Below are 57,671 nucleotides of genomic sequence, written 5' to 3'. Positions count from 1 at the left end.
GATGCATCTGATAAGAATCCAGACTTAAAAATGGTCATTTTCTGGGCACCTATTTTAAATCCTGATGCAGGCGGTTTGAAGTTAATACCTGGTTCACATAAATTAGGGGCTGTTGAGCACTCTGATGCGCCCCCTTTTTACCATATAAAAAATGCTATTTTAGATAAACAGTTAAATAAAGAGGTATCGCTACATTTGGAACTTGGAGATTGTGTGATGTTCCATCATCACATGTTTCATACTGCTAGAGATAATCTTTCAAATAAAATTCGTTGGTCAATCGACTTTCGTTTTCAAACCAACACGCAATACCAAGAAAAACGTGTTGGTTTATTACTATAAAACTTAAAAGGAAAATAAAATGTCAAACTTTGAGAAAGGTTTTTTAAGCTTCGTATATAACTTCGCAACTAAATCAGATTTAAGAGAAGATTTCCGAGGTAACCCAGACGGTACTATGGCTCTTTTTGAGCTTTCTGCAGATGAAATGAACGCATTTAAAAATGCTGACGAATCTGAAATTGCAAAGTTCATTAAGGAAGACTTCAAATCTAAGGTGGATATTGTAACTCCATACTAAAATTTTTAGCTACTTCGCACTTGCGAAGTAGCTCTCGTTGTTAATTTTACGTTAATTCATTTTTTATCCATAATTGCTCCGTAGAATAATTTATTGGAAAACTTCATACTAGGGAATCAATTATGCGTCGTTTTACGACTTCTTTAATTGCTGGCGCCATGCTTACTGTACTTTCAGGTTGTGAGCTGGGTAGCAATGACACACCAAGCAATATTGCTGTTACAAATATCTCAACTGGCCCACTAGATACATTAGAGCCGAATCAAACTGTAAAAACTTACTATGATGTTGAAATTGCAGGTTTCAATAACGTAGACGTTGATGTGCATTTTTACTTAATTCATGCCGCAGAGCTCGATGAAGAAACTGGCGATGAAGTAGAAATCGACGAAGTTCATAAAGTTGGTGCTTTAGAACTTTCTCAAGTGTCTGAAGGTAGCCACAGTTTTGAGACTGAAATTACCATTCCTAATGACCTAATTGGTGGTCATTATCATATTATCGCGCAAATTGACCCGCACGATGATCATGCTGAAGACATTGAAGATGATAACCACCCTTCTGTCGACCATGAACCATTTGCTGATGGTGAATTTCCTTTTGCTGACGTACATGTACGCGTATTAGAAACGCATGACTACAAACTACTGAGTGCCGAGTTTGGCCAAGAAGCGTTAATTTTAGATGCACCAACGACTGATAATGGCACAAGCCATCATCACTCTGACCTAGTAGGTTTTATTGTCGCTGATTATGAAGGTGCTGATCTTGGTTCTACTAGCATCAAAGCCGAAGTTATGGTTAACGGTAACTGGGAAGAAACCCATTTCTGGAATGCTCAAAACCAAGGGTATGAAGATGTGATCTTACACAACTTCACTGCTGGTTTACATGACGAGCACATTGGCTTTGACATCGCGTTTGAAGATGACTTGCTACAACGCATTCATGACGAGCACGATGCAACGCAAGAACAAAACTTGCAGGTTCGTTTCATCTTAACTGATCTTGCTGAAAATGCAGAAACGATCACTGATAACAATGTGATTGAGACGCAAATCCCGCTTTATTTCTACACAGGTGAAGAAGCAGATTCATCTGAAGGATTTGCTAAGCGCGGTCCACAATATGCCGTTGGTTTAGCGAACATTAAGCTAGAAAAATCGTTCGATAAGTCTTACGGCAATAAGTCAAAATTCAGCGTCGGTGTTGATTTAAATGGTCAATTATTCATTGTACCTACCGGAGATATTGGTGGTCGTGTAACTGGTGAAGGTATCGTTGAAGCCTACTTCTTCAATGCTCAGAACACGCTATTTAGTATTTCTTATGATGGCAGTGCTTATGTAAGCGGCAATAATACAGGCTATGCATCAGAAATGATCATTTTCAATAATGTTGTTTTTGAAGATGAAAAATACGTTGCTAAATATGAAAAAGCATGGGAAAAGAAATGGGAAGAAGAGAAAGTACTTGCGCAAGCACGCTTTACTATCGGTCCTGTTCCTATGAGTGTTGAAGCTGGCGTAAACGGCAGCTTAGGTTTTGAACTGACTGTTGGTTACAACGCTGAATTATACGCCGAAGGTGACTTATTCCACGTTGACTTCGGTGCATTTGGCCGTGGTGGTGTAAATTTAGGTCTAGTATCTGCTGGTGTACAAGCTGTTTTGACCTTAATCGACAATACCTTCTCATTAGAGTCTAATGCAGGCTTTGCTCTGGTCAGCACAGGTAATAACAAGCCACATATTTATTATGGTATTGAGCTGAAAAATGACCTTGATGTAATCTCAGGTAAGTTTGGCCTATATGCTGAAACGGTTGGTGTTAAGTGGTGTAAAAAATGGGGTATCCCATACCCGTGTGGTAAAAAGACCACTAAATATGACCTATGGTTATATCAAACAAACAGTGTTTACAATAAGTCTTGGACACTATACTCGAAAGAGGACGAAATCGAACTATGATCCTATCATGTCGATTAAATTTGCTTGCTGCGCCCTTGGTGGCGCTAGCAAGCTTTCAAAGCCAGGCAAGCGCTTTTTGCCAACCTCAGTTTGACTTCAACATAAAGTCTTTCACCAGTTTTAATTACACCAAGCTTAACAGCCCAGCTCAGCAAACTGACATTGAGATCCAAGGTAAGTTGTCTGTTATTTCAGTCAAGAAAGAAGACGAAAAAAATTGGTGGGCGATTAAGGCTGATAAAGTCAAAACGGTGCAAGGGCAGCTATCGATGCCTTTACCAAATTACGAGCGGCCTTTTGCATTTAAACTCAATGAACAGGGCCTGATCACTGAATTTTATTTCGCTGATACTTTAGATACCCAGTCTCAAGATCAACTTAAAGGTCTTGCTTATTACTTACAGTATCAAAAGAACTTATCTAAAATTACCAATGAAACCGACACGCTCGGTGAGTATCGTGTTAATTATAAGCAAAAAGAAAATGCCTTAAGCTTTGCCAAAGTGAATTATGAGCACAAAAATAAGCAGGCATTAAATGCTTTTTCTCATATTGAGGTAGAAAAGTCAGAGCAACAAATCACGCCCTCAGAGTGTTTTTTAGATTCCCGTGACGGCATAGAAAAGCTGAACTTAGTGGGTGCAGATCTCATTTTTACATCTGAGCAAAGCTTCAGCGTTAAAAAGCTCAAGCAACCTTTTGAGACCGCCCTTTTCTCAATGTCTGATGATTTATCACTTTGGCAAAATACTCATGTTGAGTTAACTCAAGCCGAAAAAGACAAGTTAAAGAAAGAATTACTCGCTTTTGTTACTGAGCAAGATATTACTCAGATTGATGCACATACACTGGCCTTGTTACTGAAAAAATATGATGCCGTTATTGGTGAATTAAGAGACGTTATCTTAACTAATCAGATTTCAGATAATGCCCAAATGCGCTTATTTAATGCCCTTGGGCAACTCGATACCCCGTCAAGCCAAGTGTTATTAAGTGGTTTATTGGTAGGCACAGAGAAGCAGCCGCAAACTCAATTTAGGGCTCTGCGCGCGCTTACACAAGGGCACCAACCTCTTTCTCAACAAGCAACCGACACGCTTTTAAGTCTCTTGAACGATGGCTTTTTAAGTGTTGATCAAGAAGTGAGCTCAAGCTTCTACATGACGCTGGGCATTCTACTAAATAACCGAATTGGCTCAACGACAGCCCAGCAACTTAGCCAAGCGATTGTTGAACACATCACGCTCAGTGAAAGTGAAAGCAAAACGGCCGACTTAATCACGGCGCTTGGCAATAGTCGCGACGTTCAACACGTTGAATTGATTGAAGACTACTTGACTGATAGCAGTCCACGAGTTGAAAAAGCATCGATCAGAGCGCTTGGTATGATGCAAAGTGATTCTGCTTATCAAAACCTTGAAAAGCATTTTAATACTCACTCAGGCAGAAACACCAAAGCCTTACTTTCAGCACTTGGCAATTATGATATGAAGCCAAAAACCAGTGACTCAGTGCTTAATCTTGCGATAAACGACAATGACGATGCGGTTCGTTATGCCGCGATTAATGCATTAGCCAAACAACCTAATAACGAAGGTATTAAACAAACACTAAGACAGGCGCTTCGCTCAGAAAAGTCTAAGCGTAACTTTAAGGCCATTGTTAAGTTACTGCATAAGAAAGATTAAAAAAGGCGCTAAGGCGCCTTTTTTATCTAAGTCTTAAACTTTACTAAATAGTCTCATGATGTAGTGTTTGTTGGCGACTACTTGTCTTATGGGCGTCACTTTCAATCAGCAAGGAACATGATATAATCAAAAAAATAAGAGGTGTCCCTCCTATTTAAAATCATTAAAACTACATCACAAATTCAGTTTTTAACTAGTTTTTAGACTGGAAATCAGGGTGCCCAGATCGATTAAGCATAAAGCTGTAAAGATCAACATAACGTCGAATGTTTTGCTGAGTGCTTGATCCTGCGCCGTGACCTATCTTATCGTCAGCCCTAATCAATAGCATTCCTGAATGCTCTGATGATAAATACTTTGCAGCAAATTTTGCTGTATGCCAATAATCAACCCTTTTGTCATTAAGACCTACATCAAGGTAGATATCTGGCAAAGCACTCACATCATCAAGCATTTCATAAGCGTCCATTGCGAGTATCGCTTTAAAATCCTCTTCATTTCTAGGGTCACCTAATTCACCAATTTGGTTCGCCCCATTCTTAGACTGTAAAATTCTTGTCGGGTTAAGAATTGCAACTGATAGCGCTGCATGGCCAAAAAGATCTGGTCGTTTTAAAACTGCGGGACCAACTAAAACGCCCCCCATACTCACACCATATGCACCTAATAAATTTGGCTCAGTTCTGCCTGTTTTCACTAAGTGCTCAGCACAAGCGATAAAATCAGCATGGCCATTTGGTTTATTCTTGCCTCTTCCCATCTCATGCCAAGTTCGGCCTTTTTCACCACCTCCTCTGACATGACAATTTACCCAGATACCCCCCTCTTCATTGAATGGGAACATCATTGGGCGATAATTAGGCCTAATTGAGGTACCGTAGCCACCATAGGCATATAAAATCGTTGGTGATGGGTCTTTTAAATCTGAAGATTTGCCATATATTGTTACCGGAACCAAAGTGCCATCTGCACTCTTAGCGAACTCTCTCAATACTTTATAGCCAGTTGGAAGCTCATGTGTAGCGCTATTCAAGCCTAAAGAAGTTATCTCACCAGAGTTATATTTAAAGTATTCTCGAGAATGCATTGGACTTTCTACAGAAAATATTATCGCGTTTGAAGCGTTGTCACTTGAAAGAGATCTAACTACGCCATCAAATGGAAGAGAAATATTAGTGATCTTTTTATTAAGATCTACGAAGCGTACGTTATCAAAACCATCTTTCATGCTGACAACAAACAAACCACTATTTACTGCAGTAATTGATGTAAGGACTTCATCACCTTCCCCTAAAACTGGCGTAGCATCATTGAGATTTTGTGACCTGTTTAAGTCAAGTTTCAATACCTCTCCATCAGGGGCTGTTTTTTTAGATAGAACATACAATTCATTACCAATTAGTGCACTGCTCGATATTCTATCTTTATAGTCCGCTACAACCTGCCATTCTGATTTACCTTGCTCTTTAATCAAGAGTCTGTGATCAGGTCTAGCTCCGGTGCCTTTGCCTAATACCCAACGACTATCTTTTGGATAAATTACAACAGGGAATTCAGCAGAATTAAAATTAGCCCCGTTGTCTATTTCAACCCCTAGCTCTAGATTACGCTCAGCGCTTTCTAGTTTAACATTCTCAACAACCATTCCTTGAATGGGATCGTTGTCTATTGCATATGTCATTTTAGTGATAGAAAATTCTGTATCGTTTTTCCAACTGGCAACAAACTCACCCCATACAGGAGATACCTCTGTGTCTAAAATTCGCAAAGAATCTGTATCAATAATTCTAACAGTTCCAACTTCAGAACCGTCTGGAGAAATGTGAAAAGCAATATATTTACCGCTAGGAGAAACTGAGTAACTATGTATTGCTGCCGAACTGCCATCATTATTGTTGTACTTAGCAGGGTCGACAATTAAGCGCTCTTCTCCTTCTATACGAATATATAATTTTGCTACGGAGTCAGTAGAGCTCTTATGCAAATAAAAAAGTTTATCGCCTGACAACTTGGCTTGAGAAAAGCTCGACTGTGCGCCAAATAACTTTGTAGTCGCTTCTTCTAAACGAAACCTACCTGCTTGAGACCCAAGCAGCTCATCTGTTTGTTTGGCTGAACTTAACATCCAAGCTTTCAGTTCATTTTCTTCTTTTTCCATCCAACGATATGGATCATTTATTTCATAACCAAAAACTGTTTCCTTTTTTGGTATTTTTTTAGGTGACTTATTAATTGAGGCATCGTTTAATGCGTCATGATTGGAGCAAGCAGCCAAAACGGCTATGGAGATCGTAATAAGTAGGTATTTCAAAACATATCCTTTGAGAGTGTGCATAATTAAAAAATTTAATCGCAAGCGAGAATACTTAATAACATTTTGACCGTCAAACATTAATGCTTATAAATCAGCAAGTTGAACTTTAACCTTTCTTGTAAAATTCATTCCCTGCTTTACATTGCATATGGAGTACAGCCTAATACCTACACAGTGTCTAGAGACCATAAATTAAGTGGGAGATGATAAATAAAAACGCTGTTCCTATGAACTTGCCTCACTGCGACCAATACCCACATTTATTTTTTGCATGTAATCCGCGAGTATTTTTGATTCTGGGTCTTTTGTACATAAACCATCAAAAACACCTTGTTGGTCGTTTACACTTCGCTGCTGCCCTAGTTTTAGCTTACCCTCAATGCTTAATATCTCGACTTCTATACCTAAAATCGCTCGAGACAAACGTGTGTTAAATTCATGATTGTAAATCTCGGTTTGGTTAAATAAGCCGGCTTCGTATTTTTCAACTGTTTTATTCACAACATTCAATGTCTCATATTCGTCTAAAAGTTTTACTCTGCCTTTTACGTGCACCGCTGCGTAATTCCAAGTCGGCACAGCTGGGCCTTGCTCATACCAGGTCGGTGAGATATAAGCATGAGGACCTGAGAATATAATCAGTACTTCTTGCTCATCAAGGGTTTTCCAATGCTTATTGGCTCTGGCTAAATGCGTAAATAGTTTAAACTCCCCTTTTGAGTTTTGATCCACAATAAAAGGTAAGTGTGAGGCATTCAGACAGGGAGAAATTACACAAGCAAAACCAAATGCTTCTATAAACTCCATAGCAAGATGACTGGGCATTTGTTGATTTTTAGGTATGTACATAGCTCGACTCCAAATTGACGTGTTAACAAGCTTATCCAAGTCTGGCCCTATGGTATTCAACCAAAAAACAAATTATAACTAGACCAGATATATTTAATAATCTGGATTAATAAACTGAATAAGTACCATGCGCTTTGCTTGAGTAAGGGGATAACGCTAACGTTAAGTCTGAAATAAAAAAGGCCCAGTATGTTCATGACATACTGGGCCTTGCTTCTGGGGGGTTAGTTCACAAAGTTAAAGTTTTTTTTATCGACAACCTGGTGTGTTGTAATCAACCACAATTGAAGCTCCTTTGGCGTTACCCGATACTTTAAGGTAGCCCCAATATTGGCTTTGGTTGTTGATATAAATACACTCACCATTGCCGCTATTGGTAGAAGAAGCATCTACATTCGTGCTGGTAGGCCAGCCTTGGTTGCTATATTCAAGACTTAAATCGCCCGAGCCATTGGCGGTTGTGATTGCGATGCTGTTTTGGCCGCTTACATTTTCTAAGCTTAACCAGATTGTGTCTTGCTCAGCCAAACATCTCACTTGACCGTCATATAAACGACCACCTGTTACAGGACCACTTGTCGCACACGCATCAGGTACATTGAAGCCTGAACCCGTGTTGAAGCTCGCCATAATCGACGTATCAAAGCTGTTGTAACCATAAACCATCACATGGTAAGTCCCAGCTTGTATATTACTGATCTCACATGTTTCGTTATTACCACCGATATAAGGACGGCAATCATAGTCAGACATGGTCGGCTCTGAACCAAACTTCACGTACAGATCGGCATCTCCAGTACCACCGTTTAAAGCAAAGTTCAGATTACTTGCACCTGCAGGTACCACAAACGTGAATTTCAATACGCTGTCTTGCGCGCCAGAAATAGCCTTTGATTCACCATTTTTCAATTGGTTGGTCGGCGTCGTATCACCTAAAATAGTTGCTGTTGTTGACTCAGTTCTGCTCGCACCTTCTGTATCAGTAGCAGTGAGTGTCACCGTATATTCACCTGCCTGCGCATAGCTATGTGCAGGGTTCGCTTCAGAGCTTGATGTGCCATCACCAAAGTTCCATGTATAACTTGCGATGCTGCTTTCTTTATCAAATGAGCCTTGGCTAGAGAAGTTAATTAGCTCAGCTTTGTTCGCCGTATAAGGGCCGTTAATCGCCACGACTGGCGCCTCATTTACTGTGCCACCGCCGTTTGCTAGCTGCTGTGTCCATTGGGTAAATTCAGCATCGTAATCAACTGCCCAATTGTTCAAACGTGCTTTATACGCCGCCCAATCACCTGTGCGTGTTGAGTTAAGCATCAACTTTACTTCATCTAAATGACGCTCAAACATAAAGCGAACAGCCAAATAGCCCCAACGATAAATACGGTCTTGATCAAAGCCATCATAGGTGGTGTTAAAGATTGTACCTAACGTGTAAGTTGAGCCATCTTTAATGGTATCAATTGCTGCTTGGTTGTTATCTTCATTGGCAATATATTCAGCAACGCCTTCACTCCACCATACAATGGCCTCTGTTGGTGCATTAAAGTCACCATACAAATCGAATCGTCCATCAAGGTAATGTACATATTCATGCTCTAAGTTCCACACATAGTGATCAGGGTTCGCATAACTGGCTTCGTACGCAATAAAGTTTGGCACATTACCTGGTTTCGAAGGATCGCCCTCTAAATACATACCACCATTGTTGGTATTAATACCAAATATTGGGCCGCCATATTTACCGTAGTCTGTGCTTGAATCAAAAATATTAACTTGTAATTGAACGTTGTTATCGTCAGCAACAGGTACATTATTTGTATCTAGCTTGGTATGAAAATAACCTTCTTCGTAACCCATTTTGCTACACGCGGCTTGATGTTGGGCCGTTGTCATATTCTGTGAACGAATTTTAATTGTGCTACTACAGATATATGTTTGCGAAAGAACTTGGTTTTCTAACTGTTCGCCGTAATTACAAATGCCATAGTCATTACAATTACCGTAATAACTGGCCGTATCAGCTGCACCTAACCAAGCTACATCACCAAAGCCGACCATTTCATAACGACTGAAAATGTCTTTAAGCCCTGCATCAACTGAACTCTGAATGGCTGTATCTGAATATTTTTTAAGGCGGCCTAATTCTCGTGCTGCATTAGCCAACATAAACTCAGCGCTTGAATCAATCATATAATTGCTGGTTGAAAATTTTCTTAGCGCTGCAACAAGGTCGGTTTGAGTACCAATTTTTGCTTTAAATTCGTTGTTCCATTGGCCACGGAAAAGTAGAGTAAATACATTATTTACTGCATTTCGCATATTCCACTTTGTTGCATAACTCTCGTTCCAACGATTAAGCCACTGTGTAATGATTGGTAAATATACGTCTTGCTGTTCTGAGCTGTCCATTGTAATGATGACTTCAGATAATGTCTGACCATGCGCATCATTGTCGTCGTAGAAGTGGCTATTATTTACAAAGGCATCAATCGCGCCTTTTACTGCTGGCGTGACCCAAGTCGCGAATGTGACTTGATCGTTATAAAACTCTGCAAAATAGCCCGCTCGTAAGAACAAGAACATGGCTTCAATATTTGCATCACCGCCACCTTGATAGTTTTGGCTCAGTGTTTTTACATGATTTGCCACTGCATACATATTGTTCGAGTCAAATGCTGCTGCTTGGATATTGCTCGATGCTGAGAATAGTTCGTTTACACATTGCACACCTTGAGACTTAATTTCATTGATTAAAGTCGAACTATTAGTGGTTGCCAATGCATTAACATTACACACTGCCGCTGCCTGTACATTCGCCATTGAGAATGCACTCATTTGCATCATGACAGGTTGCTCAGCATAGTGAGATTCAGCAGTCGGCGCATTTTCAACATGAGTCTCATTTTCTACGCCATGATGATGGTGGTGGTGGTGATGATGATGTTCAGTGTTGATGGTATTTGTTTGCTGCATTTGCGGTGCTGTCATTGCAAATGCAGTTATGCCATAAAATGAGCCTGCTACCAGTACTGCCAGTTTTTTTATTTTCATTTCTCTTCCTTACTTGTTGTTTTTTATTTGAACAAATCGCTCAAACGTCAAACATTAAAGCAGCACATTAACAAGAATGCAATATATTGTATGCAATTCATTTTTATAAGAACAATATATTTACAAAATGTAGTTTTTTAATTTATCTCGATAGGCTTTTAATTAGTTGGAAAACATAGATAAAAAGAGGCTGTGCCTCTTTTATAACGCTTGTTGAAAAATTAAATCTCGTTTAGCAAAGTTGTGAATCAGTGCAAAGACCTGTTGTTACACACAATCCACGGGAGGTAGTGACGCCACCAGCTACTTGAGGAGTGGCTGCTTGACCAAGCTGTTTATCTGCTAAAGGTTGTTGAAGTGTTTTAAGGTTTTTCTTTTTAAGTGAAAGTTTCATCGTTCTTCTCCTTAGATAGTTGATGCAACATTAAGTTAACATTCAGATGCAAAAAGCGACAGAAGACAATTAGATTGAATAAATATCAAACACCTTAAAAACTATCCAGAATTGAATGTGCAGTTGCGCTCTATCAGGCTTTTGGTAATTTAATCTCTATTTTTAAACCACCTAATTCACTATGAGAGGCGTTAATTTCACCACCGTGAGCTTCTACTACCTTTTCACAAATAGATAATCCGAGTCCCGACCCGCCTAAATCGCGACTTCGAGACTTATCACAGCGGAATAAGCGCTCGAATAAATGGGGCAAGTCTTGATCAGATACACCCGGGCTTGAATCCGAGAAAGAGAAAATTACAACCTGTTCAGTATGTGAAACTTCAAAACACACTTCCCCTGGTTTATCTGTGTAGTGGATAGAATTTCGACTCAGATTGGCAGCCACTTGATGTAACCTTGCCGAGTCAACTTCAAGTAATACCTTATCGAGTGGTGACTTTTTCACTTCAAGGTGTAAATCATGCTCGCACAGTACATCTTCGATTTGCCCAGCTAAGTCATCGAACAGCTCACTCGCATCATGTGTTTCTAAATTTAAGTTAAACGTACCTGTATCAGCCTGAGCAAGCTCATAAATATCTGAAATGAGTAAGTTTAAATTATCAAGTCTTTGATTTAGTACTTTGTAAGTGGCTTGAGGGTCTGACACAAGATTATGCTCAAGCGCCTCTAGATGAAGCTTTAAAACTGCAAGCGGTGTTCGTAATTCATGAGACACATCAGCAAGTAGTTGCTTTTTAAGCTCTAAAGCTTGATTTAAATGCTTAGCTTCTTGCTCTAGCCTAGCCCGGCGCTGACGGGTAAAAACCAAAACAAACAAAATGATAAACAACAACACAGCAACAATAGAGAAGCCAATATACCGCGTAAGTGTTTGCTCCGCTTTCAATAAGGCCTGCTCTGCTCTTGCTTGCTTTAACTCGAGCTGGCCAGTTACATATTCTGATTCAGATGCTAAAACGAGGGTTTTCAGACTTCCCTGCTCTTTCATCTTATTTTTGTAGGCCAAGTGCATTTGGTTTTGTGCTTCAAATGCGCCTTCTAAATCACCTTTCCCTTGTAATGCTTGCGCTAGAAAACCGTAATGTTTCGCTATGTCTTTATTTTTGAGTGGCTCAGTTATTAAAAGCTGTCGGTGTGCCTGCTCATACAATGCATTCTGCAAATAGGTATCAATCAATAGATAACTTGCTCTTGCGTAAGCATTTATATTTTTAGTTATATCCAACTGCGTAATAATTGTTTCAAGTGTGTCTTGGGCTATTTGAAGTTTACCTTCGCGTAGATACATTTCACTGATATAAGTTTGCGTATCTAAAACAGCAAGAGGGATATCTAGCTCAGCCAAAATAGCTAAAGACAGCTTAAAATGTTCAGCAGCTCGTTCAAATTGTTTTAGCGCGACTTTCTGCTCGCCCATCTTTCTTAGCGTGACAGCTTGATCTTGTTTGCCATTAAGTCGTTTGTCTATGTCGTGGACTTTATTGAAATAATCGTAACTTTTTGCATGTTCCCCAAGCGCAGCATAACTTTCAGCTAGCCCCCAAAACGTGTCGTTCATCCAAAACTCTTGAGACTTTTGCGGCAAATATGGAATTTTCTGCAGTTGCTGTAACTGGATCTCTAGTGACTTTTCAATTAAGTCTAAACTGGTGTAAATCGCACTTTTCTGCCGTGCAACCGCCATTTCAAGTTGCACATTTTCCGCTTTAACAGCCGCCTCAAGTGAGGCATCTAACGCGATCACAGCATCGGAGTATTTATTTAACTGTTGATAAGCATGAGCCAAAAACCGATTAGCATGAGATGATAAAGTATGTAATTCAGCTTGTTCAAAGAAGTTCGAAGCAGCAATTAAGTAAGGTATTGCCTCGAAGTGATTACCCCGGGTCATCGCCATATTACCGCGAGAGAGGTTCAACTTACCTGAGTACTCTAAACTTTCAAATGACTCAAGTAAGGTTTCTAATCTCGCTAAGTAAGTGACTGTTTGTTCAAAACACCCTTCTCGGATGCACACCAGACCAGCTCTATGAAGCACATATGCGGTTTGCATTTGTGTCAACTGTCTAGTTTTAAGCAAATCATCCGCTTTTTTGAGCAAAACCTGTCGCTCTTTAGATGACTTCAAGCTTTCTGCTTGCACTTTAAATTCATCAAATTCAACGTTAACTGAGCCGATAGCTGCCACACTAAAAAGTGCATAAAACACAAAAAAAGCAATTCTCATACTCTATTACAAACACTTTATTAACAACCAAAATGAAAGTCTAGCGCGTAATCCAAAACGATTCCAACTAAAGTCTAATTCAACCATACACGAATGAGTCAAACAGACTCACACCCAGCAAAGTCAAAATGACTCCACCCTTATAAAAATAAAATTTAAAACCTTTAATATCAACAAGATAAAAATTGGCATCAATTTTGATTTATATAACTCGTCGCGTTTAATTAAGAGTAAGCTTTATGCAATCTAAAGTCCTATCAGAGCAACCCCTTTATCAATACTGCTTAAAATTCGGCAGTCGCGCCATGGTGATTTTGTTATTGCTGACGGTCAGCTCGCTCATTGTCAGCTTTTCACTAGCAGAACAGTTCTCTTTGCCTGTTCAGATTGCTAGCCATATCGCAACAATCGTTTTTAGCGCGTTATTCAAAATAGCTTATGTGATCCGCTGTATCGGCGCTTATCACTTAGGTCACACTAGTTTTTAATCTTGAGGAAAGTCATGTTAACCAAACAGCACATAGATATTGTTAAAAGCACATCTGTGATTATTGAACAAGGTGGTAGTGCCATCACAGAGCATTTCTATAATCGTATGTTTAGAGAGAACCCTGAACTTAAACACATTTTCAACATGAGTAACCAGCATACAGGTCGTCAAAAGGTCGCGTTATTTGAAGCTATACTGGCCTATGCAAAAAACATAGATAACTTGAGTGCATTAAAAAGTGCGGTAGAGCGCATTGCAAACAAACACACTAGCTTTCACATTCAAGCGCATCACTATGACATTGTTGGTCTGCATTTAATTGAGACGTTTAGGGAATTATTAGGCGCAGACTTTACAACAGAAATAGAAGACGCTTGGACCACTGCTTATGGCGTACTCGCTGATATCTTTATCAACAAAGAAAACTCAATTTATAAAGAAAACGCCAGTAAACTTGGGGGTTGGCAAGGTAAACGTGCTTTTAGACTCGCAAGTAAAACGCCTGAGTCAAAATTGGTGACCAGTTTTGTATTTATTCCTGTCGATGAACAAGCGGTTGCAGACTTTAAACCCGGCCAATACTTAGGTATTGAGATCAGCAGTAAACAGTTTGAACATACAGAAATACGTCAATACTCGTTATCAGATAAACCTAATGGACGCAGCTATCGCATTTCGGTAAAGCGAGAGCTGGGTGAGCATAATGGTATTGTTTCAAACTTCCTACACGATCATTTGAATGTTGGTGATGTTGTTGATTTACATGCACCCGTTGGAGATTTCTATTTCACAGATAAACAATCTCCGGTTGTGCTTATTTCTGCTGGAGTTGGCATCACGCCAATGCAATCTATGCTTGAATTTAAGTCCGATATTAAATATCCACACCCAGTGACATTCTTACATGCCTGTGAAAACCAAGAGCAACATTCTTTTGCACTGCAAACAGCAACTTTGTGCGAGCAAAACCAATGGTCGCACCATACTTGGTTAAGAGAAACGAAACAGTCTCAATTGCAGGAAAATCAGTCAACTGGCTTAATTAATTTTTCGCAAATCGAACTGCCAAAGCAAACAGGTAATTTCTATCTCTGTGGACCGATTGGATTCATGAAATTTGCTAAAACCGAATTAGAAAACCTAGGTGTTTGCAGCAGTCGAATTCACTACGAAGTATTCGGCCCGCACGCCCAACTTTAATTTTTCCCCCCTAACAACGCAACCGATCTGAGCAGACATGTTACTTCGGTTGCTTCTAGCCTATAGCCTCTAGCTAATACTATTTACTCATTTTAAATAATCATACTAGTACTTTTTTTCAAACCCTGATATTAATACTACTACTTTAGTAAATTTAAAAAACAGACTAATACTTTTTAAGTATTCCCAAGGATGTAACTGGGTCAGTTTTCAACATATTTGGGGTGCAATATGCATTTATTCGGATCTGAAACAGCCAATACATCAAATGGTGCTCGTCCACTGGTGTTTTACGTCATTATCACATGCGTTCTTTTTCTCATTACTTTTTTCAGCTTTCCTTCAAAAGCAATCACCATGATGTCTGGTGAGTTAGACAAGCATTTGAAGTCATATAACTATGGCACCAAAGCCGATAACCGCTGGGTGATGCCATCAGCACAAGAGCAACACTCATTCGAGCAAATGTTTGATGCCTTTTATCAACAAAATTGGCCGCTTGCTGAAGAATATGCCCAACAAATAGACTACCTAGTTATTCAGTTTTCAGATGTAGATACGGGTAATACTTACTACTTATTACAAGAGAAAAACCAATTGCCAAGTGCAGATTTTAAAGGAGGTGGCACTTATGTGCTTAACCCAAATGGCTTAAATGCGGTACTTCAAGCACCTCACCCAAAGCGCGACTCTTTCACAGGTACGCAATCAATTGACGCTTTCTTTCACACACAGAGCAAATTACTAATGCTTGCAGGGACACGCCGTGACAGCAGTCATGATATTAGCGAATGTACAGGCACAAATTACTCTGCAAGCGACGTTGCGCACCAAACCGAGTCATACTTTCAGGTCGCTCACGAACAAGCTAGCAACTACGATGACACGACCGTGTTTATTCAATATCACGGCTTTGGCTCTACCACTCGCGCCAAATTGCAATCTCAATGTGGTACAGATAACGACCTAATGCTTAATTTAAGTGAAGGTGTGCGTTACGCAACCAATAACGATGAACACAGTATTATGCAACTGCTCAGAAAAAATGTAGAAGCCGGTGGCAAAATTAAAGCCTGTGTTTATGGTAACGATACTAAAAGCCTAGGTGGCACGTGGAATGTTCAAGGTCGTCACTCCAATGGCTCTGTTGATAGTTGCCACAAAAGCGCAGATGCTTCAGCAAAACGCTTTATTCACCTAGAGCAAAGTTATGGTGTCAGAAAATATCACCGCGACGCGATGGCAGAGCACTTAAAACAAGCATTGACTCAGTACTTTCAATAAACTTTTATTTGACGAAGATCCCCCAAACAAAACGGCGAGCTAGCACTCGCCGTTTTTTTATTTGTAAACAAGCATTTCATTTGAGTAGTAAGTAATCAACAACTTTGATAGCTTAAATATTAGACTCCACCCAAATCGAATAATTGAGAAACCATTATGTTTATAAGGAAAGCCATTAATATTGCCATTGCGAGTAGTTTGATACTGGTCGCAGGCACGCTTAGCCAACCAACCCATGCTGCTGACACAATCGAACAACATATTCAAAAAAGCATTGTTATTGCAGGAGAAGCGCAACCTAAGACAACTTTAATTCAGAGAATGGCTGACGAAAATGTACCGGGCTTGAGCATCGCTGTATTAAAAAATGGCGAGATTATTTGGGCTAAAGGCTTTGGCATTGCTAACAGCAAGACAAAACAACCAGTAAATGAACATACGCTATTTCAGGCGGGATCAATTAGTAAACCCATAGGTGCGTTAGCTGCTTTAAAATTAGTTGAGCAAGGAAAGCTGACTTTAGACGAAAATGTAAATAAATACCTAAGAGGTTATCAATTAACTGGCGCTAAGCTATCTAAAGAAACACCTGTAACCCTCAGGCAATTGCTTACGCATACCGCAGGGCTATCAGTTCACGGGTTCCCCGGCTATTCAACAGGTGATAACGTTCCTTCAACTATCGATGTCTTAGATGGCAAAGGTAACACGGCTAAAGTTGAAGTTGTGTTAACACCAGGTTCTGAATGGCGTTATTCTGGAGGTGGCTACACGGTTATGCAATTACTAGTTGAGCAAATTAGCGGACAGACATTTGCTGAGTTTACCGATGCAAACATTCTTAAACCTATGGGGATGCTGAACAGCACCTACGCACATACATTACCAAATGATCTTAAGAAACGAGCCAGTGCCGCATTTGATGGTGATGGCAATATGCATTCAGCTGTATTCAATGATTACCCTGAAAAACCAGCGGCTGGTCTTTGGACAACCCCAACTGATATTTTAAAGTATGCCTCTCATATGCAAGCCATTATGAAGGGTAAGAAAAATGGTATTTTGAAAAAAGAAACCGTACAAGCCATGTTTACCAAACATAAAAATGATTGGGGCCTAGGCCCTGCATTAATGGACGTTGATGGACAACTTGCATTCGGACACGGTGGAAAAAATCTTGGCTTCACAAATGACTTTAAAGCGTTAGTAAATAAAGGCGATGCTTTTGTCGTGATGTCCAACGGTGACAACGCAAATACACTAAATAACGAAATTATGGCAACATTATCTAAGCATTATGATGTTGCATTCTTAGAGCAAACTGTCATTCAGCCAGTCACATTAAACCCCCAGCAATTAGACGCCTATAAAGGGGAATACCTGCTACTCACTGACATTGGTTATAATGGCGACTTCATCTCTAAAATTAGCGTGAATGATGGCAAAGTGACAATTCAAAATCCGGGGGACGTTATGCCGTCCCGACTCGTGCCGGAAAACACCTCGAAATTCATCAGTGCCGTTTCTGGCAATGAGTTTGTTTTTAAATTCGAAGGGAAAAAAATAACGGGATTGACCGTTGCTGGTCGATTTGAATTACAAAAGATAAAGTAAAGAAATTAGAGAATATAAAAAAGTGCTTACTAAAGAGTAAGCACTTTGGTCTAAGTGAATTTTTAATCGAGAAACTTTTTATCTTGCTAAAATCTCAGTTCTAAACAAGTTGTGTTAGCATTTCTTCTGAGTATTCAACCACTGTTTCACCTGCTTGAACACGCTCAACATAATCTGGGTTTGCAATGAAAGGTCGACCAATCGCCAGTAAATCGAATTTATTATCAGCTATTGCATGGCTTCCTGTCTCTGCAGAAAAACCACCCACACCCACCAGCGTATGTGGGTAATTCTGTCGAATATAATGACTTACTGTACCACCTAAATAGTCGAATTCCATGGCATCATCGAAGATACCCACATGCAAATAAGCTAGTTGGCGTTCAGCCAATTGATCTAACAAGTAATCAAACACAAGTTTGTCTCTGCCGTCTGCTTCCATATTAAAATATGCCCCAGGAGAAATACGTAATGCGGTTCTGTCTGCGCCAATTCGGTCACTGATTGCATCTACAACCTGTAGTGGAAAACGTGCCATATTCTCTGGTGTCTGGCCAAACTCATCCTCACGGGTATTACTTGAGTAATGTAAAAATTGGTCAACAAGATAGCCATTAGCACCGTGGATCTCGACGCCATCAAAACCAGCATCAATGGCATTCGATGCAGCTTGTGCAAAGTCTTCTACCATTTGTTGGATCTGCGCTTGCGTCATAGGGGTTGGTGTTTGGTATTCAAGATCACGCATTCTCGGCACAGTACCTTCAACCTTTACAGCACTTGGCGCAAGTACCTTATTGCCTTCGTAAAAATATGGGTGTGATACTCGCCCTGTATGCCAGATTTGCGCAAAGATTTTTCCGCCATTTTTGTGTACTGCGTCTGTGACAACACGCCAGCCATTGATTTGCTCAGGCGTAAATAAACCCGGTGTATTTGGGTAACCTTGGCCGTCTGCACTAATTTGGGTTGCCTCTGTGATAATTAGGCCTGCACCTGCTCGACGGGCATAATAGTCTGCCATCGCTTGAGTCGGCACTAGATTGTCGTCGGCCATACAACGCGTAAGCGGTGCCATTAAGATACGATTCTTTAGCTCTATGCTGCTGTTTAATGCAAATGGTTGAAATAGGTTGTCAGTCATGGAGTTTCTCTTTAAGTAACATTCTTGAACGTTTATTCAAGATAGCCCTATTTGAATGATCGTTCAAGATATTTTTTGAACAAACATTCAAATTGATTTAAACTTGTTTAACTAACACTTCAAGATAAATACAATGCGTAGTGCCGAATTCGACAAAGTTGCAGTGCTTCGAGCTGCCATGCAGGCCTTTTTAAATAAGGGCTACACTAAAACCAGTATGCAAGATCTAAAACAAGCAACGGGTCTTCACCCTGGGTCTATTTACTGTGCTTTCGAGAATAAACGCGGCCTACTACTGGCAGCAATTTCCCAATATAACCAAGACAGAAACGATGAATTTTGTGCTTTTTTCATCGATAGCGATTCAAGTAAACAAGGTTTAGAAACCTATCTAGGACATATTGTCGAAGAGTGTTTAAGCTGCGATACCAGTAAAGCCTGCTTGCTAACAAAAGCACTCAATGAACTGGCAGAACAGGATGACGAAGTACAAACCTTGATTAGTCAGCAACTAGAAGCTTGGCAGTCAGCAATTACCGATAAATTTGCTCGTGCTCAAAATGAGGGTGATATTTCTGATTCACGTTCAGCGGAATGTAGAGGGCGATATTTTGTAATGGGTATTTATGGCTTACGCACATTTGCTAATACGCATCCGGCACCTGGTACATTGAAAAAATTAGCAAAACAACTTTTTAACGACGTTTGTGCCTAATAAAATCAAAAAAGAGCCATTTAGGCTCTTTTTTGATTCTATGAACGTTAATTAGTTAATTTCATCGGGGCATGTTCGTAATGTTGAGCGCTCAGTGGTGTAACACACCTTGTTTAATATGTTTACAAACTCTAGCGACTTTACAAAACTGCGTTTATCTTGATAAATCTGTTCACTTTTATCGTTATAACACTCAATGTAACCTGAGTTAACTAAACACACGCCCTGTTGTGTACCAATTAGATTATCAATATGACTTTTGCCTACAAACAAGTTATTGAAATAATCTGCCTGTTCGCCCCAACATTGCCAATTACCTGAACTATATTGTGCACACATGTCTGAATTACTCACGGCAACAATGTTAGCCACTCCCGCTCTTTCTGGTACTTCAAGCACTGACAAGGGCCCTTCGCCATGACAACTCAATTGGTCATCATTATTGAGTAAGCAAACAAACTCTCCTTTGGTTACGCCCGCTTTAACTGGCGCAGCAAGCTCCCCTACATCAAGCAATGTATTTGAATTATCTCGACAAAGCACTTCATTGGCTCTGAAATAACAAGTATAGCGTTCACCTTTATCATAAATACGAGACGTCATATTGGTTCTTACATCGGCTTGTATCAATTGGTCTTCACTATCTCGAGCACTGAGTGTCACGGTAGGAAAGCTGCTCGTTGTCTCATTAGTGATTTTCGCATCGCTTGAATTCAGAGCTTCAATTGCTAGGCCATCATAATTCGTTGACCAGCTCATTGCGTTGATAGGGTTATTTAAACGCTCTTGTCCATAACCAAATACATAAAAGTCACTACCTGAAATATAGGTTTTTTCTGAACCTGCAAATAACTTCAAGTTACTTTTATTAAGATTGACCGAAACATACTCTGTCGTTGAAACCGTACCGGCATTCATTACAACTCTAAGCATCAACTCTCTATCGAGCAAAATATCTGAAGCTTTCAAGGTAAAAGATAAATTTAAACCATCTTGTGTCAGTGTTGCAGTATCAAGATCTGCGTAACTCACGTTCGATACGTCAAGCGCAACACTATCTAACACGCCAGCTTTATCAATCGCTAACGCATTAAAAGTCAGTGTTTCGTTTTTATAAAGTTGAGGTAAATCTGTCGATTGCTCTATATCTAATGTGGCTTTAATTGCTGATTCACTCATTAGCGCAAAGATTGCTTGTTTTTCAACTTCAACCCCATTTTTAAAAGTGGCTTTATAATTCACTAACGTACTGAGCATCGAAATATCTTGGTTAGGCATAACAAGCGAAAGTTCTGTTGCCGACTCTGTTTTTTGAGTAAACACCTCTTCATCAACACGCCACTCATAACTTTCAATATCATTGGTGTTATCTGCGCTAACCTGAACCGTCACTGTTTGTCCGGGTGCTGCATAAACACGGTTTACTGCCAGTGAAAGCCCTCCGGTCTGCACCACATTTTTTACTTTGATCTGTGTTTCAATTGATTTCTTTACGCCACCCTGGGTTTCGACGTCTAGCGCTAACCTTGCAATCTCATCTTTTTCGACAGCTTGAGTGTTAATAACGACATCTTTACTTGTTTCACCGACCAGTTCACCTAAAGACTTGTCTAACCATCGCCATTGATAAGAAACAACTCTATCTGAAGTTTGAATGATAGGTTTAATCAGCATTTGGTCATTTTCATTGCCTTCATACACTGCATCTAAATTAACCACTAATTCATCAGCCGTTTTTGGCAATATAGTTAACTGAGTCGAACGCGAGATTTGCCCTGAAGCAGCGTCGAGTATTAATGAAAGTGTGTATGCTTGCTCGTCAGTCACATCTGGTGCCGTAAATTGGACTGTAGATTGGGCAACACCATTGCGACTAAAAGTCGACACATCCATATCATTCACTGTCAGGTCGCTAAGCTGCCAATTAAGGTCATCAATATTTTCGTCAATCGAATATTTTGCAGTGACAGTGACAAGTTCACCTGCCAAAAATTCATAACTTGACCGCAAATCAATCTGCGCACTATCAGGTAGCGCCTTAACTAAAATTGTAAATGATTTAGACACTGTATTATTCGCGCTATCAGTCACCTTAACTGTGACTGAAATCTCTTGATCTTCACTTACCGTTGGCATTTGCACCAATACACCGTTCTCTGATGCATCTTTGAAACTTACGCCAGCATGGTCACTACTCCACTCTACGATTACAGATTCACCTTCTGGCTCAGTAATGTTGGTGGTCAATCGAAGCGTATTCAATGAAAGAGTTTGATCCTCACCTGAAATCGTTACTACAGGAGATTGATTTTGTGTTTGGGTGTTTGTTGGCTCATTTTTACCACCACCAGAACCACATGCAGATAAAGTAAGTAGGGTCAATAACGCTAAAGTTGGGCGCACGATCGGATTCCTTATAAATGTTTTCCTCAATTAGAAACATATCGAGATTCGTCCAGATGTGCATTCTAAAAAATGTTTTAATTTGTAAGGAATTAATTCGCATTCGCAAATAATAAAAATTCAAGGGCATTGCAGTAAATTCAACAAGTTTCGGTTAGAAAAGTTTTTCAATAGAAACATATTGATGCATTTACAGATAAAAATTCTATTCCATTCATGTTATTAGTGTGTTAAAAAAATGTAGTCCAAAATAACGACAACAAAGATTAACAGGGAAAATATGAAAGTAATCAATAAACTATCTGCAGTAGCAATGGCTGTCATTGTTGCTAACTCACATTCAGCGCTTGCAAACACTGATGAAAATAAAGTAGAACGCATTGAAGTCACCGGCTCACATATTAAACGTACAGATATGGAAGGCCCTTCTCCAATTCAATCTCTTTCAGCAGCAGACTTAGCAGCAACTGGTTCAACTGACTTAATCGGTGCACTTCAAAAGCTACCTGTATCTGGTGCTGGCACATTCAGTACGCAAGGTAACTCGAGTGATGATACTGCCAACGGCGGTTCAAGTGTGGCACTTCGTGGTCTAGGCGCATCATCTACCTTGGTCTTAATTAATGGTCGCCGAGTCGCCGTTAGCCCATTTGCCAAAGACATCGAAACCTCTTTCGTTGATTTAAACACCATTCCTGTTTCAGCAGTAAAACGCATCGACATCCTAAAAGATGGTGCATCTGCGACTTATGGTTCTGACGCGGTTGCTGGTGTAATCAATATCATTATGCGTGACGACATTGATGGCTTTGAAGTTGCAGGCAAAATTTCAGATACCGCAGATGGTGGCGGTGAAGAGCAAAACTTTACCTTACTTTGGGGCTCTTCAAGTGATAAAGGCTATCACAATTTCTCTTTAGATTACTTCAAGCGCGGTGACGTTTTTTATGCCGACCGCGATTATGCATCGACCGCAGATCAACGTTTTCGTGGCGGTAACAACTCTTTAAGCTCGTCGGGTATTCCTGGCAGTATCGAAGCTTTTAAAGGCACGCGCACTGATTCACTAGGCAACACCTACACAGTGACTGATGCACAGTGGAATGGTTTACCAACCAAGAGCATTGCCGATGATGGTACACCAGTAAAACAAACCATTTTTGCAGATGTTTGGGGCAATGATAAATGTGATCCCGATTTAATCATTGGCGATATTTGTCGTTACGATTATGCGCCGCATATGAGTCTAGTGCCATCAACTGAGCGCATAAGCTTTAACTACAACGGCGTTCAAGAAATCACTGACGGCGTTGAAGGCTTTATGGAGTTTTCAGCTCAACATGCGTCAACCTTTATTCAAGGTGCGGGTAGCCCGAGCTTTACTGAATTGTTTATGAGCGGTGATAACCCGAATCACCCTTTAGCAAACGACGCTGATCATTTCTTACACGGCATGGACATTTCAATGCGTCGTCGTACTTATGATATTGGTAACCGTAAGAAAGACGTTGATTCTGAATACTACCGTGCTGTAATTGGTGCGCGCGGCACTTACAATGAATGGGACTGGGAAACAGCTTACTCTGCCATTCGTTCAAGCGCTGTAGAAAAAGGCTTTGATGGTTTCCCTAACAAATTGCGTGCTCAAGAAGCAATTAACACAGGTCGCTGGAATCCATTTGAACCAAGCACAAATACCGCTGAAGGGTTAGCTTTCATTGAAACCACAACAACCCGTTATGGTAGCTCTAGCATGCAATCATTTGATGCAACTATCTCAGGTGAGTTGTTTGAAATGTCTGAAGGTGCCGTTGCTGCTGCATTCGGTGTTGAGCACCGCTACGAAAAAATTGAAGACAATCCAGATAGCCAATACCTAAGAGGTGAAATTTTTGGTACTGAGGCAACACAAGCAAATGGTGATCGTGATAACACTGCGGTTTTTGCTGAATTCAACGTGCCTGTACTTGAAAATTTAGAGTTACAACTTGCTTTACGTTATGAAAACTACAGTGACTTTGGTAACACCACAGATCCTAAAATCGCATTCCGTTGGTCACCAAATGAAGACTTAGTTGTTCGTGGCTCTTGGGGCACGGCGTTCAGAGCCCCTTCTTTAGTTCAGTTACACTTAGGCCGTACTGATGAATCGCCAAGTGTTATCGATAAAGAGCGCTGTCAAATCACCAAGTCAGAACTTGATTGTGAACCTTATGAATACACAGCAGTTGTGGCTGGTAACAAAAACCTACAGCCAGAAACCTCTACCAACTACAACTTAGGTGTAGTTTGGCAAGCGACTGAAGACTTCTCAATTGGTGTTGATTACTGGAACTATGACCAAGAAGACTTAATCAAGAAAATTGGCGCGCAAAAGCTAGTTGATTGTTGTGGTACCGATCCTAAATTAGTTGTACGTGGCCCGAATGAAGGCAGTACACCTGGCCGTATTCAGACTATTTACGATACATTCGTGAACATTGGTGGTCGCGAAACGGATGGTTTTGATGTAAATCTCGCTTATAAACTTGATACCAGAGACATGGGTCTATTCAAGTTTGATTACAAGCTAAGCTATGCATTGAACTTTGAAGAGCAATCTTTTGAAAGTGACAAAGATGGTAATACCAGCATTGTTGCTGAAGATCTAAATGGCGAATATCAACATCCACAGTTCAGATGGACTGCCAGCATAGATTGGGAACTAGATGATGTACTGACGACCCTAAGTTTCAGTCACATTGACGAGTATAACGATTTGGCTGACGCAAATGGTAATAAATTCAAAATTGATTCTTGGACAACACTTGACGCATCTGTCAGCTATATGGGCTTTGATAATTTGGTCTTAACCGCTGGTGCTGCAAACCTCATGAATGAAGAAGCCCCTCAAGCACCTTCAGAATGGTCTGGTATAGACAATAAAACACACAGTGCTTTAGGTCGCCAAGTGTATGCTAAGTTTAAATATAACTTCTAATCCCTGAAAATTAGTTGTGCAAAGCCCCAAGGTTTCTTGGGGCTTTTTTATTACTAAATCTTAGTTACTACAACACCTGTTCGCGGCAGTTATCATAAAAAGTGGTTGTTGCTGGCCAATCGCTAAATACGCCGATAACGCCAACTTCACGAGCAAGAAAATCAAGCAACGTTAAAGTAAATCCATCATTATTCACGATACTTTTAACTGACTGATAATAAAATCCACCGCCATCTTTAAGTGGTCCAGAGCGCTCTAATGACCATGTTATTATTTTAAGACCCGCTTTTTTCGCCTCTATGGCATATGCCGACTGAGTCAAATTATTTTGTGCATCTAATGTCACCAACATCCATAGTGGTGGCGCAATAATATTCACTCCCATGGCTTTGAGTTCAGCCATTGAATGCTGCCAAGTACTTGGCTGCTCATGATTAAATCCAGGCAATTCATAACTATCGTCTAAATAAACAGCTTGCTCAGCATACTCTGGGTGTTTTGCTATCCAGTACTGTACATCTGAGAGTAAAAAAGACTGTGGGTAAAGTTCTGATGGCGAGATCCCTGCTTGTTTATATTCTGAGATAAGCTTGGCTGCATAGGCTTGTTGTGTAAAACCTTCAAATGGCATTTTTACTTGTGGGGTTTTAAGCTCCGGTGTCATTTTAACCCCAAGCTGTTTGAATAACTCAATACTTTGTTTATGGGTCATTAAAGTCCCAGAAGAGGCATACCAATCAGTTCTCCAATGAGGAGTACCTAGCATATATTCCTTAGCTGTTGCAGCATATTCATTAGCCCCATCCATTTTCCCTTCAAGCAGCAAAAACTCAGCTAAAGTGATATCTGATGTACAGCATTGTACTTGCGCTTTTTTATTTGCCGTTTTACTGCCGCCAACAAAGGGTATACGACACTTCTTTGCAAGTTCAGGCACTGCCAATATATTCGTTGTCGTATGCAAATCACATTGAGAATGTCGACACACCAAAGCTTTATCTTTGGTAAACGCCACATCACATTCCAAAATGCCAGCCCCCATTTTAGCCGCAGCCATATATGACTCTTTAGTATGCTCAGGAAATTGCATAGGGGCACCGCGATGACCTATTGAAAAGTCCGTCTTTTTAAAGCTCGAAGCTTCACACGCGCTAAGTCGCCTCTTTAACTCAGACTCTGGTAGCTGTTCAAGTAAATAGTATGGTCGCACACCGACTTGAACTTCCTCATTCGATAGTTTGGTTTGCTTGGCACTACACCCTGCTAGAAGTATTAAACCTAAACCTAGTAATCTCTTCATATAAGCTTTTTATTTGTTCACTTATAACAATTAAAACACCTAATAATGACAATAAAATGGATATCGTCACAAAATTCATCACAAAACGCTTGAATAAAACCATTACTTTTAACCATCTAAAAGTCTAAAAAAACCAAAACACCTACTCATGGGAATAATTTATTTAAATTAAAAAACATGGAAAATGCATAATACTTTCATGAAATAGAAATTTTGAGATATTTATATCTTAAAGTAGAAATTTCTACACAAACTATCCCCAACGAAATCCGATGAGTATTTTTTATTCAATTCTCACCTTAACAAAACCCCGTCACAATTTAACTTTTGAAACACCAAGCCAACAACTAATTAACTTGAAATATAAATAAAGGACAACAAGATGAATAAAACTCTGATCGCTGGTGCTGTTATCGCTGTGTGTGCAACACAAATGGTATCTGCTCAGCCAGCTACTTTCCAAAGGGCAAGTTTAGATTTAGAAGTAAACAACACCTGTATTGTTCGCTTCAACGATGACGCTCAAAGTTTGATGTAGAAGGTAAAGCGCGCGGCATGTTGGTTTCAAGTAATACCAAAGCAAAACATATTTATAAAAATGCCATTAAAGGCATGGCTGTCAACATGAGTTGTGATAAAGCAAAAGCAGCTTTTGCTAATAACGCTGATATTATGCGCTTTACACCTGATGATATGGTACACGCAAACCCGGCTAAAGCATTCAAAGGCAAGCCAGGTTCTGGTGACGGTAGCAATGGCCAAACAACGCCTTGGAGTGTAACTCGTTTGGGTGGTCCTGTAGATGGCAGCAACTACACAGCTTGGGTTTTAGATTCTGGTATCGACTTAGACCACGCCGACTTAAATGTTGTCAGTTCACGCGGTTTTAACGCATTCACGAAAGGCCGTGATGCAGGTGTGGACGATGGTAATGGTCACGGCACTCACGTAACGGGCACTATCGCAGCGTTAGACAACAACATTGACGTGGTCGGTGTTGCTACTGGTGCAAAAGTATTACCAATCAAAGTATTAGATTCTCGCGGTTCAGGTAGCTGGTCTGGCGTTTTAGCGGGTATCGACCACGTTGCAACAAATGCAAGTGCTGGTGATTGTGCAAACATGAGCTTAGGTGGTGGTTTTAACCAAGAACTAAACGATGCGGTAGAAAATGCTCCGCAGCGATCAGGTGCCTTCTTTGTGATTGCAGCAGGCAACGAAAGCCAGCATGCGTCTAATGTTTCTGCTGCAAGTGCTTCACACAACCGTGTATTCACAATCTCTGCAACTGATTCTAACGACCATTTTGCGAGTTTCTCAAACTATGGTAATCCACCAGTAGACTATGCAGCACCTGGTGTAAGCATTCTTTCAACACTTAGCGGTGGTGGTACAACGACGATGTCTGGTACTTCAATGGCTTCACCTGCAGCTTGTGCTGTTATCATGATGAGTAATGGTAATCCAAGTGTGGATGGCAAAGCGATTAACGATCCAGATGGCAATGCAAACAGCATTGTACACCTTTAACTAATTGCTATTTTGTGAGCTGTTCGTTGCTTAACTAATGCTCACACAAAACTCTTCATATCATTCAAAAAGGAGAAGCGGATCTTCTCCTTTTTGTTTAATTTCTAAAACAATAAAAACTTAAATCCAATCAAAATCAATACCACGCCACCGAGCAATTCAGCTTTGCTTTCTAACCACGTGCCAGACTTATTGCCAACCAAAACGCCTAAGTAACTGAACACTGCAGTAATTACACCAATGACTAAACAGGCTATAAAAGGGTTTACCGACATTAAGTTTAATGTAAACCCAGCTGCCATCGCATCAATACTGGTAGCAATAGCCAATAAACACATTACTTTTTGTGTTAACTGTTTAATTTCAGCCTTCTCCTCAGAGTCAACCCCTTCGTATACCATTTTTGCGCCAATTCCACAAAGTATTACAAATGCAATCGACTGTTTAAAACCACCTATCCAGCTCATTAAACCTGAACCACCCAAGTACCCAATTAGCGGCATCGCCCCCTGAAATACACCGAAATAAATCGCACACATCAAAGCAACTTTACGCAAACTATCTTGCTTTTTAGCGCCAAGTCCAACCGATACCGCAAAGGCGTCCATACTCAGCGCGACAGCCAATATAAATACTTCAAACATTCAACTTCACAACAATAAAAGTTCGGCCTCGCATATTAATTCGTTTTACTGAAGAGTAAAGCCACTTTATTCTTTGCACATTCTTAAATAGTTGATATGATTTGTAATAAAAAATGAAGATTTCTATGCTCAAATTTATCTTCGCATGCTTTACACTTTGCTTTTCAATCAATAGTCTGGCTGAAGCGCCAAAATATTTTAATAAAGTAATTAATGACGAATATATCTCAATATTAAAGCACTTTAAGCAAATGCTTCCCGCTACAAAATTAGAGCTTGCGTATTTACCTTCTTTTTACCCATTTGCCATAATGGATTTAAGAGCTACAAATTTTGAGAGCAATGAAGATAAACAGAGCTTTGCGAACTTTAACTATGGTGTTCTTGGCCGTGCCTATCTAAATATTAGTGAACAACAACAAATACAATTACTTAATACCGTCATTTGTAAACATGATAAATGTGAAAAACAACGTTTTGAAATCATTAACCCTTTTCTCGATAACGCCGAAACTGAACTGAGTAATTTAATAAAACAACGTGATATCGAAATCGTCCAGCAAACGTCAGAGGACGTGTTTCGCATCAATAATTCATTTTTTAGTCATGAAGAAGTGTTGCAATATTCACCTTCAAGAGCTGCCGGCTTTATACCGTCGGCTGAATTCAAAATAACTCCGCTTAACGAAGCGCCAGCAGACTTGTTACTTGCCTCTAAAACTCAAGTCCTCAGAAATACAATGACAGAATTCAAAGTTGCAGCCATAACCAGAGTTAACGGTAATAGTCTGAATATTATTTTTGGAGGGTTAGGAGACAATCACTGGGGCATAATGATGAATTACTTAGAAAAGCTACCTGAACCCGGTGAGTATAATCACCTAGGTCTAGAATATGAGATTATAAAAAAAATCAACCAAACTATGTTTTATTATCAAACAAATTAGGTCGAGTTGGTTAGACAACGGATCTGGAGAGCACACACAATTTTCGCCTTTTTATTACAATAAAAAAGTCTTAAAACATCTTAAATCTGCACAATGTAATAGTTTTACTATATTCCTTTTTTAATTCGCGTTATTAGGAGCTTTATGTAACTAAGCAGCAATGATGGGTTGCATTGTATGGGTGATTACTCAAAGGCGGTTATTTACCTCTTTTTTTGCGTTGCAATGTTTAATGCCTATGCAGAAATCAAAACTACTGAAACTAAGGCTGTTTATAGTTTATTACTGCAAGATTTACTTAATATAAAAATTGTCACCAGCACACTCACCAAAAAAGCCATTGCTGATATCCCCTCTCCCGTTGCGGTATTTACACGAGATACTAGAGTTTGTGCCGGGCTATCAAGTTACACGCTATAGTAATTACCCCTACGAGTACTCAGCATCCTCACGAGCACTGACCTTTGGCGCATCGAGTAAAAAATTCTATTTTTACTCGACGGCCATAAAATCTATGGCCCGCGCTCAGGTAATGCGGCTCATTTAGCTAAATTTGCTTTGGCACATATTGAACGACTTGAAATTATTCGCGGCCCTGGCTCTTCAATTTATGGCAGTAATGCATTTACTGGTGTTATCAATATCATTACAAAAAAACCGAAAAGTCGGTCAGTTTAGCAACGGGTAACAACATAGATTACGATCTTTTTGTAGCTAACTCCGGTGACTTTGACGGTTATAACTGGAATATTCAAGCAAATCCTATTGAAGCGTCAGATAGCGACTAAATAGTAAATAATACCTTTACTCAGCAACCTATACATACTCAAGACCCCTATGACTTAACGACATTACATGCCCAAGTACATAATCAAAACTGCACCTTTACCATACATTTTAGGCAGCTGGATATGAATGATTTTTATCATATTGCCCGAACCAGTAATGAGCATAACTTTTCACGCCATAGTGCTTTACTATTTTTGACTGAGCATCAATTTAACTTATTTGACAGTATTCAATCGCGTTTGCAGTTTGACTACTTACAAACCACGTTGAAGAATGGCAAACAAAGTCCCCTAAGTGGCGTGTTCAGTAAAATCAGTGAACCGAGCAGTGACGCCCCCCCTATTTGGCTATGGGGTATTTGAAGACTTTAGAGCAGCTCTTGCTTTGCATAACAACTGGCAAGCAACTCAAGAGTCGAGTGTGCAATTTGGCTTTGAATGGCAAATTAACAAAGAACAACGAGCCGAAGGATTTACCAATTACGACCTACCCGCATTGCTGAAGCAAAACTACCCTATTCAGCATTACCCTAATGTTGACTATAAAACACAAATTGGTGGTGAAACCTCTCAGCCTTTCATTGGCGCTTATGCGCAATATCAAACATCGTTCGCAAAGATAAATTGGGTTATCGGTGGCCGCTTTAATCGCTATCCAGATCTTAAAACGCAATTCACGCCAAGGCTTGGGGAAGTCTATCTAGCGAATAACCATTGGCAATACAAACTACTTTATAGCGAAGCCTTCAGAGCACCAGAGCTCAGTGAATTAACGTTATTTAGCGGCATCACTCGAAGTGGTAACGCCAACTTAGAAAGTGAATCTATAAAAACCACCGACTTCATCGCACAATTCACAGGCGAACAACTGCTATTTTCGGTTGATCTATTTTATAACCATTTTTCAGACCCCATTATCAATGGACTGGTGAGTGAGAATCTGGCAGGCCAAGTTAGTTCAACCGTTCAATATGGTCACGGCATAGAAACTGAGCTGGTTTGGGAGTTACACAACAATATCAAACTTAGAACAACAGCCACCTACTTCACAAAAAGACCTATTTCTGCGTTTAGAGATTCAAAAACTTTAGCAAGTATTCAGCTAGAGCATTCATTAAACAACTTAACCTATCAATTATCTGCAACTTATCGCTCCAAAAGAGAAACACCAACCTCAACAGAGCTGAATAACAAGATTGCTGGTTTTTGGTATCTCAGGGCATATCCTCATTATCAATTAAACCCTAAGCTATCCTTAAAATTTGGCATCAATAATTTACTCGATGATACGTTGTATAACCCTTCTACTGTATCAGCCCACCCTACCGGCATACCGTTAAAAGGTCGTAATGGTACGCTAGAGCTTACTTGGCAGTTTTAGGTATGAGTATGAAATATCTATTACTTTTAATATTCTGCATCGTGGTCATGCTAAGCAGCATTAACAGTAATACTGAAGACACTATCTCTGAACAAACCCTAAAATCAGCTTTTATTGGCCAATTTAGTCACTATATAAATTGGCCAAACAGGCCTCAGCAGTTGAATGTCGCATTCATGGGCAATGACGACCAATATTGGCAGGACCTTCAAAATATGGCGAACTCTGGGGCGTCTAAATACCCTTTAACATTAAGCCGCATTTCTAAAGCAGAACATGTGCTTTTAACAGGCGCACATAATTTAGTAATAGGACAAAGCTACAATAGATATATTTCTGGGGACTAATGCCTTGTTAGGCGACCGAGCAACATTGCTCTTCAGCGAATATGTCACTGATAACAAATTGATTGGCATTAACTTTTATAAAACCGACAAGCAAATGCTGTCTTTTAACCTTAACCGCTATAACTTGCTATATCAGTGACTCACAATCAGTAAAGATATTGTCTTACTCGGTGGTTCTGAGATTGATGTTGCTCATATGGTTAAAGAGATGACCGCTAAACTCTCTAATTCAGCTAAACAAATCGATAAGTTAAACAACCATATAAAAAACCAACAACAAACTATTACAAGTAAGCAAACTCAAATAGAACAAAAACAAGCGCAGATAAATAACCGAAACAAAGAGCTACTTCTACTCAGTGATAAAATCAAACAGACTCAGTTTGATCATGAAAAGCAATTAGACGACCTTGCAAGTCAACTGGCTCAGAAAGAGCACCTTCTTGAAGATAAACAAAATAAAGTGAGCGAGACTCAAAATGAGCTTGATAAAATGAACGAGCAAAGTCGCAAATTAACGGCACTTATTGATAAAAACCAACAATACATTGAACAACAAACTCAAAAATTAAATCGTTTATCAAATGACCTCAAAGAAAAAGAACAAGCGTTGCAGGTCAAAGAAAAACAAGTATAACAAACCACCAATGTGCTATTTATTAGCCTAGGCGCATTGTTAGCTTTTGCTGTGCTTGCGGCAAACCTATGGTATTTATCTAAACGTAAACAAGCCCTAAACAAGCTACTAGAAGCACATAACGAAGAGCTACAAAACATCAACCAGCAGCTTATATAAACGCAAAAGCAACTCGTTGAATCAGAAAAAATGGCGTCACTTGCTGGTTTAGTGGCGGGGTTGCACACGAAGTTAACACACCATTAGGGGCCGCAATTACAGCCGTCACCCACCTAAGCGCGATTTCAACAGAGATCTATTCTGATTTCAAAGATAAAAAACTATCAAGCCAAAAATTTGAACGCATTCTTGAAGAGCAGTTACAAGCAACCGATATCATTTTCAAAAATTTGTGTCGCTCTGCAGATCTGATCAAAAGTTTTAAGCAAGTGTCTGCTGACCAAGTATCTGAAGCAGCCTGAGAGTTTGAAATAGGAGATTATCTATACGAAATCATCACGAGTTTAAAACATGAGCTTAAACGCGCCCAAGTTGATGTTTCTATTCGCTGTGATTTTCAAAAACGTATTTACACTTATCCCAGCGTTTTTTCTCAGGTGATCACCAACCTTGTCATTAATTCACTTATTCATGGCTTTAAATCTCAACAAGCTGGGCACATCCAACTCGAAGTAAAACAAGACAACGGAAACCTTTTCATTCACTATCAAGATAATGGGTGCGGAATAAACAAGAAGGATATAGATAAAATTTTCGACCCATTCTTCACCACAAACCGAAATTCAGGCTCGACAGGATTGGGCTTGAGTATTTGCTTTAACTTAATCACCCAAAAAATGCAGGGGAATATCACCTGCTTAGAAAGTGAAAGCGGCGCATACTTTGAGCTGTCTTTTCCTTTTACCATTCAAACCTAACCAAAACTGGCCCAAAATAAACAAACACTAAATGCTATCGAGCTTATGCCTGTTAAAAAGAGATATTTAAGCGCAGGCGGCACAAACCGCTGTGCAAATTGACGATGTTTTTGCCAGGGTATCACTAACAATCCAAGAGTTGTCCCTATCAAAACCCAGCCAAATACACTAAATACGAGCGCCCATTTCATATTCGCAGCATTAAAAATTAAAGCCATACCTGCCACCAAACGACAAGCCATTTCTGTAAAGTTGGCTTTCGGTGATTGAGCGAATGCGAGCAAGAACGTTTTTACACGCTCAGGTTTAATCAAAGCCAAGAAACCAAATGCGATAAAATATCCACTCAAAAGTGCAACTATCCATTGCGCCAAGTCACTCATCATTTTAATCCTGCATGTTACTTTTTTTAAAGCCTGCTAAACGAACATCAATCAGTTTCTAAAAAAGAGAAAAACGTTAACTTTGTAAATAGTTAAATAATAATTAGAAAATAAAGCAAAAAGAAAAAGAAAACTTAATAAAAAACCAAAAAAATTGAATATTAATTCTTTATTTTTGAATAAACATGAGTAGAATCACCATTCTCACAATGACGTTCAAATTAACTATGAGGTTTTACGTGTTCTCGCTTTTTCGTCCTTCAATGATTGCCCTTGCAGTCTCTACTGCGGTTTTACCAAGCACATTCGCAAACGCGCAAACTCAGCCTAATACTGAGTTAAAAGCGCAACTTTCTAAAGAAATTGAGACCATTCAGGTAACGGCAACGCGACGAAAAGGCACTGTACAAGAAGCACCACTCAATATTACAGCGGTCGACAATGATGTGATGAAGCAGCAAAACATCACTGATCTTGAATCTGTATCACGCTGGGTGCCGGGTTTAACCATTACCGATCAGGGCGGCCGTGAAAGCTCTCCTATCATTGTTCGTGGTTTGAATACAAATTCATCTGAGCGCGCCTCTGACTCTGGTACGGTTGCCACTTATTTAGGTGAAATTCCACTCAGTGTTAATCTGCGTTTAACCGATATTGAACGAGTAGAGGTGCTGATTGGCCCGCAAGGTACGCTTTATGGCGCGGGTACATTAGGCGGTGCTATTCGCTACATGCTAAAAGCGCCAGAGCTTGATTACACTGAAGTACAAGTGAGCGGTGATGTGTTTGCCCTATCTGAAAGCGACGGCCAAGGCGGCGAGTTTGGTGCGGTTTTAAACCTGCCATTGGTTGAAGATACACTAGCACTGAGAACGAGCTTTAATCATTACACCAACCCAGGTTATATCGATTACAACTATGTTGTTAAAACACCGGGTGTTAGCAAGCCAGATATTGACTGGAACAACTCAGAAGAAGTCGCACAAAACATCACACAACATAAAGACGCCAATGACGAAAGCATTACCACAGCGCGCATTTCTCTTCGTTATCAGCCATCTGATGTGTTTGAAGCGACGCTAAACTACTTTTATCAAAAACAAGAAAACGGCGCGAACAGCATTAGCCAATATCAAAGTTTGGCGAGCAGCAATCCGCTTGTTGACAAAGTCGGTAAGTACGAGTCGGCATATCGTGTATTAGAGCCAAATACCCAAAAAGATGAGCTACTCAGCCTTGAATTAAAAGTAGATTTAGACTTTGCAGAGCTCGTTTCTGCTACGGGTTTAACAGACTACGAACAAGTGGGTCAACGTGACCAAACCGATCTGCTTTATGATATTTGGCCGGGCTACGCTGACTTCCCTAGTTTTACGGCATTAACTGACGACACCAGTGAAGTGAAAAACCTCACACAAGAAATTCGTTTAGTGTCGAAAACCGACACAGCACTTAATTGGATCGCTGGTGTCTATTACAACAAAACCGAAGGCAATTCAGACGATCGTGAATATACGCCGGGCCTTAGCGATTTTTGGGGCGGCGATATTACCAATATCGAAAAAGACTTAGAGTATTTAGCACTCGGTGAATACAACAATAAAGAGCAAGCTATTTTTGGTGAAGTTGGCTATGCGTTTAGCGATAAACTAAACGCCACTGTCGGTGCGCGCTTTTATGAATATGAAGTAAAGTCGCTGTCTGGTGCTGTTACACCGCTATATTCAGGTGATATTAGCAACATCAATCAAGTACCAATGGAACTGGTTGAAGCCAGAGACAACGGGTCGTTATTTAAGTTTAATGTAGATTATAAGTGGGACAACAACATCATGACCTACTTCACTATCAGCGAAGGCTTTAGATTAGGTGGCGGTAATGGCGTAATGTCATGCCCTGACGTATTGCCTGATCAACAGATAATCTGTGCGTTGCCACACGAAGTTGATTACAAGCCAGATACCACCACTAACTATGAGTTAGGTTTAAAATCGACTTGGTTTAAGAACAAGCTACATTTGAACATCGCAGCCTTTAATGTGCTGTGGAATGATGCACAAATTCAAGCAACCACGGTTAACGGTAAAGCCATTATTACGTCAAATGCCGGTGAAGCTCAGAGTAAAGGTATTGAATTTGCGACTCGCGCAATATTAACCGATAACGTAAGTACTTATTTAACTTATTCATATGCCGATGCAAAATTAACGCAAGACGCGCCTGCACTGTTTGCGGTTTTCTCTGAAGACGACTACAGCAGCGAAGAAATCGCCAAATATCAACCTTACTACGATGGTGAAAAAGGCGATAGATTACCGGGGGCGCCTAAACATCAGTTGTCATTTGGCGTAACCTACAATACCGACGTATTGGAAGACAAACTGCTGACTATAAACTATGGGTTAACAGCACAAAGTGATGTGATCACAAAAGTAGGTTTAAAAGCTGACGGTGAAACTTTAGCGGGTTACGCTATGAGTAATTTAAGCTTTAGACTTGCCGGTGAAGCTTGGTCAACGACCCTATACGTGAACAACTTATTCGATAAATACGCACAAACCTCGGTGCGTCGTGATAAGTCTTGGGCGGGCGAAGGTAAATATCCAGAGCTTTCAAAATCACTACCCCAGTTACAACGTGTTTATGGACACTATGTGACCACACCTCGTACTATTGGTCTTAAATTCGACTACCAGTTTGAGTTATAAATGACCTTAGCCAGTCAAGTAAAACAATACCTTACAAAGGGCGCGCTCACCAAAGCGCACCCTTTATTGGTGTCTTGGTTACAGCAAGAACCCCACAACCCTCAGGCTTGGTGCTTTCTGGCTGAACTCAATTTACTCGCTGGCGATAAAAGCAAAGCGCTTAAAATTATTAGCAAAGCACTGAGTTTAGCGCCATCATTACCGATTACACTTCAGCTTGCGAAAACGGCATTGTTGGCGGGCGATCATCAACAATGCGAGAATACACTCAAAGGCTTAACCTTAGATACCGCACACCCACTTTCAGCCTCAGCAATAGAGCTAGATTTGGCCGCTAATTTATGGCTTCGCCTAAACCAACCATATCGCGCACTCAGTTTATTCGAGCAAGCCCATTCACTTGATGAATTGAACACAAACATTAGTTTAAATTACGCGATATGCTTAAAAATGGCAGGCAAAATACCAGAAGCTGAAAGGTTATTTGAGTCTATGATAAAACAACAGCCTTCACACGAATTGGCGCATTTATCACTCGCTGAGCTCAAAGCTGACAAATCGAGTGCCATTCCCGTTTTGTTAGAAAAGGCCCTCGAACAGAAGCCTCAAAGCCAATATTTAAACCATGCCAAAGCCTTATATATAGAAGCACAAAAAGATTACAAAGCCGCATGGCATAACTTTGAATTAAGTAAACAAAAACCTGCAAAAAGCGTTCAGTTTGACGCAAACGCCCACCAGCAGTTTTGTTTAAATCGTATTCAAAGCTCTATTAGTGAAAAGCTTGATGCGTTTATTACAAATACGTCCAAAACTGGTAACCAAGGCATTTCCCCTATTTTTATTGTTGGCATGCCCCGCTCTGGCACCAGCTTGTTAGAGCAGCTTTTAGCAACGCAACCACAACTCAAAGGACTCGGCGAATTGAGTTTTTTACCTCAATTACTAAACATCAAAACGGGGTTTTATAAACAAATAGAATCAACCCTTTCGGATACCCCTGAGTTACTACTTAAGCAATATAGCCAGCTACTTAACCAAGACAACACGCAAACAGACTTGCGACAAAACAATATAAGAGGTATAGATAAGCAACCGTTTAACCTCTACTTCGTCGACGTGATTTTAAAACTGTTTCCCAATGCAAAAATCATTTGGCTAGTGCGTAATAGATTCGATACCTGTGTTGGTAACTTTAGACAAGCCTATCAAGTAAACAGCCCTTTTCATCATTACAGTTTTGATTGGCAACATATCAACGCTTTTTACGACAACTTTATTAAGCTAGGTACCCATTGGCAGCAAGTATTTAGCGAAAGCTTTAAGCGTATCGACTATGAAAACTTAGTGAGTGAGCCACACTCTCAGCTTTCTGAGTTATTCAAGTTTCTAAATATCGAAGCTAAGGGCGATCCTCTTAAATTTCATAAGCAAAATTACTTTTCGGCAACCGCCAGCAAGCTGCAATTAAGACAGCCTCTGAACACACGCTCCATCAAAAAGTTTAAAGGGATTTATCCTATAAACTGAGACATTTGTTTTTATTAACATAAAAACAAATGTCTTCACTATTTACCCAGTTTAGATCTAAGCTTTTCTGGATCTAAATATAACTCAATATAACCACAATCAAGACATGCTTTAGCTTTTTCCACATTCAACTCAAACGATGGTTGTTCTTGATTTAAAGACTTGTATCCAAACAGGTACTTTAGAGGGATTGGCATTCTCCCAATATCCATTTCTCCATTACATTTAGGGCACTTTTCAATCATTAAAACTTCCTTCTTTTAAACACAATCTTCCTAAAAGAGTTTAACTATTTTCTTTTTATAAATCATCAGGCGTGAAATTGGCTTTAAAAGTAAACGCATAAGGCGAGTCACCATGCTCTCTTAAATATTGTAAACGCGCTTTTGCTTCTTCGGCAGTGGGAATGTGCCCCTCTTCAATCCACCATAATACATAAGAGTCTTCATTTAGCTTTTCAAACCACTCGCCTTTACGTCGCATAAAATCACGGTGATGGGTGCGAAACATAAAATCTTTAAGGGAGTCTGGACTTGTCCATACTGACATATTGATTAACAAACTCGCGTCATCAAACGCTTGAATGCTCGTCGCATCTCCCGATTCATCTTTCAAGCGCCAAACAAAGCCTTCGCTTTGTTCCGCGGTGGCATTTACCACATCGAGATTATCAACAAAGTCTTTAATTTCTGGGGCATCTAAAGGATATTTAGCGCGGGCTATATTCAATTGTGCTAAATGCATGACTCTCTCCATAAAAAAATAAAAGGCTAAGTTGCATAGCAATCAAACCCGCTCAACAACTTGGTTATCTTCTTAATTGATATGGTCATAATGCTTTAGTTCAATGTTTAAACAACAACTTTTTTAAAATAAGCAATAAGTCCCTTGCTCAAACACGCTAGCACAACAATTTTTTCCTATACCGTAAATAGATCTTCAGTGTATTGGGAAGTTATAACTAAAAGAGGCAAAGTTTACATTTAGACGTTTAATAATGTGGTTCTGGTGATTAAGAATTAATGTTGAAAAATAAGAGCAATCAGAGGGCACACTATCTTCAATCGCCCCAAGATTGCTAAACCCTTCTCTAACCAATTTCAAATGAGGTAATACCGTAAGTTCTCTGAAGCTGAATTTCAGGCTGGGTTTGCGTATACATTCTGGCAGTTTCAAAACATTGCCTCATTGCAAACTGCTCAGCCAATTTAACCGCATCATCATTAACTTGGGGCACATCTAGGAATATATCGTCATTTTCAGATACATGACAAATTAGCTGCAGATAAAGTGCACTAGCAATATCAGCCGAATCTGCGAACAGAGGGCCAATTTTATAACCCGACGCACACTGGCGAATTGCACCTATACCTATAAGTTCGCCATTTTCAACGTAACCTAAAGCCACGCTATCACTTTGCGTGATCCAGCCTTTTAGAAACGCGTGTCTATCTGCTGGAAAAAATGCAGCACAATACTTTTTAATGTCGTTAAACTCAAGTGACGATAAAGGCTTAATATTTTCTGCATCAACTTGTTCTATGCTTTCAATAACACCACCTTTTCGAACAAAGCGAATATTACGATGAGCCAACTTAAACCCTGACTTTTTATAGTTATCTTGTTGATCAACTACGCCATCCAAACCGACATTACAACCATCTAAATGTGTGAGCGCTTGTTGCCAAAGTTGATAACCATAGCCTTGACCGCGATATTCAGATTTGACGATATAAAACCCTAGAAAGCCAAAGTCATCATTGTATTTCACCACTGAAATACTCGCTATCGGTTCATCGCCTAAATAGCCCATGTAAAAGCTACAGGTATCTACTTGATAATACAGCTTCGCATCATGTAACCCTGGGTTCCAACCCTCATCTTCAGCCCACTTTGTGGCGAGCTTAACACCTTCAAAGCTTGCGACTTTTATCAAGAACTTTTGCTCTGACATTGTTTTTCCTTCGCTTTATGCGTTAATTACGTTTCATTACTTACAAAGGGTCTATACGACTGGTTTTATACCAACCCTCAATAATACTCAATCATTTTGAGGGACTAAAACTGACGCTAACTTCGTTGAAAATTTCTTATTTAGAACAACTAAATAGCAAAATTTCCGCCTTGCCTACATGGCTGTAGGTACCTCAGCGATAGCAGGAGGCATGAGCGACGTTATCGACAAGTTTTCCTTGCCTAAAAATAAATCGCTTAATTAAGAGGATGGATATCATTCGCAAGCTGAGCACAACTATTTTCTTCTAAGAAACCCACTATCAAAGCGTTTATTTTGGTTTTGAGCCATTCAGGTCCATTATCTTCCATATCATTGTGGCGCGATTTCGTTATTGTCACCACGCAGCTACCAAACTTTTGCTGCTCACTGACTGTAGGTAAAACCCCCTTGTCGGCAGGAAAGTCACTGGCTCTAATAGATAACACTTTGACATCGTCTCTTCTAGGCAGAGGTACGCGGCGATGATCTAGGGTAATAATATCTTGAATATAGTCTTTGCCTTCATTAGCAAGCCAGGCTGAGATATCACCACCGTTCGAATGTCCAACTAAAGTTAGATTATCGAAGTCATAGTTTTTAAAACGCGGTTTCAAATTATTACGAATAAAATCAAGGGTGACTGCACCTCGAGACCAATTTTCACTGCGCGTTTCATATAGATTACCTGACACAGACAAAGGCGGATCGTTTGGTAACTCATGGCCAATTGCCACAACCATATGGCCTCTTTGTTTTAATAAATTGGCAATGAATTGATAATTTAGATGTGATACGCCATATCCCGCACTTATGAAAGCAACGGAGCAAGGTGACTGAGCTTTACATGCGCCAGTTTGAGCTGGATGTGAAATTTCAATGGGGATGTAACGATCGCGAGATTTATCAAAAATTACATCAGCTTGCACTGTAAAGTTTATACCCGCCCACAACAGTAAAAACCCTCTCATCAAATACTTCATGAATTTAATTAATCCTTATTCTTATACTCATTACTTAGCTATTTCAGTACATAATATATGTAATATCATGTTTTTAATAATTAAATTTCAAAATCACCTTATTTGAAGAAAGTTGAAATCTAAACCCCCCCGCCAAAGTGGAGTCGAGAACGACTCCTAGAGAAAGATATTTACCTCAAACTCTTTCACCCTATTTCAATGCCTCAATCTGCCCTCTATTTAAGACCTAAAGACGCTTTTGCCTCAGCTAAATAAGTTTGAGATACGGGCACCTCAGTGCCATTCTCCATAACCAAAATTAATTTTCGGCCCTCTTTTTTAGTTTCTACGACCGCATCTTTGGCGACCCACCATGAGCGATGTGTTTGAAAACCATCATAATGCTCAACTTTTGCTAGTGCATCCTTGAACCGCATCAATATCATATGCGCGCCTTTTTCGGTTAACACTTTCAAATAGTGGTCATCCATTTGTAAATAAAGTAGTCGCCCTCTCTTTTCAATTGGCAGTTCGTTAATTAGCTCGCTCATTGGCTGACTTTTTATTTCTTCCACTTTTTTAGCTTCATTAGCAAGCAATTCAACATTATGTTTTATCTGCTTATTTTGTTTTAATACAATACTTTTTATAGCGCTAACACCTGCGATCACACCGCCAATAAATAAACAGCTTAAAAAAGACATAGGTATAGACTGCCAATAGTTTTCGAAGCTTTTAAAAAACAAATTAATAATCAGTGGCGCTAATAATGCCATGATTAAACTAGCGACAAAGGTAGATATGATCAGCCTAATTGCTGTCTTATTTAAAGCAGGTGGTAAAGTTTTAAATAGCCAAATTGATAAAACTTGAATGATGGGTGAATAAACCGCATATCCAACAAAACAGATCACAGCCCAAAATGCGCCTGCATATAAAAAACTTAGGTTATGCATCCCAAAAGGCTTTAAAAACGTTAAAAAAAGCACAAAGAAAGCCACTATATAACAATCTGACAGTGTCTCTTTCACGCTAAAAGACTCTCTTAAATACTGATTTTGTTGGTTAATTTCGCGATTCGCCAATTGAACACCCTGTTATTTTTGTTATTTTACGAACTTATCTGCACAGCTTACGAAAGCTTGCTTGAGCACCTGCTCAGCTCACTTTATTGTTATCCCAACAGCCAAATAGGCAACAACTAAACACATGATAAATTAGGAATAACAATGAATATATTAAAACTTTCAGCTCTGACATTATCTTTATTAAGTGTACCTGTATCAGCACAAACTGTGCAATTCGATATTCAAAACATTAAGCATGATGAAGGTAAGGTATATGTGCAATTATTCAAAGGAGAAGAAGACTTTAACAATAACATTCCTTATAACGCGACTATCGTAAAAGCCAGAAAAGGTTCAATGACGGTTTCATTTAGTGACATTGAACCTGGTGATTATGCCATCCGTTACTTTCATGATGAAAACAATAACGGCGCAATGGACACAAACCTTTTTGGCTTACCTGTTGAAGGGTTTGGTTTTTCAAACAACGCCAAAGTGAACTTCGGCCCACCGAGTTTCCAACAAGCTGCTTTTAAAGTTGCACAGAAAACGGTTAAGAATAACTCAACGGTTAACTACTAAGGAGAAAAGTCATGGACCGCAGGCAAGCACTTAAAAATATGTTTGGCTTATCAATGGCAGCAGCAATGACACCGTTACCATCTTTTGCAAACTTAGGTCATTTAGAAGCTGATCCGCTTAAGCAAAATGCACTACTTTTTAACAAAGCACTTAAAACCGAACCAAACCTAAAAGGCTTAGTGGGTTTAAAGCAAAACATTGCCCCACAAACGCTTATGCTAGAAGGTAAATTGCCTGCAGATTTCAGAGGCACATTTTATAGAAATGGTCCTGCGATACATCAAAGACAAGATCAGCGTTACCTTCACCTTTTTGAAGGTGATGGCATGATCCAGCAATTCTCATTTACAGATCAAGGTGTTCGTCATCAAGCCAAATTTGTAAACACGAATAAATTTGTACAAGAACAAAAAGCCGATAAATTTTTATTTTCTGGTCCTGATAGCAAGCTTACTGACAGTCTATCTGTGACTGGGCCTGATTCAGTTAACACGGCTAACACCAATATTTTACCGGTAAATGGTGAGCTATGGGCTTTATGGGAAGAAGGCTCCGCCACTGCAATTGAAGCTGATACTCTTGAGACCAAAGGACTGGTCGACCTAGGGCAAAACACCAAATACGGTAATAGCTTAAAAGGTTTACCTTTTTCTGCTCACCCAAAAGTAGACCCTGATGGCACTATTTGGAATTTTGGAAGCACAGCAACCGGCGACATTGTGCTATATCACATAAATAACCGTGGCATCACACAAAACGTTAAGATACTTAAAACAGGCTACCGCGGCCACATGCTGCATGACTTTTTAGTAACACACAAACACTTACTCATTATTTTGCCTTCACTTGTTAAAGACAAAAGCAAAGACATGTTGTTTGGTGCCATTGGGTTTGATAAAAGAATCCCAATGCGAGTATTAGTTGTTGATAAGCAATCTTTAACATTACAAAGAGAGTACCAACTTGACCCTGGCTTCGCCTTTCATTTTGGAAATGCGTGGGAAGATCAGCAAGGGACAATTCGTTTCGATGCCAGCCTATACCCAAACCTTGATAGCTTGCATTACATGAGAGACATTATGCATGGTAAAATAAATCACCCAGAGCCTGCAAAAACAACATTTTTTACCTTATACAAAAATGGTCACATTACTCAGAGTGAAATTGAAGGGATCAGTGAATTTCCTCGCGTCTACGAACACTTAACAGGCCTAAAAAATGAGCTACTCGTTACCCTTTCTTCAGTGAAAAGTGATGTATGGAGCGATGCAGTACGCGTTATCAACACGAATACGGGTAAACAAGATACCTTTGTGTTTGGCACTGATTTCTTGGTAGAAGAACATGTCATTGTTGATAATACCCAAAAAGAGGGCAACGGCTATCTAATTGGGACTGCACTGCATTTACCTTCAAATCGCACATGCATAAACATTTTCAAAGCCAATAGAGTGAGTGATGGCCCTATTTGTAGAGCTTGGTTACCAGGTGTCATTCCACTTGGATTTCACGGTAATTTTGTCGCCGCATAGTGTAGAACTAGGTAATAAAAAGCAGTTGGCTTAATTTGCACATTTACAGCCAACTGCCTGACCAATTTAACAAATATTAAAAAACTACCTAAAATTCTTAAACGCTTTAAAAGGTCCGATTGAAAGTTCGATACCCATTATCAGGGTAACAAAGAAGCTTAAAGCACTAAAATTATCACCGTTGAATTCACTCAATAAATAGCCAGAACAAAGAAAGAAATCGGACCAAATGCAACGTCTTTTGCTTCAGCATATTTATGGTTATTTCTTTTATCTACTCAACAAAAATCACTTACACTCTTTGGGCAAGCGCTATTAAACGGTTTTCGTATACGTTAAATCGTTAAAATAAAAGCTATGATAAATGCAATGCTAAATGAGATCAGAGTTGTCTTTTTGTCCATGCTCGATATTTTGTACTTTAATAAGCCTGTAAAAGAACGGCCAGCTTCTTCTCGGTGCTCTTCAAAAGCAGAAATATCAGCTACTTGAATGCCGAAAGTAGCACAAATTGATTTAACTGATTCTAATGAAGCTATACCTGATTTTTCAATTCGTTGTATTGTTCTTAAACTGATACCGCTTACTTCAGCAAGATGAGACTGGCTCCAAGCTTTTGACTCTCTAAGTTGTTTAAGTTTTGCTTTATCTAATTTCATTTCCATTACTGCTTCCTCCGATGTAAAAGTTCACACTATTATCAAGAGAAATCCTGTTTTTGCATACGTCATCGATATGACAACCCAGCGTCAGTATTGCGCCATAAGTGTGAAACGCTTGTAACCTGACGAAAAGTAACAGGCTAAAATTAGCAGCTAAGGAGCACAAGCCTGCTGTTTTGCGCTTTGGTTTTGGCACTTGTTATCTAGCGCCTTAACTCGTATACCTTTTTACATATATATGCAGATTTTTGATTGCAAAAATAAAACTACCAATTATCACTGTACCGAAAAACCAAGAGAAGTCATATTCTTCGAGGTTTGCTGACTTAGCCATTTCATAGCCTAAAAACCATGCTCCAGCAAAGATAAATACTATCGCGAATTGTAATTCCTTTTTCATAAAACCTTCTATTTCTATAATTACGTCAGAGTCTAAAATCAACAATTTCTTCAAAACCTCGTAGAATTACTACAAAAGGCACAAAATAGCAAGCTAAAATTGACGATAAAGAACCACAGCCTGCTGTTTATGTCCTTTGCTTGACAGCTTTGTTATATGCTTTTGCCACTCCATTTGCCAGAAATAATCATGACATAAACACCAACGGTAATTGCGCCAAGCATTAAACCTATAAGAGTTGATGAACTACCAATAAATATAGACATTCCCAGCGAAGCCCCAAAACATAGAGTTGCAGCAATCAACTGTACTCGGTTCAGTTTATTATTGATTTTCATTTTGGACTCCCCATCCTTATAGTTACTGTTAATAGCTACATACATCAGGCCGCAAAAAACGGCTACTAATAGTTGGCTAAAATTTTTGAAATATGAATAAAAACCACTATTTTTTCTGCACTTTTAAATTTACATTGTTATAAGGTTCTATTGCAATCTGACTTTCGTAAACTTAATAGACCCATCGATTTTTTTGGTTCTATACTAACAAGATTTGCTTCAATTTTTGTGTACTTCTCAAATTGGCTTAATATTACTCTATTAGTACAGATATACTCTTTCACCTTTGTTTTATAATAACCTTTTCTCGACTCAAATTGTTCTTCATCGGTTGGCATATTAGAAAACTTTATATTTAAAACTATAAAATAAGAGCCCCGAAATAACTCCGTTAAGACTGAGCGTTCAGGCTCTTCTGAGGTTAAACCTGTTATATGGTTTTTCACAATTTCTTCTGTACTCTCGGATTCTATGCTGCTATAGACAACAGCCACAATAATGCCTATTGCAATCATTGACGCTCTGATAAGAAATTGCTTATCCGAATCTAACTTCATACTAATATCTTTCAAACCATTGGTGTTACCCACTAAAAAATAGCAGGCTAAAATTATCGACGAAGGAGCGCAAGCTTGCTGTTTCGCGTACAATGTTTAATTTAACTGCTAGCATTAATTTACCCCAAGTAGTTCAAGCGCGTTGTTAACTTTACTTATACTGCCATTAGTAATGCACATTTTTTGAAGCTCGTAAACTAGGTTAACCAATCTTCCCATGTGTGTATTTTTATCCGGATTCCAAGTTTTCCCAGCCATATTCGACGTAGAAAAATGATAAGTAGTACCATCCATTCCTTGGGGTAGGCCCGATGCGTATCTAGTTTTTAATAACTCTGTTGCCCAAACCTTTTCTAACTGAAGTGCTAATTGATTCGAAATGGAAATATTACACTTTTCAATAGGGTGGGCTGGTACATTGTTGCGATACGTTTTCCAGTAATGAGATTCTGCGTTTAAAAATACGAGCGAATATCTTTTATCTACCTTTTTTAAAAATAAGACTGATTCTGGGTGAAAGGAATGAATCGAGATTACTTTAAAAATCACATCGCTCGAATCCGATTCTTTAAAAGCTCGTGCAACATATAAATGATAATCACGTTCTATTTGAATGTTTGAATATATTGATGGCTCAGGTACTAAGTGTTCTTGAGCCTGAGAAACTGCAAAAATCAAAGTCAGTAATAATACAGTTAATATTTTCAAAAAAAGCATCCCTGTAATTTTAACGCCTCGCTTAACGGCTCAAGATAGCAAACTAAAATTGCCGGCTTAGGAGCGCAAGCCTGCCATTTGGTGTCCTTGCTTTTACAACTTTGTTAGGAGCCGTAAGCTTTTAGTACTTCAATTAAATATGGCTTTGTATACTTTTCTATTGGGCATGTATCGCCTGAATCTCCCGAATGATGATACTCACCCGCATCAAATGCATCATAAATATCAATTGCGGGACTTGGAATATAATTACCGCTAAAATTCATAAATATATCGTCTGTCATAAAACCAAAAATATAATTCATCGTTCCATCAGCTAACTCAAACTCTATCTCATTTTTCATATAAAGTTTTGCAACATCCAATGAAAATGAATTTACTAAACCAATCAGGTCACCTTGTTTGCTAAGACAGGCAAAGTCTTCAAATGAAATAGTATATTCAACTGTTTGTTTAATTAGCTCAAGAGTTTTCAATTTCTCAAAGGCCCCTTACGCCTCACTTTACCGGCGCAAAATTACAGGCTAAAACTAGCGACAAAGGAGCGTAAGCCTGCTGTTTTGCATCCATTGGCTTAAGCGTTTTTATATGCACCTATGCAACATTGACACTAGCCATACAATGAAATATTTATACTTGGATTAACTGAAACCCTTACCCCAAATGGAATTCTTGATTCTCCATCATATCTATTACCAAAGCATTTTGATGGTGCAAATTGAAGATATTCACCTGTGCTGTCTTTTTTTCGTAAAACACCGTTGCAATCAATAAGCTTCATATTAAAAACGCTTAAATTATTTGACGTGTTAATTAGCTCAAAAAGAACATTGCCATCATATTGGTAAATTGTAATTACTAATTTAAGTTCATCTTTTTCAACACAATATTGATGCCAAACACTGTAAGTATCTTCCTTTGGAATTACTTCTAATACCGTTAATACATCTGTCTCATACCAAACTAACACTCTTGCCCCTTGTGCATATAACACCGTTGTAACCGGCTAATAATTGTTGGCTAGAATTGATGAGGCACTAACAAAGCCAAGCTTTGTTAGCTCATACATTGATGCGTTTGTTCGCAGTTTACTCTTGGCTGCTTTGTGCCTCAATAACTTTAAACCCAAGCTTTTCTGCATTATTAGAAACAAAATTAAAGCAAGCTACAAAAATAATAAAGCCTAAAACAAAAATAAATAAATGCTTTATTTGACCACCTTCAAGTCTAATTAGTTTACCAGTAAAAATACAAAGGCTTCTAAGGGTTACAATAAACAGCGTAAGCATGAATATGAAAAATAAAATTTTAAAGGCTATGATCATAATAATTACCGAGTCTACTAACGCTTTACTTTTGGGCGCGCGTAACGCGTCCTAAAAAGCAAATTGTTAAATTTAACTTCTTGTTGAACCGAGGAAAAACAAACCTGAAAACAATGAACATGATTTTAGTTTTCCGATGAAGGCTTGTTCTTTAAAACTGTGAAATCACTCTAGTGAAGAAGTATCAATACCAACACCATTTGTTATGAAAGTCACTTCAGTTCTGTGATATGTTGATACATAATTTGCTTCAATAATACTTAAGATTAGATACAACACTAAAAATGCACAAAATGCAGCTACTGTAGATAAAGTAAGTAATTTAATTCTCTAATTTCAAATACTCACTCAAAACCCTCCATGTCAAACGTAACACCTTAATAAGCGATGAAAAATAGTAAGTTAAAATAAGAGAAGAAAGAGTGCAAGTCTATTGTTTTGGCCCTCGCGTTAACTTTTGATTTTGCCTTAAACAGATTGAACCAAAGAAGTAATAAGCATAAAAGTAAAAGCACCCAGAAACAAAACAACAAATCTCCGATAAAAAGTAAAATGCAACATTTACTGTTATGACTTACATGTAACAATAAAAGTCAGCTTTTGACTAATAACACTGCCACCACCTGGTGCTGTTATAAAAACAAAACCAAGATAGAGACAATATTTAGAATACTATATGGTGGCTCTAAATAATTTGAAGAGCTTTCAATATTTGACTGTCACTCTCCTTTGGCAGAACCATTTTCACACTCTTTTTGCTTTGAAATGAGCAAAGATTAAATGGCATTAAGCCTATCAATTATCTATGCCATCTAAAGCCTCTTTTAACTCTTACTCAGAGTGTTTTCCTAAACCTGGTTCAGAATTCATGGGCAATACAACGTCGATTTAAAAGGCAGAAAATAGCTGGCTGAAATTTGCGACGAAGGAGGGCAAGCCAGCTGTTGTTTGTCTTTTTTATGGCCTTGTTAAACATTATTACGACACTTAAGTTAGAAAAGGCTTGGTAAAATTGTTAGTAATAATGTAACTAATATAAAATAACAGAGTATGCCAAAGTGGTATCCAAATAAGGATTTTTTAACACTGCCCTCTTTTTTGTAAGCTAAATACACACCAAGAATATATGGAGGAATACCCACACCAAAGCCAAATATTATCAGTAGAAAAACGGGGGAGAAAGTTTTGTTATCATTTATTTGACCACAATCAAGAGCGTCCCAGTTTCCACACCCTTTATATTCTCCTTTACCATCTGGTAATCCATCCATTCCATTTGTCCAAATATCAAAGCTATCAGGATTTCGTATTCCCGGTGAAAGATATAAATAGTCACGCCCCCAAGGATCTTGGGGGAGTGTAGAGATAATCTTTTCTTTTTTACAAGGACAACTTTTACTAACAAGTATTTCTTGAACTAGTACATCCAACCCTTGCTCATTAGTTGGAAAATAGCCAAATTCATTATGATAGAACTCAACAGCTTTAGACAAAGCTACAATATCAATATGAGCTTTTTCTTCTTCCGATAACTCTTTACTCGAGCTATTTACAAAACTCGAAGCAAAAATGGCAATTAAAAATATTAGAACTTTAATGTTTTGCACCAAAACCAACTCACAGCTTAACGCTCGGTAAAGCCGAGCTCAATACGGAACTTACCTTGTGTTAAATTGGGAGCGCAGCGAATCAACGCAAGGCAACTAGAGTGTTGGGCCTCGCGTTGAGGCAGGTGGTTATGTACTTTCATAGACCTCAATGAACTTTTTAACAATGTATTCATCAAGCTCTGATGAGGCTCCCTAGCGTTTGCGAAACTATAGCTCAGCATCGACCAATATATCACTTGCCTCCAAAAGAGTAGATTCACAACAAAGATAAAGGAAAACCAAATATCTTTCTATTGCTACCACCATACTTTTTCGAAATCACAGAGATAAATTAACAGCTTCTTAGGGGCATCTATGGATTGAACAATATTAAAATACTCTTCAATATCGATTTTGCCCTGAGTTGATGAATACTACCCCACCTTGCCTATCACTGTGATCGATCAGAGGTGAGGCATATGCTAAACACCCATCTTTATCGTTTATAAGCATTCTTGTAAGGTAATCTCATAATGGAGAGTCTTCTTTGCCAAATTTACGACGAAGGAGCACAAGCCAAAGGTTTTAATCCTTTTGAATAACTTATTAGCTAGCAGAAAACACATATTTGCGGCCTAAATAAATAAAATGTGCGGCTACAACTACAGGTATTAAAAGCCAAATAAGCTCTTTATTTATACCTGACATAAACACAACCCCCAAAATTGAGCTAAATCCGCAGATTATAAATAAACGTAATTTAATAAAAGATAAAAAATATCTGTTAGGCTCTAGTTCATACATTAGAACAGAGATAAATGCTAGCATACCTAGAAATCCACCAACCTCTATCAGTAGTATAATCACTGCGCCATAATAACCATCTAAAATACCCATGATTGAAATTGGAATAGTGATCAAGCCAAGCCCTAACAATAAGGCTAGAGGGCCAAACCCAATGATGGCTTCAACAATGATTAAGAATTTATATAACGGTCTCATATGCTAGCTAACGCTTGTCCTTATCAGCACAAAATAGCAGACTAAAATTGGCGACTAAGGAACGCAAGCTTGCTGTTTTGTGTCCATTGTTTAATTAACTTGTTAGGTATTATTTAGCAAAGCATATTTTTTAAGTTTATTAATTGCATATATTTTTAAGCAGTGAAGGCGCTTTACCAGTTACACCAATTACAATTAACCAGATAGCAAAAGCTAATGAACTAATGGTAGTTAGCCAAGTACCTAAGCTAGAGCCTCCACCACCAATTAACTCGGCAAATGATAGTAAAACTAACAACCAAGCAGGAATACTAGCTATAACAGCAAGTATTCGAAAAAACGGTCTAACTTTATCATTTTTTAATAAATGCAACTTTTAATACCTAATGCCTTAATAAACGTTGAAAAATAACAGGCTAAAATTTATAAAGAAGGAGCGCATACCTGCTGATATTCGCCCTTATTTAAGCGTTTGTTAGGGGACGACTTCTTGTAGCTCTTTACCACATTGATAACTTTTTGAATCAGATGCTAATGAAAGCATCTTCTTGTTAAATTTAGTACTGTAATCGAGTGCTTGCAGTTCAAGTGCTTTATGATTATTACAAAACTCAGAGTCTGCGCCAACCCAAAGAACTTTCCAATGGGTATCCAAAACCAGACATTTTGATATTTGAATTTTTTCAAAGCCAGGACGGCTAGGGCCAAAACCATTCGCAACAGCAAAAAAATGGACCCTATTTTGTTTGAACTCTTCTAACGCATGCTGTTCTGCTAATTTTGGATCGTAGTGCTTCATTTTTACTTCAAAATCACAATTTGCAGATGCGAAAAAAGAAACTAAGAATAAAATGACTGCGTTAAAAAGTTTCACTAAGTTTCCCCAACGCCCTATAAATAGTAGGCTAAATTTAGCGTGGCACGAGCAAAAGCCTGCTGTTTTGCACCCGCCCTTGCGCGGTTGTTAAGCATTTGTAATGACAAACTCGTGGAAGCCTTCTGTTTCAGGGGCTCTACTTTATCAACAAGCGCCACATTTAATTTCGTAAACAAGTTACTCCAAAACTTCAACGCCAAGCTATCGTTAAAATAGACAGCTACATGCCATTGATTAATTTCAACTTGCATCAAATGTTGAACAACAAATTTAGCAATGCCCTGCTTTCGATATTTAGGAAGAACAAATATATCGGCTAATTCAGGCATTTCCTTGCCCATAATCTCAGTTGGCTCAACGGTAGCAAAGCCAGCAACCTGACTGGCAACAAAAACAAGGTAAGCGTCGCATTCTTCTTCACCGCGAATTATAGAAGCAAGATATTCTTCATCAATGTCAAAACGTCCGTCTGAACCCACATCCTCTAGGTCAAATGCACTCTTGTGATATTGGTAAAACTGCCACAACATGATAAATGTAGCACTATCGGCAATTTCAGCTTTCCGTATTGTAATTTTCATTTGATATGTCTAACGGCAAAAAATAGTTGGCTATAATTTGTAACGCAAGGACAAAGCCAACTATTTTTGCACGCGCTTTAATTTTCTTTTTTTCTGGCGTTAATAATATCGATGTCTTTTACTCCATCCAATTTTCCAAACAACCCACTAGCTCTACTAGCTTTATAAATTGCATAAACAGCTACGTTTTGATTATTTAGGTATTGCATAGATTTTTTAAAGTCAGCGGCAGGTAGAACAACTTCTATCGCCTCGTCTTTTCTATATTCATTCATTGCCGCAACAGAGTGAAATAATAACACTTCCTTTCTTTGAGGAAATTCATAAAACTTAATCCAGCCACGTATAGTTACTTTTTGGTTGTCGAATAAAGCCTGTTCAGCTGATAGATTAAAAAAAATTTACAACGGTTTCTTCTGTATCCTTATTTGCCAAGGAGCTTACTGACAACAACGCTATCAAAAGGATGAATAATACTCTCAAGCGACCCTGCTAGGAGTTCAACGCCTTGCTTAACCAGCGTAAAAAGCAGGCTAAAATTATCGAATAAGTGCGACTAAGGAGTAAAATCAATCTATTTTTATCCTTTTCAAACAGATTATTAGGTCCGCTTTGAAGATAACTGGTAGCTACGACTTTTACCTTCTATGCCTTTTGGACACAAATAGTCTATGAATATGACAAGCTTGTAATTAGTATTGTGTCTTATATAGCCAATGATTTCTGAGGGACTATTTGGATCTAGTGTGGCTACATTTAAAGATAACTCTTTATTGTTGTGAGATACTAATGCACTACCTGCTCTTGAAGGGCTGCATCCATTAATTGTTTTAGGCCCCTTCAGCTCTAAATGGCTTGCTTGAGCATCAGAATACTCTTTAACCTTAAACCCGTACTTTTTTGCATTGTTATGATCGATAACAAATGGCTCAATAGGTGACTCTGCAAATGCTTTAGTACAAATAAGAATTAAAAATATAAAACAAATTTTCGACATATCGATTGAGTACCTAACGCTTTAATAATAGTAAGAAAATTATAGGCAACACTACCACTCTACGGCAAGCCTATGGTTTTATGTCATTATTGTTCGACTTGTTAGCTAATGATAGCTCCAATGCGTGTTTAAACCCACAGCTTATTTCTACTGACTTAGATTGAGAGATAGAAACAATATCAATTTCACCTACGTATAGACCAATGACTTCTCCGTTTTGATTAACTTTTTCAGATGAGCAATGATAAGCAATATAATACTTTTGCTCCTCTTTAAACACGGCGCTTATAGATACCGAATAAATGATATTGTTAATCACAACTTTTCGAGGTGTATTTGCTTTAGATATCGTTTTTGAACTTTCTAACCAGCTAACTTTTATCTGATGTTCAAGTTGAACTCCAACTACCGATAAAGAAAGCATAGGTATTACTGCAAATATAACTATTCTCATCATATTTCATTAAGTTAACTAACGCTCGATTAGCTGGTTAAAATAGAGGGATAAAATTGAGCAAACCGAAGAGCCCGCCGTTTTTTATCCCTACTTAATTACTTATTAGAGTTACATTTACCAAATAATTTATGAAAAGCAAACCAAGCCAAAACAATTAATATTAGAATTACCAACAGCAAAGTTGCAGCCATAAGCTCTGTTTGATATTGAAATGGAGAAGCAAAACCACTGAACTCAGTTTGGGCAAAAGAACAAGAACCTGTACCTTGTCTATTTTGAGTTAATGTGCCACCACATAAGGTAACAGTAAATGAATTTACTACGGCTAATATGATTATTATGGATGAAATAAAAACTCTTTTAGCTTTGCCTTTCACTCTGAACCTTTGGTAACTTGGTGTTACCCACTAAAAGTAGACACCCTAATTATGCTTACCTGCTTTCATATTCCATTGGGCTTAAATACCCTAATGCTGAATGCAGTCGTACGCGGTTATAAAACACTTCTATATATTCAAATATACTCGCTTTAACTTCCTCAAGCGACTGATATTTTTCGTAAAATACTAACCCCACCTTTAACCTCGAATAGAATGATTCCATCACCGCATTGTCCCAGCAATTGCTTCTCATACTCATACTCGCTTTAGCGCCTATTTTACTTATTAAACCTTGGTGCTTTAACGCTCTATATTGGACACCTCTATCCGAATGTATTATCAAACCAGCGCTAACTTCTCTGCGCTCTATTGCCATTTTCAATGCATTCATTATCAGTGATTCTGTCATTTGCGTATCAACTGACCAGCCAACTATTGCACGAGAAAATAGGTCCATCACTGTGGCAAGGTAGAGCCACTGCCCTTTACACCTTATATAGGTGATATCTGTCACCCACTTCTCGTTTGGAGATGCCGCAACAAATTGCCTGTTTAAGACATTTTCAGCCACATTTAGTGTCGCGTGGCTAAACCTTGAGTAGCGAAAGTTACGCCCATTCTTTGCTCGTAAACCTCTTTCACTCAGCACCTTAGCAACTTTGTTCAAACTACATTTAATCGCGTTTTGTTTTAGTGCTATCGTCAACCTAGGTGCACCATAGCGCGCCTCAAAACGTTAAAAATATTCAACAATATGAGACTCAAGATACCGTCTTCTCTCCTCTTTACTGCTAGGCGCTCGATTTAAAAATCAATAATAGCCAGAGCGTGATACGCACAATGCCTTACACATTATGGTTATGCGATAAATTTCTTTGAATTGTTTAATTAAGGCGTACTTTACTCTTGGTTTTTCGCAAAGTATGCGGCAGCCTTTTTAGAAACTCATTCTCTTCTTTTAAGTCAGCTAGTTCCTGCTTCAGTCGCTTCATCTCTGCTGAATCAGTCGTTTTAAACTGGACGCCATTAATCGAGCTAAATTGCTTATCTGTCAAACGATTAAACTGTCTTCGCCAGTTATAAATTTGCTGGGCTGATATTCCGAGTTTTTCTGCAACCGAAGCATTCGTATTGCCTTTTTGATCTGCTCTACGTACAGCTTCTCTTCGGAACTCTTCTGTGTAGGATTGCTTTTTTTGGCTCATAAATCACCTCTATCTAACTATAGATGGTGTCTACTTTATTTGGGTAAGTCCTAAATATAACGCCGTTGTAACCGGCTAATAATAGTTGGCTATAATTTGTGCGGCACGAACAGAGCCAACTATTATTTGTCCGCGTTGACGACTTTGTTATGTAAAAATTAGTTAAAGCTTTTTAGTGCCTTAAAAGAGCCTATCGAAAGGGCAACTCCCATCACGCAAGAAATTATGAAACTAATAAGACTAAAGTTTTCAGTGTTAAATTCGCTCAAGAAGTACCCAGAACCTATAAGAAATATTGCACTAGCTCCCCAAAGTGTTCCAGCAATAAAACCTCTATCAAATGAAACTTTTCTCATATTTAAAATTTTCCTTTTTACATAACGCCGTTGTAACCGGCAAAAAATTGTTGGCTAAATGTGAACCGAAGCGTAACAGCCAACAGTTTTTTGTCCGCGTTGACGACCTTGTTATGCGTTGACACACCACTTTCAAAGCACTTGCGCCTGCACCATTAAGCCAAACTTAAAATTGAATAACCCTCACCAAACTCAAAATTGCAAAGAAGCACTCTACTGGTGAATGACCTTTCTAGTCACAGCTTAAATTGAAAAACGAAAAGCCAAGACCAACTTAAAACTTGATGACGCCACTGTACCTAAAAGCTGGTTTGAAGAAAAGACTTGAAGCAAAAACCATTTTAAAGACAGCGATTTAAAGTGACGCATAACGCCCTGTTAAGGTGTGAGCAGCGCCACCACCTGACCTAAATCATTGTGCCGTAAACACTAAATTCAAAGCAAACTAAAAATGCAGAGCGTTGCGAATCTGACTTAAACGTCTTGTTATTACGCATTACCTGAACTTACGCGTTTTACCTGAACTTAGTTGAAGACGCACGATTAATTCAATGACATTGCTCAGAGTATATTCGCAATTATAATTTTGTTTATACTGTGGGGCTATACCCTAAAAAAACATAGCGACACGATACTAAACACGACGACCTGATTGATAAAATCCTAATTTTGAACGAGTTCCCCCCGTAAATGGCCGAGATTTGTACGTATATATCGAGTTAGATTGAGCGTTGTTGTTCTACAGACTCTTCAGGGAGCATCGTAGGCTTGTTTTCTTATTCTATTGACTCAAAGAGGGTATCATGTGTAATTCAAACAAAAGTTCGGGCAGCGCTAAAAGTGACAGGTCCATTAGCTTTAGAGATATGTGTGAACGATATAAAACCTTTAAAAAGGACAATCAACTAAACGAAATTCACACAGGTCTGTTTCTAGGTGCTATGTTCGGCTTAACTTTTGCTACAAAGAAAAATTGGTTTGGCTCAGCGATTATGAAGTATCCTGCACAAAGAGCCTGTCAGCAAAGACAATTAGCGAACCAAAAACTTTTGTTTGAACTAAAAATGGCGCAAAACAAAGGAGACTATCTTATAGCGGAAGATGCTCTACTTAAATACAATCGCTTGAACTGGTCGAGTTTCGCCAAAGATATAACCAATCCAAACCCAATGCAGGTGCCGAAAACCATTCTATCTTCAGAAGAATACATGCAATCTTTTAAGTTCTGGTATTGTCTTGCAACTATATCTGACAAAGAATTAAATTTCATGATGGAGAATGCAGGGGTCAGGGATTCGCAAAAGTCAGTAGAATACGTTATATCCTTACGAACAAAGATCTATAAAGAGCTTGCGAAGGGTCTCCTAGCCAACCAAGCTGCGCTGGCTGTTTACAACCCGTTAAACCCCACCGTAACAACTTTGACCATCCCATGGACATTATATGCCTTATCAAATGAACTTTTTGCTAACACCCAGTGGATAACAGACCACTTGTATCATGGAGAAAGTGAAACGGCGAATAATGTTCGTGAATCAATTGATATACATTGTCGAACTCACTATGAATACAGTAAGTTTTTTGGCTTTGCTTGCCTGTTTGGGTTTAGCACTATAGGGCTAATGCGTTACATTTCTACTAGCAGCAATAAGAATGAAGAAACTGACGTCCATGAGACCAAGGTTGTGGAGATAGTGAACTAATATGCCCTCTATTATTGCTACAATAAAGTACTTGGCATACAGACTTTACTTTTATTTATTCGGGGGGTAACGACCATGTGTCTCTAAGGAAAAAATTTCAATACTTATCGTAAACTCGGCTTTCTCGCCTATAATTTAACTTTGGTGTCTATGTAATTAGGGCGCCTTGTTATTACGCGACACCTTAACTAACACGGCTTTTCGGCTACCTAGCTGAAAATGCATGATTAACATAATGGTTATCGTGTTAGCAAAAACGACCTTTGAAACTGCTTGCTGCTGATAAAGGTAATTTAAAGCAAAGCGCA

General features: G+C 39.0%; 59 protein-coding genes and 1 pseudogene (1 of these 60 running past the window's edge). 26 read left to right on the top strand and 34 right to left on the bottom strand.

Annotated elements, in window-relative coordinates; all coding sequences use genetic code 11:
• From ACGHEH_RS20490 to ACGHEH_RS20475, 4 genes are all read left to right on the top strand, one after another.
• Positions 1-342 carry the final stretch of a phytanoyl-CoA dioxygenase family protein gene (locus ACGHEH_RS20490; protein WP_390449280.1) on the top strand. It extends 408 nt beyond the left edge of the window, so the window shows 342 of its 750 coding nt (coding positions 409-750); its start codon lies off the left edge, out of view; the stop codon is at positions 340-342.
• A gap of 19 nt (positions 343-361) precedes the next feature.
• Positions 362-580, top strand: a complete 219-nt coding sequence (locus ACGHEH_RS20485; RefSeq protein WP_390449277.1) for a hypothetical protein — start codon at positions 362-364, stop codon at positions 578-580.
• A 122-nt stretch (positions 581-702) separates the two neighbouring features.
• Positions 703-2,550, top strand: a complete 1,848-nt coding sequence (locus ACGHEH_RS20480; RefSeq protein WP_390449274.1) for a hypothetical protein — start codon at positions 703-705, stop codon at positions 2,548-2,550.
• On the top strand, positions 2,547-4,238 hold the full coding sequence (locus ACGHEH_RS20475; RefSeq protein WP_390449271.1) for a HEAT repeat domain-containing protein: 1,692 nt from the start codon (positions 2,547-2,549) through the stop codon (positions 4,236-4,238). The genes ACGHEH_RS20480 and ACGHEH_RS20475 overlap by 4 nt, the downstream gene beginning before the upstream one ends.
• Positions 4,239-4,431: 193 nt before the next feature.
• Here the strand turns inward: ACGHEH_RS20475 and ACGHEH_RS20470 are convergent, their stop codons facing one another.
• The 5 genes from ACGHEH_RS20470 to ACGHEH_RS20450 form a co-directional block, all read right to left on the bottom strand.
• Positions 4,432-6,630 (bottom strand): prolyl oligopeptidase family serine peptidase, encoded by a 2,199-nt coding sequence (locus ACGHEH_RS20470; RefSeq protein WP_390449268.1) that lies wholly within the window; start codon positions 6,628-6,630, stop codon positions 4,432-4,434.
• A 147-nt stretch (positions 6,631-6,777) separates the two neighbouring features.
• Positions 6,778-7,401 carry an FMN-binding negative transcriptional regulator gene (locus tag ACGHEH_RS20465; protein ID WP_390449265.1) on the bottom strand — a complete coding sequence of 208 codons (624 nt, stop codon included), beginning with the start codon at positions 7,399-7,401 and terminating at the stop codon, positions 6,778-6,780.
• Between the two features lie 249 nt (positions 7,402-7,650).
• Entirely contained in the window at positions 7,651-10,452 is a 2,802-nt protein-coding gene (locus tag ACGHEH_RS20460) for a collagenase (protein ID WP_390449262.1), read from the bottom strand.
• A gap of 232 nt (positions 10,453-10,684) precedes the next feature.
• Entirely contained in the window at positions 10,685-10,846 is a 162-nt protein-coding gene (locus ACGHEH_RS20455; protein ID WP_390449260.1) for a hypothetical protein, read from the bottom strand.
• A 133-nt stretch (positions 10,847-10,979) separates the two neighbouring features.
• Entirely contained in the window at positions 10,980-13,139 is a 2,160-nt protein-coding gene (locus ACGHEH_RS20450) for an ATP-binding protein (RefSeq protein WP_390449258.1), read from the bottom strand.
• Between the two features lie 239 nt (positions 13,140-13,378).
• Between ACGHEH_RS20450 and ACGHEH_RS20445 the strand changes: the two genes are divergently transcribed.
• The 4 genes from ACGHEH_RS20445 (at position 13,379) to ACGHEH_RS20430 (ending at position 17,727) form a co-directional block, all read left to right on the top strand.
• The gene (locus tag ACGHEH_RS20445) at positions 13,379-13,627 is read left to right on the top strand and encodes a hypothetical protein (protein ID WP_390449256.1); all 249 of its coding nucleotides are present in this window, start codon (positions 13,379-13,381) and stop codon (positions 13,625-13,627) included.
• A gap of 14 nt (positions 13,628-13,641) precedes the next feature.
• A complete protein-coding gene (gene hmpA, locus ACGHEH_RS20440) occupies positions 13,642-14,829 on the top strand; it encodes an NO-inducible flavohemoprotein (RefSeq protein ID WP_390449254.1) in 1,188 nt (395 codons plus the stop codon).
• A 231-nt stretch (positions 14,830-15,060) separates the two neighbouring features.
• Entirely contained in the window at positions 15,061-16,113 is a 1,053-nt protein-coding gene (locus tag ACGHEH_RS20435; RefSeq protein WP_390449251.1) for a hypothetical protein, read from the top strand.
• A 156-nt stretch (positions 16,114-16,269) separates the two neighbouring features.
• The gene (locus ACGHEH_RS20430) at positions 16,270-17,727 is read left to right on the top strand and encodes a serine hydrolase domain-containing protein (protein WP_390449249.1); all 1,458 of its coding nucleotides are present in this window, start codon (positions 16,270-16,272) and stop codon (positions 17,725-17,727) included.
• Between the two features lie 100 nt (positions 17,728-17,827).
• Here the strand turns inward: ACGHEH_RS20430 and ACGHEH_RS20425 are convergent, their stop codons facing one another.
• Complete coding sequence (locus ACGHEH_RS20425) at positions 17,828-18,871, bottom strand: alkene reductase (protein WP_390449246.1); 1,044 nt, start codon at positions 18,869-18,871, stop codon at positions 17,828-17,830.
• 133 nt (positions 18,872-19,004) lie between these two features.
• Here ACGHEH_RS20425 and ACGHEH_RS20420 point away from each other — a divergent pair, with 133 nt between their 5' ends.
• The gene (locus tag ACGHEH_RS20420; protein ID WP_390449243.1) at positions 19,005-19,586 is read left to right on the top strand and encodes a TetR/AcrR family transcriptional regulator; all 582 of its coding nucleotides are present in this window, start codon (positions 19,005-19,007) and stop codon (positions 19,584-19,586) included.
• 51 nt (positions 19,587-19,637) lie between these two features.
• Here ACGHEH_RS20420 and ACGHEH_RS20415 read toward each other — a convergent pair whose 3' ends face one another.
• Positions 19,638-21,989: a hypothetical protein gene (locus ACGHEH_RS20415; protein WP_390449241.1), complete on the bottom strand. Its 2,352-nt coding sequence runs from the start codon at positions 21,987-21,989 to the stop codon at positions 19,638-19,640.
• 313 nt (positions 21,990-22,302) lie between these two features.
• Between ACGHEH_RS20415 and ACGHEH_RS20410 the strand changes: the two genes are divergently transcribed.
• Positions 22,303-24,969, top strand: coding sequence for a TonB-dependent receptor plug domain-containing protein (locus ACGHEH_RS20410; RefSeq protein WP_390449377.1), 2,667 nt, complete (start codon positions 22,303-22,305; stop codon positions 24,967-24,969).
• A gap of 67 nt (positions 24,970-25,036) precedes the next feature.
• Here ACGHEH_RS20410 and ACGHEH_RS20405 read toward each other — a convergent pair whose 3' ends face one another.
• Positions 25,037-26,269, bottom strand: coding sequence for a glycerophosphodiester phosphodiesterase family protein (locus ACGHEH_RS20405; protein WP_390449238.1), 1,233 nt, complete (start codon positions 26,267-26,269; stop codon positions 25,037-25,039).
• Positions 26,270-26,651: 382 nt separating this feature from the next.
• Here ACGHEH_RS20405 and ACGHEH_RS20400 point away from each other — a divergent pair, with 382 nt between their 5' ends.
• Both ACGHEH_RS20400 and ACGHEH_RS20395 read left to right on the top strand, forming a co-directional pair.
• Positions 26,652-26,807, top strand: a complete 156-nt coding sequence (locus ACGHEH_RS20400; protein WP_390449236.1) for a hypothetical protein — start codon at positions 26,652-26,654, stop codon at positions 26,805-26,807.
• A gap of 17 nt (positions 26,808-26,824) precedes the next feature.
• On the top strand, positions 26,825-27,799 hold the full coding sequence (locus ACGHEH_RS20395; protein WP_390449233.1) for a S8 family serine peptidase: 975 nt from the start codon (positions 26,825-26,827) through the stop codon (positions 27,797-27,799).
• Between the two features lie 104 nt (positions 27,800-27,903).
• Here the strand turns inward: ACGHEH_RS20395 and ACGHEH_RS20390 are convergent, their stop codons facing one another.
• A complete protein-coding gene (locus ACGHEH_RS20390; RefSeq protein WP_390449230.1) occupies positions 27,904-28,443 on the bottom strand; it encodes a manganese efflux pump MntP family protein in 540 nt (179 codons plus the stop codon).
• 125 nt (positions 28,444-28,568) lie between these two features.
• Between ACGHEH_RS20390 and ACGHEH_RS20385 the strand changes: the two genes are divergently transcribed.
• The 9 genes from ACGHEH_RS20385 to ACGHEH_RS20345 all read left to right on the top strand — a co-directional run bounded on the left by ACGHEH_RS20385 (position 28,569) and on the right by ACGHEH_RS20345 (position 33,460).
• Positions 28,569-29,390: a hypothetical protein gene (locus ACGHEH_RS20385; RefSeq protein WP_390449228.1), complete on the top strand. Its 822-nt coding sequence runs from the start codon at positions 28,569-28,571 to the stop codon at positions 29,388-29,390.
• Positions 29,391-29,567: 177 nt separating this feature from the next.
• Entirely contained in the window at positions 29,568-29,810 is a 243-nt protein-coding gene (locus ACGHEH_RS20380; RefSeq protein ID WP_390449225.1) for a hypothetical protein, read from the top strand.
• A 63-nt stretch (positions 29,811-29,873) separates the two neighbouring features.
• The gene (locus ACGHEH_RS20375) at positions 29,874-30,068 is read left to right on the top strand and encodes a TonB-dependent receptor plug domain-containing protein (protein ID WP_390449374.1); all 195 of its coding nucleotides are present in this window, start codon (positions 29,874-29,876) and stop codon (positions 30,066-30,068) included.
• 233 nt (positions 30,069-30,301) lie between these two features.
• Complete coding sequence (locus ACGHEH_RS20370) at positions 30,302-30,541, top strand: hypothetical protein (RefSeq protein ID WP_390449222.1); 240 nt, start codon at positions 30,302-30,304, stop codon at positions 30,539-30,541.
• Entirely contained in the window at positions 30,495-31,559 is a 1,065-nt protein-coding gene (locus ACGHEH_RS20365) for a TonB-dependent receptor plug domain-containing protein (RefSeq protein ID WP_390449219.1), read from the top strand. Before ACGHEH_RS20370 ends, ACGHEH_RS20365 begins: the two co-directional genes overlap by 47 nt.
• An 8-nt stretch (positions 31,560-31,567) precedes the next feature.
• Entirely contained in the window at positions 31,568-31,906 is a 339-nt protein-coding gene (locus ACGHEH_RS20360) for a YfiR/HmsC family protein (protein ID WP_390449217.1), read from the top strand.
• A gap of 208 nt (positions 31,907-32,114) precedes the next feature.
• Positions 32,115-32,543, top strand: coding sequence for a hypothetical protein (locus ACGHEH_RS20355; RefSeq protein WP_390449215.1), 429 nt, complete (start codon positions 32,115-32,117; stop codon positions 32,541-32,543).
• A gap of 12 nt (positions 32,544-32,555) precedes the next feature.
• Positions 32,556-32,702: a hypothetical protein gene (locus tag ACGHEH_RS20350; protein ID WP_390449213.1), complete on the top strand. Its 147-nt coding sequence runs from the start codon at positions 32,556-32,558 to the stop codon at positions 32,700-32,702.
• A 437-nt stretch (positions 32,703-33,139) separates the two neighbouring features.
• On the top strand, positions 33,140-33,460 hold the full coding sequence (locus ACGHEH_RS20345) for a sensor histidine kinase (protein WP_390449211.1): 321 nt from the start codon (positions 33,140-33,142) through the stop codon (positions 33,458-33,460).
• On the opposite strand, the gene ACGHEH_RS20340 is transcribed toward ACGHEH_RS20345, so the two are convergent.
• Positions 33,457-33,846, bottom strand: coding sequence for a hypothetical protein (locus ACGHEH_RS20340; protein WP_390449208.1), 390 nt, complete (start codon positions 33,844-33,846; stop codon positions 33,457-33,459). The genes ACGHEH_RS20345 and ACGHEH_RS20340 overlap by 4 nt on opposite strands.
• 260 nt (positions 33,847-34,106) lie before the next feature.
• Here ACGHEH_RS20340 and ACGHEH_RS20335 point away from each other — a divergent pair, with 260 nt between their 5' ends.
• Positions 34,107-36,551, top strand: a complete 2,445-nt coding sequence (locus tag ACGHEH_RS20335) for a TonB-dependent receptor (RefSeq protein ID WP_390449371.1) — start codon at positions 34,107-34,109, stop codon at positions 36,549-36,551.
• The gene (locus ACGHEH_RS20330; RefSeq protein ID WP_390449205.1) at positions 36,552-38,081 is read left to right on the top strand and encodes a tetratricopeptide repeat-containing sulfotransferase family protein; all 1,530 of its coding nucleotides are present in this window, start codon (positions 36,552-36,554) and stop codon (positions 38,079-38,081) included.
• 38 nt (positions 38,082-38,119) lie between these two features.
• On the opposite strand, the gene ACGHEH_RS20325 is transcribed toward ACGHEH_RS20330, so the two are convergent.
• The 5 genes from ACGHEH_RS20325 to ACGHEH_RS20305 all read right to left on the bottom strand — a co-directional run bounded on the left by ACGHEH_RS20325 (position 38,120) and on the right by ACGHEH_RS20305 (position 42,121).
• Complete coding sequence (locus ACGHEH_RS20325) at positions 38,120-38,326, bottom strand: hypothetical protein (protein WP_390449202.1); 207 nt, start codon at positions 38,324-38,326, stop codon at positions 38,120-38,122.
• Positions 38,327-38,381: 55 nt separating this feature from the next.
• Positions 38,382-38,825: a DUF3291 domain-containing protein gene (locus tag ACGHEH_RS20320; protein ID WP_390449199.1), complete on the bottom strand. Its 444-nt coding sequence runs from the start codon at positions 38,823-38,825 to the stop codon at positions 38,382-38,384.
• A gap of 346 nt (positions 38,826-39,171) precedes the next feature.
• Positions 39,172-40,035, bottom strand: a complete 864-nt coding sequence (locus ACGHEH_RS20315; RefSeq protein WP_390449196.1) for a GNAT family N-acetyltransferase — start codon at positions 40,033-40,035, stop codon at positions 39,172-39,174.
• 257 nt (positions 40,036-40,292) lie between these two features.
• Positions 40,293-41,057, bottom strand: a complete 765-nt coding sequence (locus tag ACGHEH_RS20310) for an alpha/beta hydrolase (protein WP_390449193.1) — start codon at positions 41,055-41,057, stop codon at positions 40,293-40,295.
• 215 nt (positions 41,058-41,272) lie between these two features.
• Positions 41,273-42,121, bottom strand: a complete 849-nt coding sequence (locus tag ACGHEH_RS20305; protein WP_390449191.1) for a LytTR family transcriptional regulator DNA-binding domain-containing protein — start codon at positions 42,119-42,121, stop codon at positions 41,273-41,275.
• A 144-nt stretch (positions 42,122-42,265) separates the two neighbouring features.
• Here ACGHEH_RS20305 and ACGHEH_RS20300 point away from each other — a divergent pair, with 144 nt between their 5' ends.
• Positions 42,266-42,685 (top strand): DUF2141 domain-containing protein, encoded by a 420-nt coding sequence (locus tag ACGHEH_RS20300; protein WP_390449189.1) that lies wholly within the window; start codon positions 42,266-42,268, stop codon positions 42,683-42,685.
• An 11-nt stretch (positions 42,686-42,696) separates the two neighbouring features.
• Positions 42,697-44,217, top strand: a complete 1,521-nt coding sequence (locus tag ACGHEH_RS20295) for a carotenoid oxygenase family protein (protein WP_390449186.1) — start codon at positions 42,697-42,699, stop codon at positions 44,215-44,217.
• A 335-nt stretch (positions 44,218-44,552) separates the two neighbouring features.
• Here the strand turns inward: ACGHEH_RS20295 and ACGHEH_RS20290 are convergent, their stop codons facing one another.
• The 19 genes and pseudogenes from ACGHEH_RS20290 to ACGHEH_RS20200 form a co-directional block, all read right to left on the bottom strand.
• The gene (locus ACGHEH_RS20290) at positions 44,553-44,882 is read right to left on the bottom strand and encodes a helix-turn-helix transcriptional regulator (RefSeq protein WP_390449184.1); all 330 of its coding nucleotides are present in this window, start codon (positions 44,880-44,882) and stop codon (positions 44,553-44,555) included.
• 208 nt (positions 44,883-45,090) lie between these two features.
• On the bottom strand, positions 45,091-45,279 hold the full coding sequence (locus ACGHEH_RS20285) for a hypothetical protein (protein ID WP_390449182.1): 189 nt from the start codon (positions 45,277-45,279) through the stop codon (positions 45,091-45,093).
• Between the two features lie 152 nt (positions 45,280-45,431).
• Entirely contained in the window at positions 45,432-45,617 is a 186-nt protein-coding gene (locus ACGHEH_RS20280) for a hypothetical protein (protein ID WP_390449179.1), read from the bottom strand.
• 137 nt (positions 45,618-45,754) lie between these two features.
• Positions 45,755-46,174, bottom strand: a complete 420-nt coding sequence (locus ACGHEH_RS20275) for a hypothetical protein (protein WP_390449177.1) — start codon at positions 46,172-46,174, stop codon at positions 45,755-45,757.
• A gap of 114 nt (positions 46,175-46,288) precedes the next feature.
• Positions 46,289-46,882 (bottom strand): hypothetical protein, encoded by a 594-nt coding sequence (locus ACGHEH_RS20270; RefSeq protein ID WP_390449174.1) that lies wholly within the window; start codon positions 46,880-46,882, stop codon positions 46,289-46,291.
• A 113-nt stretch (positions 46,883-46,995) separates the two neighbouring features.
• Positions 46,996-47,367, bottom strand: a complete 372-nt coding sequence (locus tag ACGHEH_RS20265; protein WP_390449171.1) for a hypothetical protein — start codon at positions 47,365-47,367, stop codon at positions 46,996-46,998.
• A gap of 134 nt (positions 47,368-47,501) precedes the next feature.
• Complete coding sequence (locus ACGHEH_RS20260) at positions 47,502-47,861, bottom strand: Ypar14, super integron cassette (protein WP_390449169.1); 360 nt, start codon at positions 47,859-47,861, stop codon at positions 47,502-47,504.
• A gap of 118 nt (positions 47,862-47,979) precedes the next feature.
• A complete protein-coding gene (locus ACGHEH_RS20255; RefSeq protein ID WP_390449167.1) occupies positions 47,980-48,216 on the bottom strand; it encodes a hypothetical protein in 237 nt (78 codons plus the stop codon).
• 992 nt (positions 48,217-49,208) lie between these two features.
• On the bottom strand, positions 49,209-49,823 hold the full coding sequence (locus ACGHEH_RS20250; RefSeq protein ID WP_390449165.1) for a type II secretion system protein GspG: 615 nt from the start codon (positions 49,821-49,823) through the stop codon (positions 49,209-49,211).
• Positions 49,824-50,411: 588 nt separating this feature from the next.
• Positions 50,412-50,807 carry a hypothetical protein gene (locus tag ACGHEH_RS20245; RefSeq protein ID WP_390449162.1) on the bottom strand — a complete coding sequence of 132 codons (396 nt, stop codon included), beginning with the start codon at positions 50,805-50,807 and terminating at the stop codon, positions 50,412-50,414.
• Positions 50,808-50,946: 139 nt separating this feature from the next.
• The gene (locus tag ACGHEH_RS20240; protein WP_390449159.1) at positions 50,947-51,180 is read right to left on the bottom strand and encodes a hypothetical protein; all 234 of its coding nucleotides are present in this window, start codon (positions 51,178-51,180) and stop codon (positions 50,947-50,949) included.
• A gap of 102 nt (positions 51,181-51,282) precedes the next feature.
• Complete coding sequence (locus ACGHEH_RS20235; RefSeq protein ID WP_390449157.1) at positions 51,283-51,681, bottom strand: hypothetical protein; 399 nt, start codon at positions 51,679-51,681, stop codon at positions 51,283-51,285.
• 17 nt (positions 51,682-51,698) lie between these two features.
• Positions 51,699-52,265 (bottom strand): GNAT family N-acetyltransferase, encoded by a 567-nt coding sequence (locus tag ACGHEH_RS20230; protein WP_390449154.1) that lies wholly within the window; start codon positions 52,263-52,265, stop codon positions 51,699-51,701.
• Between the two features lie 77 nt (positions 52,266-52,342).
• Positions 52,343-52,567, bottom strand: a complete 225-nt coding sequence (locus tag ACGHEH_RS20225; protein WP_390449152.1) for a hypothetical protein — start codon at positions 52,565-52,567, stop codon at positions 52,343-52,345.
• 299 nt (positions 52,568-52,866) lie between these two features.
• Entirely contained in the window at positions 52,867-53,262 is a 396-nt protein-coding gene (locus ACGHEH_RS20220) for a hypothetical protein (RefSeq protein ID WP_390449150.1), read from the bottom strand.
• A gap of 70 nt (positions 53,263-53,332) precedes the next feature.
• Positions 53,333-53,686, bottom strand: a complete 354-nt coding sequence (locus ACGHEH_RS20215; RefSeq protein WP_390449147.1) for a hypothetical protein — start codon at positions 53,684-53,686, stop codon at positions 53,333-53,335.
• A gap of 128 nt (positions 53,687-53,814) precedes the next feature.
• Positions 53,815-54,096: a hypothetical protein gene (locus ACGHEH_RS20210; protein WP_390449145.1), complete on the bottom strand. Its 282-nt coding sequence runs from the start codon at positions 54,094-54,096 to the stop codon at positions 53,815-53,817.
• Positions 54,097-54,151: 55 nt separating this feature from the next.
• Positions 54,152-54,814: pseudogene (locus ACGHEH_RS20205) on the bottom strand (IS3 family transposase); the annotation flags it as partial.
• Between the two features lie 169 nt (positions 54,815-54,983).
• Positions 54,984-55,304: a transposase gene (locus tag ACGHEH_RS20200; RefSeq protein WP_390449142.1), complete on the bottom strand. Its 321-nt coding sequence runs from the start codon at positions 55,302-55,304 to the stop codon at positions 54,984-54,986.
• 1,159 nt (positions 55,305-56,463) lie between these two features.
• Between ACGHEH_RS20200 and ACGHEH_RS20195 the strand changes: the two genes are divergently transcribed.
• The gene (locus ACGHEH_RS20195; RefSeq protein ID WP_390449139.1) at positions 56,464-57,363 is read left to right on the top strand and encodes a hypothetical protein; all 900 of its coding nucleotides are present in this window, start codon (positions 56,464-56,466) and stop codon (positions 57,361-57,363) included.
• Positions 57,364-57,671: the final 308 nt, after the last annotated feature.

This window comes from Pseudoalteromonas sp. MTN2-4 (assembly GCF_042848605.1).
In the GTDB taxonomy this organism is placed as follows: Bacteria; Pseudomonadota; Gammaproteobacteria; order Enterobacterales; family Alteromonadaceae; genus Pseudoalteromonas.
This window is presented reverse-complemented; position numbering and strand designations above follow the sequence as displayed.

Excerpts from the sequence above, each read along its gene's own strand:
- ACGHEH_RS20485 (WP_390449277.1), top strand. The coding sequence starts at position 362 with ATGTCAAACTTTGAGAAAGGTTTTTTAAGCTTCGTATATAACTTCGCA.
- ACGHEH_RS20480 (WP_390449274.1), top strand. The coding sequence starts at position 703 with ATGCGTCGTTTTACGACTTCTTTAATTGCTGGCGCCATGCTTACTGTA.
- ACGHEH_RS20475 (WP_390449271.1), top strand. The coding sequence starts at position 2,547 with ATGATCCTATCATGTCGATTAAATTTGCTTGCTGCGCCCTTGGTGGCG.
- ACGHEH_RS20470 (WP_390449268.1), bottom strand. The coding sequence starts at position 6,630 with ATGTTTGACGGTCAAAATGTTATTAAGTATTCTCGCTTGCGATTAAAT.
- ACGHEH_RS20465 (WP_390449265.1), bottom strand. The coding sequence starts at position 7,401 with ATGTACATACCTAAAAATCAACAAATGCCCAGTCATCTTGCTATGGAG.
- ACGHEH_RS20460 (WP_390449262.1), bottom strand. The coding sequence starts at position 10,452 with ATGAAAATAAAAAAACTGGCAGTACTGGTAGCAGGCTCATTTTATGGC.
- ACGHEH_RS20455 (WP_390449260.1), bottom strand. The coding sequence starts at position 10,846 with ATGAAACTTTCACTTAAAAAGAAAAACCTTAAAACACTTCAACAACCT.
- ACGHEH_RS20450 (WP_390449258.1), bottom strand. The coding sequence starts at position 13,139 with ATGAGAATTGCTTTTTTTGTGTTTTATGCACTTTTTAGTGTGGCAGCT.
- ACGHEH_RS20445 (WP_390449256.1), top strand. The coding sequence starts at position 13,379 with ATGCAATCTAAAGTCCTATCAGAGCAACCCCTTTATCAATACTGCTTA.
- hmpA (WP_390449254.1), top strand. The coding sequence starts at position 13,642 with ATGTTAACCAAACAGCACATAGATATTGTTAAAAGCACATCTGTGATT.
- ACGHEH_RS20435 (WP_390449251.1), top strand. The coding sequence starts at position 15,061 with ATGCATTTATTCGGATCTGAAACAGCCAATACATCAAATGGTGCTCGT.
- ACGHEH_RS20430 (WP_390449249.1), top strand. The coding sequence starts at position 16,270 with ATGTTTATAAGGAAAGCCATTAATATTGCCATTGCGAGTAGTTTGATA.
- ACGHEH_RS20425 (WP_390449246.1), bottom strand. The coding sequence starts at position 18,871 with ATGACTGACAACCTATTTCAACCATTTGCATTAAACAGCAGCATAGAG.
- ACGHEH_RS20420 (WP_390449243.1), top strand. The coding sequence starts at position 19,005 with ATGCGTAGTGCCGAATTCGACAAAGTTGCAGTGCTTCGAGCTGCCATG.
- ACGHEH_RS20410 (WP_390449377.1), top strand. The coding sequence starts at position 22,303 with ATGGCTGTCATTGTTGCTAACTCACATTCAGCGCTTGCAAACACTGAT.
- ACGHEH_RS20405 (WP_390449238.1), bottom strand. The coding sequence starts at position 26,269 with ATGAAGAGATTACTAGGTTTAGGTTTAATACTTCTAGCAGGGTGTAGT.
- ACGHEH_RS20400 (WP_390449236.1), top strand. The coding sequence starts at position 26,652 with ATGAATAAAACTCTGATCGCTGGTGCTGTTATCGCTGTGTGTGCAACA.
- ACGHEH_RS20395 (WP_390449233.1), top strand. The coding sequence starts at position 26,825 with ATGTTGGTTTCAAGTAATACCAAAGCAAAACATATTTATAAAAATGCC.
- ACGHEH_RS20390 (WP_390449230.1), bottom strand. The coding sequence starts at position 28,443 with ATGTTTGAAGTATTTATATTGGCTGTCGCGCTGAGTATGGACGCCTTT.
- ACGHEH_RS20385 (WP_390449228.1), top strand. The coding sequence starts at position 28,569 with ATGCTCAAATTTATCTTCGCATGCTTTACACTTTGCTTTTCAATCAAT.
- ACGHEH_RS20380 (WP_390449225.1), top strand. The coding sequence starts at position 29,568 with ATGGGTGATTACTCAAAGGCGGTTATTTACCTCTTTTTTTGCGTTGCA.
- ACGHEH_RS20370 (WP_390449222.1), top strand. The coding sequence starts at position 30,302 with ATGAATGATTTTTATCATATTGCCCGAACCAGTAATGAGCATAACTTT.
- ACGHEH_RS20360 (WP_390449217.1), top strand. The coding sequence starts at position 31,568 with ATGAAATATCTATTACTTTTAATATTCTGCATCGTGGTCATGCTAAGC.
- ACGHEH_RS20355 (WP_390449215.1), top strand. The coding sequence starts at position 32,115 with ATGACCGCTAAACTCTCTAATTCAGCTAAACAAATCGATAAGTTAAAC.
- ACGHEH_RS20340 (WP_390449208.1), bottom strand. The coding sequence starts at position 33,846 with ATGATGAGTGACTTGGCGCAATGGATAGTTGCACTTTTGAGTGGATAT.
- ACGHEH_RS20335 (WP_390449371.1), top strand. The coding sequence starts at position 34,107 with ATGATTGCCCTTGCAGTCTCTACTGCGGTTTTACCAAGCACATTCGCA.
- ACGHEH_RS20330 (WP_390449205.1), top strand. The coding sequence starts at position 36,552 with ATGACCTTAGCCAGTCAAGTAAAACAATACCTTACAAAGGGCGCGCTC.
- ACGHEH_RS20325 (WP_390449202.1), bottom strand. The coding sequence starts at position 38,326 with ATGATTGAAAAGTGCCCTAAATGTAATGGAGAAATGGATATTGGGAGA.
- ACGHEH_RS20320 (WP_390449199.1), bottom strand. The coding sequence starts at position 38,825 with ATGCATTTAGCACAATTGAATATAGCCCGCGCTAAATATCCTTTAGAT.
- ACGHEH_RS20315 (WP_390449196.1), bottom strand. The coding sequence starts at position 40,035 with ATGTCAGAGCAAAAGTTCTTGATAAAAGTCGCAAGCTTTGAAGGTGTT.
- ACGHEH_RS20310 (WP_390449193.1), bottom strand. The coding sequence starts at position 41,057 with ATGAAGTATTTGATGAGAGGGTTTTTACTGTTGTGGGCGGGTATAAAC.
- ACGHEH_RS20300 (WP_390449189.1), top strand. The coding sequence starts at position 42,266 with ATGAATATATTAAAACTTTCAGCTCTGACATTATCTTTATTAAGTGTA.
- ACGHEH_RS20295 (WP_390449186.1), top strand. The coding sequence starts at position 42,697 with ATGGACCGCAGGCAAGCACTTAAAAATATGTTTGGCTTATCAATGGCA.
- ACGHEH_RS20290 (WP_390449184.1), bottom strand. The coding sequence starts at position 44,882 with ATGGAAATGAAATTAGATAAAGCAAAACTTAAACAACTTAGAGAGTCA.
- ACGHEH_RS20285 (WP_390449182.1), bottom strand. The coding sequence starts at position 45,279 with ATGAAAAAGGAATTACAATTCGCGATAGTATTTATCTTTGCTGGAGCA.
- ACGHEH_RS20280 (WP_390449179.1), bottom strand. The coding sequence starts at position 45,617 with ATGAAAATCAATAATAAACTGAACCGAGTACAGTTGATTGCTGCAACT.
- ACGHEH_RS20275 (WP_390449177.1), bottom strand. The coding sequence starts at position 46,174 with ATGAAGTTAGATTCGGATAAGCAATTTCTTATCAGAGCGTCAATGATT.
- ACGHEH_RS20255 (WP_390449167.1), bottom strand. The coding sequence starts at position 48,216 with ATGATCATAGCCTTTAAAATTTTATTTTTCATATTCATGCTTACGCTG.
- ACGHEH_RS20245 (WP_390449162.1), bottom strand. The coding sequence starts at position 50,807 with ATGAGACCGTTATATAAATTCTTAATCATTGTTGAAGCCATCATTGGG.
- ACGHEH_RS20230 (WP_390449154.1), bottom strand. The coding sequence starts at position 52,265 with ATGAAAATTACAATACGGAAAGCTGAAATTGCCGATAGTGCTACATTT.
- ACGHEH_RS20220 (WP_390449150.1), bottom strand. The coding sequence starts at position 53,262 with ATGTCGAAAATTTGTTTTATATTTTTAATTCTTATTTGTACTAAAGCA.
- ACGHEH_RS20215 (WP_390449147.1), bottom strand. The coding sequence starts at position 53,686 with ATGCTTTCTTTATCGGTAGTTGGAGTTCAACTTGAACATCAGATAAAA.
- ACGHEH_RS20200 (WP_390449142.1), bottom strand. The coding sequence starts at position 55,304 with ATGAGCCAAAAAAAGCAATCCTACACAGAAGAGTTCCGAAGAGAAGCT.
- ACGHEH_RS20195 (WP_390449139.1), top strand. The coding sequence starts at position 56,464 with ATGTGTAATTCAAACAAAAGTTCGGGCAGCGCTAAAAGTGACAGGTCC.